General features: G+C 45.9%; 67 protein-coding genes and 1 pseudogene (2 of these 68 only partly in view). 27 read left to right on the forward strand and 41 right to left on the reverse strand.

What is annotated here, in order from left to right:
- The 3 genes from ACQ4M5_RS23805 to ACQ4M5_RS23815 form a co-directional block, all read left to right on the forward strand.
- Positions 1-105 carry the 3' portion of a hypothetical protein gene (locus ACQ4M5_RS23805; protein ID WP_430678172.1) on the forward strand. It extends 306 nt beyond the left edge of the window, so the window shows 105 of its 411 coding nt (coding positions 307-411); the start codon falls outside the window, past its left edge; the stop codon is at positions 103-105.
- Between the two features lie 141 nt (positions 106-246).
- Entirely contained in the window at positions 247-390 is a 144-nt protein-coding gene (locus ACQ4M5_RS23810) for a hypothetical protein (protein WP_430678173.1), read from the forward strand.
- Positions 391-473: 83 nt separating this feature from the next.
- Positions 474-623 carry a hypothetical protein gene (locus ACQ4M5_RS23815; protein WP_430678174.1) on the forward strand — a complete coding sequence of 50 codons (150 nt, stop codon included), beginning with the start codon at positions 474-476 and terminating at the stop codon, positions 621-623.
- Positions 624-663: 40 nt separating this feature from the next.
- Here the strand turns inward: ACQ4M5_RS23815 and ACQ4M5_RS23820 are convergent, their stop codons facing one another.
- Genes ACQ4M5_RS23820 through ACQ4M5_RS23830 form a run of 3 tightly spaced genes read right to left on the reverse strand, consistent with a single transcriptional unit; the run spans position 664 to position 3,536 of the window.
- Positions 664-2,208: a hypothetical protein gene (locus ACQ4M5_RS23820; RefSeq protein WP_430678175.1), complete on the reverse strand. Its 1,545-nt coding sequence runs from the start codon at positions 2,206-2,208 to the stop codon at positions 664-666.
- 7 nt (positions 2,209-2,215) lie between these two features.
- Positions 2,216-2,965, reverse strand: a complete 750-nt coding sequence (locus ACQ4M5_RS23825; protein WP_430678176.1) for a glycosyltransferase family 2 protein — start codon at positions 2,963-2,965, stop codon at positions 2,216-2,218.
- Complete coding sequence (locus ACQ4M5_RS23830) at positions 2,934-3,536, reverse strand: class I SAM-dependent methyltransferase (RefSeq protein WP_430678177.1); 603 nt, start codon at positions 3,534-3,536, stop codon at positions 2,934-2,936. The genes ACQ4M5_RS23825 and ACQ4M5_RS23830 overlap by 32 nt, the downstream gene beginning before the upstream one ends.
- Positions 3,537-3,901: 365 nt before the next feature.
- On the opposite strand from ACQ4M5_RS23830, the gene ACQ4M5_RS23835 reads away from it, so the two are divergent.
- The 5 genes from ACQ4M5_RS23835 to ACQ4M5_RS23855 all read left to right on the forward strand — a co-directional run bounded on the left by ACQ4M5_RS23835 (position 3,902) and on the right by ACQ4M5_RS23855 (position 7,859).
- A complete protein-coding gene (locus ACQ4M5_RS23835) occupies positions 3,902-5,176 on the forward strand; it encodes a sensor histidine kinase (RefSeq protein ID WP_430678178.1) in 1,275 nt (424 codons plus the stop codon).
- A gap of 201 nt (positions 5,177-5,377) precedes the next feature.
- Positions 5,378-5,980 (forward strand): hypothetical protein, encoded by a 603-nt coding sequence (locus tag ACQ4M5_RS23840; protein WP_430678179.1) that lies wholly within the window; start codon positions 5,378-5,380, stop codon positions 5,978-5,980.
- A 5-nt stretch (positions 5,981-5,985) separates the two neighbouring features.
- Positions 5,986-6,417 (forward strand): hypothetical protein, encoded by a 432-nt coding sequence (locus ACQ4M5_RS23845; protein ID WP_430678180.1) that lies wholly within the window; start codon positions 5,986-5,988, stop codon positions 6,415-6,417.
- A 61-nt stretch (positions 6,418-6,478) separates the two neighbouring features.
- Complete coding sequence (locus ACQ4M5_RS23850; protein WP_430678181.1) at positions 6,479-7,039, forward strand: pentapeptide repeat-containing protein; 561 nt, start codon at positions 6,479-6,481, stop codon at positions 7,037-7,039.
- Between the two features lie 64 nt (positions 7,040-7,103).
- Complete coding sequence (locus tag ACQ4M5_RS23855) at positions 7,104-7,859, forward strand: hypothetical protein (protein WP_430678182.1); 756 nt, start codon at positions 7,104-7,106, stop codon at positions 7,857-7,859.
- A gap of 276 nt (positions 7,860-8,135) precedes the next feature.
- Here ACQ4M5_RS23855 and ACQ4M5_RS23860 read toward each other — a convergent pair whose 3' ends face one another.
- The 4 genes from ACQ4M5_RS23860 to ACQ4M5_RS23875 all read right to left on the reverse strand — a co-directional run bounded on the left by ACQ4M5_RS23860 (position 8,136) and on the right by ACQ4M5_RS23875 (position 12,194).
- Positions 8,136-10,433: an HAD-IC family P-type ATPase gene (locus ACQ4M5_RS23860; protein WP_430678281.1), complete on the reverse strand. Its 2,298-nt coding sequence runs from the start codon at positions 10,431-10,433 to the stop codon at positions 8,136-8,138.
- Between the two features lie 6 nt (positions 10,434-10,439).
- The gene (locus ACQ4M5_RS23865) at positions 10,440-10,844 is read right to left on the reverse strand and encodes a cation-transporting P-type ATPase (protein WP_430678184.1); all 405 of its coding nucleotides are present in this window, start codon (positions 10,842-10,844) and stop codon (positions 10,440-10,442) included.
- Between the two features lie 92 nt (positions 10,845-10,936).
- Entirely contained in the window at positions 10,937-11,311 is a 375-nt protein-coding gene (locus ACQ4M5_RS23870) for a response regulator (RefSeq protein ID WP_430678185.1), read from the reverse strand.
- Between the two features lie 166 nt (positions 11,312-11,477).
- On the reverse strand, positions 11,478-12,194 hold the full coding sequence (locus ACQ4M5_RS23875; RefSeq protein WP_430678186.1) for a response regulator transcription factor: 717 nt from the start codon (positions 12,192-12,194) through the stop codon (positions 11,478-11,480).
- Positions 12,195-12,291: 97 nt separating this feature from the next.
- Here ACQ4M5_RS23875 and ACQ4M5_RS23880 point away from each other — a divergent pair, with 97 nt between their 5' ends.
- Positions 12,292-13,665, forward strand: a complete 1,374-nt coding sequence (locus ACQ4M5_RS23880) for a sensor histidine kinase (protein ID WP_430678187.1) — start codon at positions 12,292-12,294, stop codon at positions 13,663-13,665.
- Positions 13,666-13,669: 4 nt separating this feature from the next.
- Here ACQ4M5_RS23880 and ACQ4M5_RS23885 read toward each other — a convergent pair whose 3' ends face one another.
- From ACQ4M5_RS23885 to ACQ4M5_RS23910, 6 genes are all read right to left on the reverse strand, one after another.
- Positions 13,670-14,140 carry a phosphate-starvation-inducible PsiE family protein gene (locus ACQ4M5_RS23885; RefSeq protein WP_430678188.1) on the reverse strand — a complete coding sequence of 157 codons (471 nt, stop codon included), beginning with the start codon at positions 14,138-14,140 and terminating at the stop codon, positions 13,670-13,672.
- A gap of 92 nt (positions 14,141-14,232) precedes the next feature.
- On the reverse strand, positions 14,233-15,882 hold the full coding sequence (gene bicA, locus ACQ4M5_RS23890) for a bicarbonate transporter BicA (protein ID WP_430678189.1): 1,650 nt from the start codon (positions 15,880-15,882) through the stop codon (positions 14,233-14,235).
- A 59-nt stretch (positions 15,883-15,941) separates the two neighbouring features.
- Positions 15,942-16,262 carry a hypothetical protein gene (locus ACQ4M5_RS23895; protein ID WP_430678190.1) on the reverse strand — a complete coding sequence of 107 codons (321 nt, stop codon included), beginning with the start codon at positions 16,260-16,262 and terminating at the stop codon, positions 15,942-15,944.
- A 115-nt stretch (positions 16,263-16,377) separates the two neighbouring features.
- Positions 16,378-16,548 (reverse strand): hypothetical protein, encoded by a 171-nt coding sequence (locus ACQ4M5_RS23900; protein ID WP_430678191.1) that lies wholly within the window; start codon positions 16,546-16,548, stop codon positions 16,378-16,380.
- Positions 16,545-16,931: a hypothetical protein gene (locus tag ACQ4M5_RS23905; protein WP_430678192.1), complete on the reverse strand. Its 387-nt coding sequence runs from the start codon at positions 16,929-16,931 to the stop codon at positions 16,545-16,547. Before ACQ4M5_RS23905 ends, ACQ4M5_RS23900 begins: the two co-directional genes overlap by 4 nt.
- 43 nt (positions 16,932-16,974) lie before the next feature.
- Positions 16,975-18,294 carry a phospholipase D-like domain-containing protein gene (locus tag ACQ4M5_RS23910; RefSeq protein ID WP_430678193.1) on the reverse strand — a complete coding sequence of 440 codons (1,320 nt, stop codon included), beginning with the start codon at positions 18,292-18,294 and terminating at the stop codon, positions 16,975-16,977.
- A 518-nt stretch (positions 18,295-18,812) separates the two neighbouring features.
- On the opposite strand from ACQ4M5_RS23910, the gene ACQ4M5_RS23915 reads away from it, so the two are divergent.
- Both ACQ4M5_RS23915 and ACQ4M5_RS23920 read left to right on the forward strand, forming a co-directional pair.
- Positions 18,813-20,387, forward strand: coding sequence for a hypothetical protein (locus ACQ4M5_RS23915; RefSeq protein ID WP_430678194.1), 1,575 nt, complete (start codon positions 18,813-18,815; stop codon positions 20,385-20,387).
- A 99-nt stretch (positions 20,388-20,486) separates the two neighbouring features.
- Entirely contained in the window at positions 20,487-21,569 is a 1,083-nt protein-coding gene (locus ACQ4M5_RS23920) for a potassium channel family protein (RefSeq protein WP_430678195.1), read from the forward strand.
- A 123-nt stretch (positions 21,570-21,692) separates the two neighbouring features.
- Here ACQ4M5_RS23920 and ACQ4M5_RS23925 read toward each other — a convergent pair whose 3' ends face one another.
- Positions 21,693-21,902, reverse strand: coding sequence for a hypothetical protein (locus ACQ4M5_RS23925; protein WP_430678196.1), 210 nt, complete (start codon positions 21,900-21,902; stop codon positions 21,693-21,695).
- A 571-nt stretch (positions 21,903-22,473) separates the two neighbouring features.
- On the opposite strand from ACQ4M5_RS23925, the gene ACQ4M5_RS23930 reads away from it, so the two are divergent.
- Together ACQ4M5_RS23930 and ACQ4M5_RS23935 are read left to right on the forward strand one after the other, a co-directional pair.
- Positions 22,474-23,502: an AI-2E family transporter gene (locus ACQ4M5_RS23930; protein ID WP_430678197.1), complete on the forward strand. Its 1,029-nt coding sequence runs from the start codon at positions 22,474-22,476 to the stop codon at positions 23,500-23,502.
- 30 nt (positions 23,503-23,532) lie between these two features.
- Complete coding sequence (locus ACQ4M5_RS23935) at positions 23,533-24,390, forward strand: alpha/beta hydrolase (protein WP_430678198.1); 858 nt, start codon at positions 23,533-23,535, stop codon at positions 24,388-24,390.
- A gap of 12 nt (positions 24,391-24,402) precedes the next feature.
- Here ACQ4M5_RS23935 and ACQ4M5_RS23940 read toward each other — a convergent pair whose 3' ends face one another.
- From ACQ4M5_RS23940 to ACQ4M5_RS23950, 3 genes are all read right to left on the reverse strand, one after another.
- Positions 24,403-25,440, reverse strand: coding sequence for an AI-2E family transporter (locus ACQ4M5_RS23940; protein WP_430678200.1), 1,038 nt, complete (start codon positions 25,438-25,440; stop codon positions 24,403-24,405).
- Positions 25,441-25,496: 56 nt separating this feature from the next.
- Entirely contained in the window at positions 25,497-26,453 is a 957-nt protein-coding gene (locus tag ACQ4M5_RS23945) for a YihY/virulence factor BrkB family protein (protein WP_430678201.1), read from the reverse strand.
- An 86-nt stretch (positions 26,454-26,539) separates the two neighbouring features.
- The gene (locus ACQ4M5_RS23950) at positions 26,540-27,787 is read right to left on the reverse strand and encodes a mechanosensitive ion channel family protein (RefSeq protein ID WP_430678202.1); all 1,248 of its coding nucleotides are present in this window, start codon (positions 27,785-27,787) and stop codon (positions 26,540-26,542) included.
- Here ACQ4M5_RS23950 and ACQ4M5_RS23955 point away from each other — a divergent pair.
- Positions 27,786-27,920, forward strand: coding sequence for a hypothetical protein (locus ACQ4M5_RS23955; protein WP_430678203.1), 135 nt, complete (start codon positions 27,786-27,788; stop codon positions 27,918-27,920). The genes ACQ4M5_RS23950 and ACQ4M5_RS23955 overlap by 2 nt on opposite strands.
- On the opposite strand, the gene ACQ4M5_RS23960 is transcribed toward ACQ4M5_RS23955, so the two are convergent.
- From ACQ4M5_RS23960 to ACQ4M5_RS23995, 8 genes are all read right to left on the reverse strand, one after another.
- Entirely contained in the window at positions 27,917-29,062 is a 1,146-nt protein-coding gene (locus tag ACQ4M5_RS23960) for a hypothetical protein (RefSeq protein WP_430678204.1), read from the reverse strand. The genes ACQ4M5_RS23955 and ACQ4M5_RS23960 overlap by 4 nt on opposite strands.
- A gap of 49 nt (positions 29,063-29,111) precedes the next feature.
- A complete protein-coding gene (locus ACQ4M5_RS23965) occupies positions 29,112-30,227 on the reverse strand; it encodes a beta-galactosidase (RefSeq protein WP_430678206.1) in 1,116 nt (371 codons plus the stop codon).
- Positions 30,228-30,376: 149 nt separating this feature from the next.
- A complete protein-coding gene (locus ACQ4M5_RS23970; RefSeq protein ID WP_430678207.1) occupies positions 30,377-30,643 on the reverse strand; it encodes a hypothetical protein in 267 nt (88 codons plus the stop codon).
- Between the two features lie 43 nt (positions 30,644-30,686).
- Positions 30,687-31,565 carry an IS982 family transposase gene (locus ACQ4M5_RS23975; protein ID WP_430678208.1) on the reverse strand — a complete coding sequence of 293 codons (879 nt, stop codon included), beginning with the start codon at positions 31,563-31,565 and terminating at the stop codon, positions 30,687-30,689.
- Positions 31,566-31,649: 84 nt separating this feature from the next.
- Entirely contained in the window at positions 31,650-32,048 is a 399-nt protein-coding gene (locus ACQ4M5_RS23980; protein ID WP_430678209.1) for a hypothetical protein, read from the reverse strand.
- A 52-nt stretch (positions 32,049-32,100) separates the two neighbouring features.
- Positions 32,101-32,559: a universal stress protein gene (locus ACQ4M5_RS23985; RefSeq protein WP_430678210.1), complete on the reverse strand. Its 459-nt coding sequence runs from the start codon at positions 32,557-32,559 to the stop codon at positions 32,101-32,103.
- Positions 32,560-32,767: 208 nt separating this feature from the next.
- Positions 32,768-32,953 carry a toll/interleukin-1 receptor domain-containing protein gene (locus ACQ4M5_RS23990; protein ID WP_430678211.1) on the reverse strand — a complete coding sequence of 62 codons (186 nt, stop codon included), beginning with the start codon at positions 32,951-32,953 and terminating at the stop codon, positions 32,768-32,770.
- A gap of 9 nt (positions 32,954-32,962) precedes the next feature.
- Positions 32,963-34,087, reverse strand: a complete 1,125-nt coding sequence (locus ACQ4M5_RS23995; protein WP_430678212.1) for a site-2 protease family protein — start codon at positions 34,085-34,087, stop codon at positions 32,963-32,965.
- A 356-nt stretch (positions 34,088-34,443) separates the two neighbouring features.
- On the opposite strand from ACQ4M5_RS23995, the gene ACQ4M5_RS24000 reads away from it, so the two are divergent.
- The 8 genes from ACQ4M5_RS24000 (at position 34,444) to ACQ4M5_RS24035 (ending at position 42,175) form a co-directional block, all read left to right on the forward strand.
- The gene (locus ACQ4M5_RS24000; protein ID WP_430678213.1) at positions 34,444-37,476 is read left to right on the forward strand and encodes an ABC transporter transmembrane domain-containing protein; all 3,033 of its coding nucleotides are present in this window, start codon (positions 34,444-34,446) and stop codon (positions 37,474-37,476) included.
- A 338-nt stretch (positions 37,477-37,814) separates the two neighbouring features.
- Positions 37,815-39,371, forward strand: coding sequence for an HlyD family type I secretion periplasmic adaptor subunit (locus ACQ4M5_RS24005; RefSeq protein ID WP_430678214.1), 1,557 nt, complete (start codon positions 37,815-37,817; stop codon positions 39,369-39,371).
- A 31-nt stretch (positions 39,372-39,402) separates the two neighbouring features.
- Positions 39,403-39,777, forward strand: coding sequence for a HetP family heterocyst commitment protein (locus tag ACQ4M5_RS24010; RefSeq protein ID WP_430678215.1), 375 nt, complete (start codon positions 39,403-39,405; stop codon positions 39,775-39,777).
- A gap of 213 nt (positions 39,778-39,990) precedes the next feature.
- A complete protein-coding gene (locus ACQ4M5_RS24015; protein WP_430678216.1) occupies positions 39,991-40,209 on the forward strand; it encodes a CTB family bacteriocin in 219 nt (72 codons plus the stop codon).
- A gap of 122 nt (positions 40,210-40,331) precedes the next feature.
- Positions 40,332-40,574, forward strand: coding sequence for a hypothetical protein (locus tag ACQ4M5_RS24020; protein WP_430678217.1), 243 nt, complete (start codon positions 40,332-40,334; stop codon positions 40,572-40,574).
- Between the two features lie 219 nt (positions 40,575-40,793).
- Positions 40,794-41,012: a CTB family bacteriocin gene (locus ACQ4M5_RS24025; RefSeq protein WP_430678218.1), complete on the forward strand. Its 219-nt coding sequence runs from the start codon at positions 40,794-40,796 to the stop codon at positions 41,010-41,012.
- 119 nt (positions 41,013-41,131) lie between these two features.
- Positions 41,132-41,416, forward strand: a complete 285-nt coding sequence (locus ACQ4M5_RS24030; RefSeq protein WP_430678219.1) for a hypothetical protein — start codon at positions 41,132-41,134, stop codon at positions 41,414-41,416.
- Between the two features lie 33 nt (positions 41,417-41,449).
- Entirely contained in the window at positions 41,450-42,175 is a 726-nt protein-coding gene (locus ACQ4M5_RS24035; protein ID WP_430678220.1) for a peptidylprolyl isomerase, read from the forward strand.
- 160 nt (positions 42,176-42,335) lie between these two features.
- On the opposite strand, the gene ACQ4M5_RS24040 is transcribed toward ACQ4M5_RS24035, so the two are convergent.
- The 7 genes from ACQ4M5_RS24040 to ACQ4M5_RS24070 all read right to left on the reverse strand — a co-directional run bounded on the left by ACQ4M5_RS24040 (position 42,336) and on the right by ACQ4M5_RS24070 (position 46,963).
- Entirely contained in the window at positions 42,336-43,637 is a 1,302-nt protein-coding gene (locus ACQ4M5_RS24040) for an MFS transporter (RefSeq protein ID WP_430678221.1), read from the reverse strand.
- Positions 43,638-43,874: 237 nt separating this feature from the next.
- The gene (locus tag ACQ4M5_RS24045; protein WP_430678222.1) at positions 43,875-44,438 is read right to left on the reverse strand and encodes a hypothetical protein; all 564 of its coding nucleotides are present in this window, start codon (positions 44,436-44,438) and stop codon (positions 43,875-43,877) included.
- A 90-nt stretch (positions 44,439-44,528) separates the two neighbouring features.
- Positions 44,529-44,738 (reverse strand): hypothetical protein, encoded by a 210-nt coding sequence (locus tag ACQ4M5_RS24050; RefSeq protein ID WP_430678223.1) that lies wholly within the window; start codon positions 44,736-44,738, stop codon positions 44,529-44,531.
- 16 nt (positions 44,739-44,754) lie between these two features.
- Positions 44,755-44,937, reverse strand: a complete 183-nt coding sequence (locus ACQ4M5_RS24055) for a hypothetical protein (RefSeq protein WP_430678224.1) — start codon at positions 44,935-44,937, stop codon at positions 44,755-44,757.
- Between the two features lie 66 nt (positions 44,938-45,003).
- The gene (locus ACQ4M5_RS24060; protein ID WP_430678225.1) at positions 45,004-45,489 is read right to left on the reverse strand and encodes a DUF3592 domain-containing protein; all 486 of its coding nucleotides are present in this window, start codon (positions 45,487-45,489) and stop codon (positions 45,004-45,006) included.
- 691 nt (positions 45,490-46,180) lie between these two features.
- Positions 46,181-46,333: a hypothetical protein gene (locus tag ACQ4M5_RS24065; protein WP_430678226.1), complete on the reverse strand. Its 153-nt coding sequence runs from the start codon at positions 46,331-46,333 to the stop codon at positions 46,181-46,183.
- 132 nt (positions 46,334-46,465) lie between these two features.
- On the reverse strand, positions 46,466-46,963 hold the full coding sequence (locus ACQ4M5_RS24070) for a DUF4351 domain-containing protein (protein WP_430678227.1): 498 nt from the start codon (positions 46,961-46,963) through the stop codon (positions 46,466-46,468).
- Between ACQ4M5_RS24070 and ACQ4M5_RS24075 the strand changes: the two genes are divergently transcribed.
- The gene (locus ACQ4M5_RS24075; RefSeq protein WP_430678228.1) at positions 46,964-47,365 is read left to right on the forward strand and encodes a hypothetical protein; all 402 of its coding nucleotides are present in this window, start codon (positions 46,964-46,966) and stop codon (positions 47,363-47,365) included.
- A gap of 116 nt (positions 47,366-47,481) precedes the next feature.
- On the opposite strand, the gene ACQ4M5_RS24080 is transcribed toward ACQ4M5_RS24075, so the two are convergent.
- The 6 genes and pseudogenes from ACQ4M5_RS24080 to ACQ4M5_RS24105 all read right to left on the reverse strand — a co-directional run bounded on the left by ACQ4M5_RS24080 (position 47,482) and on the right by ACQ4M5_RS24105 (position 50,488).
- Positions 47,482-48,417 (reverse strand): hypothetical protein, encoded by a 936-nt coding sequence (locus ACQ4M5_RS24080; protein WP_430678229.1) that lies wholly within the window; start codon positions 48,415-48,417, stop codon positions 47,482-47,484.
- An 84-nt stretch (positions 48,418-48,501) separates the two neighbouring features.
- Positions 48,502-48,960: a hypothetical protein gene (locus tag ACQ4M5_RS24085; RefSeq protein ID WP_430678230.1), complete on the reverse strand. Its 459-nt coding sequence runs from the start codon at positions 48,958-48,960 to the stop codon at positions 48,502-48,504.
- Complete coding sequence (locus ACQ4M5_RS24090; protein WP_430678231.1) at positions 48,957-49,277, reverse strand: hypothetical protein; 321 nt, start codon at positions 49,275-49,277, stop codon at positions 48,957-48,959. Before ACQ4M5_RS24090 ends, ACQ4M5_RS24085 begins: the two co-directional genes overlap by 4 nt.
- A gap of 100 nt (positions 49,278-49,377) precedes the next feature.
- A complete protein-coding gene (locus tag ACQ4M5_RS24095; protein WP_430678232.1) occupies positions 49,378-49,830 on the reverse strand; it encodes an ISAzo13-like element transposase-related protein in 453 nt (150 codons plus the stop codon).
- A 17-nt stretch (positions 49,831-49,847) separates the two neighbouring features.
- A pseudogene (locus ACQ4M5_RS24100) lies at positions 49,848-50,042 on the reverse strand (transposase); the annotation flags it as partial.
- A 65-nt stretch (positions 50,043-50,107) separates the two neighbouring features.
- Positions 50,108-50,488, reverse strand: coding sequence for an Arm DNA-binding domain-containing protein (locus tag ACQ4M5_RS24105; RefSeq protein WP_430678234.1), 381 nt, complete (start codon positions 50,486-50,488; stop codon positions 50,108-50,110).
- Positions 50,489-50,935: 447 nt separating this feature from the next.
- Between ACQ4M5_RS24105 and ACQ4M5_RS24110 the strand changes: the two genes are divergently transcribed.
- On the forward strand, positions 50,936-51,346 hold the full coding sequence (locus tag ACQ4M5_RS24110) for a hypothetical protein (RefSeq protein WP_430678235.1): 411 nt from the start codon (positions 50,936-50,938) through the stop codon (positions 51,344-51,346).
- A gap of 40 nt (positions 51,347-51,386) precedes the next feature.
- Here the strand turns inward: ACQ4M5_RS24110 and ACQ4M5_RS24115 are convergent, their stop codons facing one another.
- Together ACQ4M5_RS24115 and ACQ4M5_RS24120 are read right to left on the reverse strand one after the other, a co-directional pair.
- Positions 51,387-51,614 (reverse strand): AbrB/MazE/SpoVT family DNA-binding domain-containing protein, encoded by a 228-nt coding sequence (locus ACQ4M5_RS24115; RefSeq protein WP_430678236.1) that lies wholly within the window; start codon positions 51,612-51,614, stop codon positions 51,387-51,389.
- A gap of 20 nt (positions 51,615-51,634) precedes the next feature.
- Positions 51,635-51,847, reverse strand: a complete 213-nt coding sequence (locus ACQ4M5_RS24120; RefSeq protein ID WP_430678237.1) for a DNA/RNA non-specific endonuclease — start codon at positions 51,845-51,847, stop codon at positions 51,635-51,637.
- A 235-nt stretch (positions 51,848-52,082) separates the two neighbouring features.
- Between ACQ4M5_RS24120 and ACQ4M5_RS24125 the strand changes: the two genes are divergently transcribed.
- From ACQ4M5_RS24125 to ACQ4M5_RS24135, 3 genes are read left to right on the forward strand one after another with little or no spacing between them, the layout of a single operon-like run.
- Positions 52,083-52,358: a hypothetical protein gene (locus tag ACQ4M5_RS24125; protein WP_430678238.1), complete on the forward strand. Its 276-nt coding sequence runs from the start codon at positions 52,083-52,085 to the stop codon at positions 52,356-52,358.
- Complete coding sequence (locus ACQ4M5_RS24130) at positions 52,355-52,543, forward strand: hypothetical protein (RefSeq protein WP_430678239.1); 189 nt, start codon at positions 52,355-52,357, stop codon at positions 52,541-52,543. Before ACQ4M5_RS24125 ends, ACQ4M5_RS24130 begins: the two co-directional genes overlap by 4 nt.
- Positions 52,544-52,549: 6 nt before the next feature.
- Positions 52,550-52,813 (forward strand): hypothetical protein, encoded by a 264-nt coding sequence (locus tag ACQ4M5_RS24135; protein WP_430678240.1) that lies wholly within the window; start codon positions 52,550-52,552, stop codon positions 52,811-52,813.
- On the opposite strand, the gene ACQ4M5_RS24140 is transcribed toward ACQ4M5_RS24135, so the two are convergent.
- Positions 52,810-55,200 carry the 3' portion of a plasmid replication protein, CyRepA1 family gene (locus tag ACQ4M5_RS24140; RefSeq protein ID WP_430678241.1) on the reverse strand. 810 nt of this gene lie beyond the right edge of the window, so the window shows 2,391 of its 3,201 coding nt (coding positions 811-3,201); its start codon lies beyond the right edge, outside the window; it ends in the stop codon at positions 52,810-52,812. The genes ACQ4M5_RS24135 and ACQ4M5_RS24140 overlap by 4 nt on opposite strands.

Consider the following 55,200-nt stretch of genomic DNA (forward strand, 5'->3'; position numbering starts at 1 on the left):
GTGGTCAGCGATCGCGCTCGTTTCACTCTGGCTGATTATCTATATTCGCTTTGTCATTCACTTTGTCAAACCCTGGCTGATGATCAAGAAACCGTTTTTGGTTGAAGCAGTCAAGCCAGAACGCGGTGATGTTTGGGCATTAGCACTTTGACCGATTGGGCATGATGGCTTTCGGTTTCAACCGGGTCAATTTGCTTGGATCACGTTCAATATTACACCGATCTGAAAACCCAATTGGATCTAACTGTGATTCACGTCCTACGAGAACCACCAGAAGGCTGGGAAGGGGAAACTGGATATGTGGACAAAAATTGCTCGATCGTTATATTCCTGCTTGTCGTGGAACTCGTCACTACTTTGTGCATCACCCAAGATGATGGAGCAGGTTGAACGAGCATTGCATGATCTGAATGTCCCTGTGACAAATGTGCATTTAGAGCATTACAACCTTGCTTGAAACAACGGAGAATATTATGCGTTACAACATCATGCTGCAACTTGTGAGTTTTCTCACGGTCATTTTGGTGAGCGCGGCTGCTTTTTTCGCCTGGATACAGAATCGCCCTACCACTGAACAAAGAGGAAGTCTGTTGCAAGATCAGACTGAACGAATCAAAGTTTAATTGTTCTTGCTGACTAATTGGGGAAATATTAGCTTGAGTGTTACTCATCACTTGACTGATTAATGATGTGATAGGGAGCGATTCTATATCCTGCAAGCTCTTGAGCAGGTTCTTGTCGTTTTAAGCGTTGACCAAATTGCTCGATTTCGTCTGGAAACGTTTCCAACCAATCGCGATCGACAAGGTAAATTACAGGAGATGCAAGCACCGCTTTCGCACAGCGCCAACACCGAAAAAAGCTTTGATCGTGGGGAGTACAATTCAAACGTTCAGGAGCGACAATACACAGAAGATAAGATGCCCAGTACTCTCCAATGAACCCTGCTTCTCCCAATGTTGCAAAGGGTTGGAGCATTGAAAGTCTGGATTGGGGTTTCGCGATCGCGTACACATATCCTGGTAAACTCAAACTTCCCAGTAATGCTGTCAGAACAATCAGTGCTGTCACTCGACGGAGAGCAGCTTTATGAATGAGAGGTCGTTGAAGATTGTCGAAGATTAGTAGCGCAGATAACCAGCAGAAAACATAAATAGCAATGAAATAGCGAGGCGGCGTTTCTTGGATAAAAGTCCAGCGAGAAAGCAAAATTAGAATAAAAGTGCCGATCGCGCTCAGGAGCAAAAACGGAATCCACTCAATGAAGTTGGCATCATGCTGCCGGAGTTGCAAACCGTATCGAGTCAGAATCACGACTAGCACGAAAACAGCGATCGCATACAAACTGAGAGAAGGATTACCCGCTTGAAATAGAAGTGTACCGCCAACCGTAGTGATTATCGATCGTACAATGTGTGCGATGATATCTAACCCATTGATCGCTAGCATTCCGTAGTTCTCCTCACGCTGAGAAGCCGTAGATTTTGCATAAGCTAAAAATGCAACTCCTAAAAGCAACGCAATAGAGATAAGGGTATATTGTAAATTCTTGCGTAGGAATTCCAGAACTGCTTGATGTCGCGATTTGGCTTGATTAGAGAGTTGGAAGTGCTGCAAAAATGTTTTAGCAAATAATGCGATCGCTAACATCAGCGGGACAAGTGAGAGATCCGAAACCCAGACGCTAAGAATGAGACTTGCGAGAATGATCAGATTCAGAACTAGCTTCGCCCTCTTGTTTGATTCGGGAAGAATTCGCGATCGATTTGTAGCGGCAAATGCAATTCCCAATAAAGCAAGCTGTGGTGCATACGGATGGGCTACTTCAACCAGTTTCAGGAAAGGCGCTGGTGGTAAAAACCAAATTAGCGCGAAAGTCACTTTGGAAGTCGTCTTCCTCAAGGCACTCGTGAAGCAAAGAAACCCCACAATCAGGAAAGCATATTGCACGTAAGACACCGCTTCGATCGGAGTTAGCGGCAAAACATTTAAAAGCCAGTGACTTAGAATCGGAAGTAAGCTGCCTAATCGATCTTGCCCCCAGTAGTACAGATCTTCAGGAAGCTGTAAATCATACGCCATCAATACATGAACCGCTTGATCAGCATCAAAATCAGGAGCGAGAAACCCAGCAAACGCTCGGAAAGACAGAATAAAAATGAATACGATCGAAGTCCCAGATACCACTGAGCTAAGTTTGTCAGTCATCTTTGTTTTACCAGGCTTTTGATTTCAAAGCATTACTCAAGACGGGTGAAGTTTTCGACCTGGGTTGCTGAGAGAACAAATTGTATTTCAAAATGCAGAAAAGCGCTCGAACTCCATCTTTCCAGCCGATCTTCTTGCCTTCCTGATAGGTTCGTCCATAGTATGAAATTCCCACTTCATAGATTCGGCATCCGGTCTGAGCAACCTTTGCAGTAATTTCTGGTTCAAATCCAAATCGATTTTCTTCGATGGTGATGGACTGAATAATTTCTCGACGGAAAGCCTTGTAGCAGGTTTCCATGTCGGTCAAGTTAATGTTCGTCAACATATTCGAGAGCAACGTTAACCCACGATTGACAACCATGTGCCAGAAGTAAACGACGCGATGGGGTTGTCCACCCATGAATCGAGAACCGAACACTACATCTGCTTTACCCTCGATAATCGGTTTTAAGACGATCGAGAAATCTTGAGGGTCGTATTCTAAGTCTGCATCCTGAACAATCACAACATCACCTGTTGCTGCTGCAAATCCTGTCCGTAAAGCAGCCCCTTTACCTTGGTTGCTAGTGTGATAGATGACGTGATCCACTCTGGGTTCGATCGTGCGTTGTAAAAGGCTTCTAGTGCCATCCGTTGAACCATCATCGACCACAATAACTTCAATGGATTCAACGGGCGATGCTTGCACCGCTTCTACAACTTTAGCGATCGTATTGCGTTCATTAAAACAAGGAATCACAACGGATAGTTTCATTGCTTTGCTCGCTCCGTTTTGTTACTAAACAAAAGTTGTTCATGCCAAATTGAAAGTACTGATGCTGGAACGATTGAAATGGAACATTCTCCAGCATGACCTTATGCAAAGTTTGTCGATCGTAGTATCGCTTATGATCTCGAATTTCTGCTTCATCCACGACCTTGAGCCGATATGCTAAAAATTCCAGTACAGGTTGCGCCCAGACAGACGGCACAGTAAGAATTAACCTGCCCGAATCTTTGAGAACCCGGTAAATCTCCTGCAAAATCGGCGCTTCATGCTCAATATGCTCTAATACCGCCAACATTGTCACGATATCAAAACATCGATCAGGGAAAGGTAAACTCTGATCAAGCTTGCAGGGAATCGTTTCGATGTTTTCAACCTTAGCTTGAGAAACTTTGAAGTCAATTCCAACGCCGTGCTTAATTCGAGGTGCGATCGCATTCAATAAGGCTGCTGATCGACCGCAGCCGATATCCAGCACTTTAGCATTGGATGGAATTTGAGAGATAACTCGCCGTAGTCGTAACCGTCTCAAGAGCGGCTCTAACAATACTTCAGACATAATAGTAAAAAAGATTGAATCCAAACAAGCCAATATTAAACTGAAGCTGAATGACCTTACGTAGCACGCTTGTTTAATCTCAAGAGAATAGTTCTCTACTACTGCCGAAACATCAGGCTAAAGACGGATTCTCAATCAGAAAAACAGACGCTTTCTACTGCTCAAGAAGAGTTATTAGCTACGATACTAGAAAACATTCATGCTAGTTCACAACTCGGTAGCGAGTTAGTCTTCTCACTCCTTGTACGGGCAGTTCAATCTCTTGCGCGACCATCGCCTCAATACGCTCAATGCAGTAGAGTGGATCGAAACTGTGTATGGGATGGGCTATTGCATGATTCCAAAAGAGTAGGATTTGCACCACTATGTTTACCCGCAGTCGTCGTAATCTTGCTGGCTGGTTTACGCTTTCGATGGGAAGTATTCTAGTTGCATTTGCAGGTTTCCGTTACTATCTGACAGCGATCGAGCGGCTACGAAATTTAGACCAACTGCTGTACAAAGAAGCGCAAGTCGTTGCAGCAACCGTGCAGTACAAACGCCAGAATCGACGAGAACAAGTTGATTTAAACAATGTGCCTTATCTTGGCAATTTGCCATTTCCGCCTAATAGCGATGCGGTCTATGTTCGTTGGTACGATGTTCGTGGAGAATTGCAGCAGTTTTTTGGCATAGCGGCGATTGAACCTTTAGGAGAAGTTCCAGAGTTTCAAACGCTGACAATCGCAGCAGGAATTCTAGAGAGTCAACCTGTGTTAGTTCGTCAGGTCACACTACCTGTTCAGTATCGAGAGCAACTGATCGGCTATCTTCAAATTGCAGTTCCACTGACCTTGGTAGAACGCGAGCTTCAGGAAGACTTGCTGATCTCTTTGATCTGTATCTTGGTTGCCTTGGTTGTGATTGCGATCGCAGGATGGACATTAGGAGGGTTAGCGATGCAACCGATTCAATCTGCTTATGATCACTTACAGCGATTTACAGCCGATGCTTCTCACGAGTTACGCAGTCCTCTAGCCGCAATTTTAAGTAACGCTCAAACCGGGCTACTTGCACCAATGGATGCAGGAGAGCGCAAACATCAACGACTGGAAAAGGTTGCCAAAATTGCGAAATCAATGACCGAATTAATTAGCAGTTTGCTTTTTCTAGCACGTCGCTCCGGACAGCTTGCCCTTGAAGAATTGCAGCCGCTCGACTTAGTTGATGTTTTATGTGAAGTGATCAATCAACAAACCATTCAGACGGCTGCTCAATCCGTCACTTTAACGCTAAACACGCCTGAGCAAGCCGTTATCGTTCGTGCCGATCGAGACCTCTTGCAGCAAGCGATCGCCAATTTAGTCACGAATGCGTGTAAATATACGCCTGCGGGTGGACAAGTGGATGTGCAGCTATTTACTCAATTTCGGCAAGCAGTGATCCAAGTGGAAGACACCGGAATTGGGATTTCAGAGGCTGATTTACCTCACATTTTCGATCGCTTCTATCGAGCGAACCAATCCCGCTCTAAAGAATCTGGAGGAACTGGATTAGGACTTGCGATCGCTCAACAAATTCTTACCGCCCATCGGGGAACTTTAACCGTCCAAAGCGTTGTAGGAAAAGGTTCTATCTTTCGGATGACTCTACCCCGTTAAACTCGATGCTCGTCTCATTCCGTAGAAGTATATTGCTCTACCAGATTGTTTTGTCACTTTCGAGTCACATTTGCGGTTGATGCTAAGAATACTGAAGCTGAATTCTAATGAGCTACAACTCAGATCAAAGCCTACTAAGACTTTAATTTGGGTTTCTCTTCATTCTGATCACTTATTTCGACTACCCAAGAAGATTCAATCATGAGCACAAAATTTTACAAGCAAGCTTTTTCACTTCTAGGTTTTACAGCAGCTATCGTTGGACTGAGCAGCTTACCCGCACAAGCGCAAACTGCTACCCCTTCGGGAACGGCGGTTGACTTGCAAGCTGAATCCACAACTAGCCCAACCCAATCTTCTACGATCGCTCAAGGGATTTCTCCAGGACGTGCAACTCGCGCAGGTTCTAGCTATGTTGGCATCGGCGGCAACATTGGTATTGGAGGTAATTCTGCTTTAGGGCGAGGCAACTTTAGCGCCTTTAGCAAGGTGGGGTTAACTAATAATCTTTCTGCTCGTCCTGGTGTGGTCATCGGGAATAACACCACGTTTCTCATTCCGTTAACCGTCGATTTTCCAGTTTCGGCAGTAGATGGGGGTGGACGGGTGAGTGCAGCACCTTATATTGGTGCGGGTGCAGCCGTTACCGTTGGCTCTGATAGTCGTAGTCGTGTGCGCCCAATGGTTACAGGCGGGGTTGATGTCCCATTAACGCCAGAACTTACAGCAACAGCGGGTGTGAATGCTGCCTTTAGCGGCAGAACGGATGTAGGTGTACTGCTTGGGGTTGGATATAACTTTTAGTCATCTTGCTGGAACAGTTAGACGATGATCACGATCAAGAAAATCGAGGATTTACGATGAAGTATGTTCTATTGTTTATGGCGGCTGTGATTACGCTTCCGATTGCAACGCAGCCAGCGATCGCCCAAACTCGATCGCCAAGCATTCAACCGCTAGGCGTTCAAAACCTGAATGATGCTCGTTTGACTAAGGTGCATGGGCGGGTTGCTCAAGTGAATGGCAGTCAGTTCACTCTAAATTCTAATGTCGGACAACTGATCGTCAGCAAGACGCAGGCTATCAATCTTCGACCCAATGAGCCTGTGACCGTCACTGGAACTCCAAACCCACAATCTAGAGTTTTTAATGCTTATTCGATTACCCGCTCAGATGGAACGAATATTGTTTTCAATTCTGACGGAGCCTCAGTGCAACGCCTCTTAGACTACCTCAATTAGCTCTCAGAAAATGCTCGAACGAGTTGAGAGCAGTAATAGGCAACCATTTAGCTGGAAGACAATGAAACCTTTACCAACTCTAATTTTTTGGACAACTGCAACCGCTTTTCTTACCCTCGCTGCAAGTTGTACTCCCAATTCACAATCTCGCACGATCTCTCAACCTCTACAAGCCGAACCATCGACGATTCAGGAAGCGCAGCCGTCAAGCCAAACGACTCCGCCTGTAGTTTCTCAAGCTCCAGGACAAACAAACTCACCAAACGTGCAACGCTTATTAACAACGAAACAATGTCCGGGTTGTGATTTACGAGGGGCAAATTTGCAAGGAGCAGATTTAGATAAAGCAAATTTGCAGAATGCAAATCTTCAGGGCGCGAACTTATATCGAGCAGATTTAGCAGAAGCCAATTTACAAGGCGCGAACCTGCAAAACGCGAATTTGATTGATGCAGATTTAGAAAAAGCAAACCTACAACAAAGTAACCTTCAGAATGCAAGCTTACAGCGAGCCGATCTCGAAGACGCGAATCTTCAAGGTGCTTCAGTTCAAGGTGCAAACTTCCAGGGAGCCGATCTCGAAGATGCCATCCTACCCGCAGGCGTAATTCGCGATCGGTAATAGGACTCGTAAAGCATACTGGCGCAGATGGGGACTGTATCTGAGCGATCGACAATGGGGAACCGTGCGCGAAGACCATAGCGCGGATGGTTCGGTTTGGGATCATTTTCCTCATGAACAAGCGCGATCGCGAGCTTATCGCTGGGGCGAGGATGGTATTGCCGGAATTTCGGATAACCATCAGCGATTGTGTTTTGCGATCGCGCTTTGGAATGAGACTGATCCAATTCTTAAAGAGCGCTTATTCGGCTTAACGGGACCCGAAGGGAATCATGGCGAAGATGTCAATGAGTACTATTTCTACTTAGACAATACGCCAAGCCATGCTTACATGAAGTACCTCTACAAGTATCCGCACTCCGCATTCCCTTACGAGCAACTCGTACAGGAGAATCAACGGCGTGGATACCATGAGCCAGAGTTTGAACTAGCAGATACCGGAGTGTTTGATGGCGATCGCTATTTTGATATCTATGTCGAGTATGCAAAGGCAACCGATGAAGATATCTTAGTTCAGATCACAGCGATCAATCGCGGTTCAGAGCAAAAAACGTTACATCTATTGCCTACTCTCTGGTTTCGTAACACTTGGTCGTGGGGGCAAGAGAGCCAAAAGCCGCAGTTAAAACAATGCGAGAACAATCAATCGGTCAGTGTTATGGAAGCATCGCATCCAACATTAGGAAATCGTTGGCTGTACTGTCAACCCTCTGGAACATTGCTTTTTACTGAGAATGAAACGAATTACGATCGAGCCTTTGGGGTACAAAATTCGTCGCCTTACGTCAAAGACGGAATCAACAGCGGTCTGGGAGCGTAATTCGGAGTTCTTAGCCCAGTTTAGTGGGCTTCCCACGATTAGCCCGGAGATTCATTTCCGGGCGGGTGAACGCGATAAAAGATTACTTCTCAAACACCCTCTTAAGCCTCCAGAATTGGGGGTTTGGGGGCGACTCTAAGGATGTCCTAATCTAAACTTCTACTGCTATAGAACAATATGCCAGAGGGATCAGGCATTCAATTTAATGTTCTGCCTTTAATCGCGAATCGCAATTCTCATCGGTTTGGTAGGGCTATTCATCAAACGCCGCTAGAATCAATCAAATCGGTCAATTCGATTGACCAAGAGCGCAACAGGAATCATCGGCAAGGCTGGCAATAAGCAGATCAACCATTGATCCAGATTCAGCGGAGCAGTTCCAAACAAAGTATTCATCAAGCTCCACTGACTAAAGATCACCTGTAAAACAATCGCGCTTGCAACTCCAAAAATAATTGCGCGAGTCTCCTCAAAGGTAGTCGTTCGTCTACCGCGCAGTGTATTAACGATCGCAGTTCCCAATTGACTAATGCTCAATAGATAAACAATTCTACCTGCAACTAAAGCTTGAATTGCCATTGTTCGCGCTAACGGTACATTACCCGTACTCTGACGCACCCACTCAAACATTCCAAAGATGAGAATCCAGTTAAACACAGAGATCGCTAAGATTCTGTAGACTAATGTTCGAGACAGTAGAGGTTCGCGAGGATTGCGAGGAGAGCGCTGCATTACCCCCTCAGACTTTGGATCAAAGGCTAATGGAACCGTCATCGCGATCGAGTTCACCATATTGAGCCATAACACTTGTAGCGATAGAATCGGTAACTCTCGCGCCAACAAAGCACTAATTAAGATCGTCATCGATTCGCCGCCATTGACTGGGAGAATAAACGCGATCGCTTTTCTCAAATTCTGATAAACGGTTCGACCTTCTTCGACTGCCGCTTCGATCGAGGCAAAGTTATCATCCGTTAGCAACATATCTGCGGCTTCGCGTGCAACATCGGTTCCAGTTCCGCCCATTGCAATCCCAATATCTGCTTTTCTCAAAGCTGGCGCATCATTCACACCATCTCCGGTCATCGCAACGACTTCACCTTTTCGCTGTAATGCTTCGACCAAGCGCAATTTCTGAGCCGGAGCAACACGAGCAAATACTGAACTATCTTCAACCATTTGAGATAGTTCAGTATCATTCATCTGGGCGAGTTGTTGTCCATTGCAGGCATTTCGATCAGCATTACGGAGTCCGATTCGTTTCGCGATCGCGCTTGCGGTTGTGACATGATCGCCTGTGATCATCTTCACCTGAATTCCAGCCGATTGACAAGAACGCACTGCCTCGATCGCTTCTGCTCTGGGCGGATCAATCATGCCTTGCAATCCCAGAAAGACTAATCCTTGCTCGATATCAGCATGATCGATCGATTGCTGAGACTTTGAGACTGATTTCTTCGCAAATGCCAACACGCGCAAACCTTTTTTCGCCATTGTTTCGACTTCTTGAGCGATCGCGCCTTGATCGATCTTCTGTCCTTCAAAGTCTTGCTGACAGCGGGGAAGAATCGCTTCTACGGAACCTTTCACATAGATAATGTGTATGTTTTCAGGTGCATCGTGCAAAGTTGCCATGTATTGATACTGCGACTCAAACGGAATCGAATCAATTCGAGGAAATGACTGAGTAATCAATGCAGGACGCACATCTGCTTTGTTTGCAGCAGCGATCAAAGCTCCTTCTGTTGGATCACCGATTACTAGCCATCGACCGTGATCTTCCTCTAAATGCGAATCATTACACGCGAGTCCAGCAATCAAACAGTCTTGCAAAGCAGGAATATTCTGAACAACTTCTCCAACCGCGTTCGTGATCTCACCCTTGGGACTGTATCCGGTTCCGCTCACTTGATAGCGTTCACCGCCTGCATAGATAGCTTGCACAGTCATTTGGTTTTCAGTCAGCGTTCCGGTTTTATCTGAGCAAATCACCGTCGCACTTCCTAAAGTTTCAACCGCAGGCAGTTTTCGCACGATCGCGTGTCGTCGTGCCATGCGATTCACCCCGATCGCTAAGGTCACTGTCACAACCGCAGGCAATCCTTCAGGAATTGCACTCACAGCTAATGCGACTGCTGCTTCAAACATTCCTGCTAAAGATTGCCCCTGACCGACTCCCACCGCTAAAGTTAATGCTGCTAAAGCTAAAATGATGTAGAGCAACGTATGGCTAAATTTAGCAAACTTACGAGTCAAAGGCGTACTCAGATCGGTTTGCTGATCCAGCGATCGAGAAATTTGCCCAACTTCGGTATCATTCGCAGTCGCGACCACAATTCCGCTGCCTTGTCCAAAGGTGACAAAGCTACCTGCATAAGCCATATTGAGCCGTTCAGCTAAAGGAGTTTGTGGCTGTAACGGTGCAGTGAGCTTCTCGACTGGAACTGATTCTCCGGTTAAAGCGGATTCATCGATTTGTAAGTTTCGCACCGTTAATAAGCGCAAATCTGCTGGAACTTTATCACCAGAAGTTAAGAGAACTAGATCGCCTGGAACAATCTCCTGAGACTGAATTCGCTGTTATTGTCCGTTCCGAATCACCGTCGCTTCAGTGGTGACTGCTTTCGCAAGAGCTGCGATCGCGCCTTCTGCTTTCGATTCCTGCACAAACCCAATAATCGCGTTAATGATGGTTACACCCCAGATCACAGCCGCATTCGTCCACGATCCGAGAAATGCTTTAATTGCTCCCGCCACAATGAGAATATAGAGCAAGGCTTGATTAAACTGAAGTACAAATCTCAACCAAGCAGGCTTTCCAGGTTTAACGGTGAGTTCATTCAACCCGTACCGATCTTGATTACGGCGCACTTGTTCAAGAGACAATCCTACTTTCACGTCACTGTCAAACTGTCCAACGACTTCTGAAGCCGTTAGCTCATAATGAGGGCGAGATGAGGACTGGGAAATTGCTGTCGAAGTCATAGTTCTAGTCCTGCAACATAGTGCAATGTAGTGGTCTTCTAGCAGGAGGGAATTCAGCTACACATCTTCTAAATGGAGCAAAAAATTGATGTCTAAACTTTAGAACTTTGTGCAAGCTGTTGAGCGATCGCTTTCAGCATTTCTGCTGGATAGAACGGTTTTGTGATGTAAACTGCGTTGAGCTTGCGAACAATCCAGCGATAGCTCTCCTCGTCTGCACTCGTACAGATAATGACAGGCAATGATGCCGTTGCACTATCTAGCCTGAGTTGTCGTAAGACCTCCAGCCCGTTGAGTCCAGGCATATCGATGTCTGAAATAACCAAATCCGGTTGGTGTTCTTTAATTTTAGTCAATCCTGAATATCCGTCTGCTGCACAATCGACTTCATAGCCTTGTGGAATTAAGACACTGCACAGCAAATCCTGACTCAGAATATTGTCTTCTAACACAAGAATTTTGATCATTGTCGGCAATCAATAAACAGAAAGAATTCCCGACCCTTCGGAGGACACTCAAGAGCCGGGACAGGGTGAGAAATTTAAGGAATCAGAAACCGTGAAACGGGCAGACGCATTGCTCGGAGCGTTTTCTAGTCAGTGTTTAATTGATCTAATTAGTATCACAGAATGATTAGAAAACTGGGGGCAGATCGGAGGGATTTCGGGGGGATTCATCAAGCTGCTTCATGCGATAGCCTAAACCATGTACTGTTTCGATTAGATCGCCCGGTGCGCCAGCGTTTCGTAGTTTTTGTCTCAGGGTTCGGATGTGCGTTTTCACGGCTTCTTCAGTGGGAGATTCATCGATCGACCAAAGCCGATCAATTATTCCGGGTCTGCTCAGAACTTTCCGACCGTTCGCCAGCAATAGTTCTAGCAGTGCATGTTCTTTTCGAGTCAAATTGAGCCGTTGTTCGTCATACCTCACTTCATAAGTGGTTGGATCAAGGCTTAAGCTTCCCCAACTGAGTTTTGGGCGAACTGTTGTACCGCCGCGTCTGAGCAATGCTCGAATTTGTGCCATCAACTCTTCCAGGTCAAACGGCTTCACCATGTAAGCATCCGCACCCGCATCCAGTCCAATGACCTTATCTGCGATCGTATCTCGCGCTGTTAACATTAATACCGGAATGGAGGTATTACGATCGCGCAACTGCTGACAAAATCGAATCCCGTCCATCTTGGGCAATGTGATATCTAACAGTACGAGATCAAATTCTGTCATCTCAACCCAATGCCAAGCCGCTTCGCCATCCTGCGCCACATCGACCGTATACTGACGATTTGTAAGCGCTTCCGTCAACATATCTGCGATTTGAATGTCATCTTCTACAATTAAAATTCGCATAGTGAAGCCGATCGATGAAACACTGAAGTTTAATTTGATTATGCCGTTGTTACGATTTTTTTACATAGATACGATCGCAGATTTGCTTTGAGCGTTTATGAATAAGTCATTAGAAGGACAATGGATTCGAGCAGGACTGGGATTAGCGTTTCTGCTAATGGGAGCCGTTAGCTTTGTATCGTATCAAAACGCGACACAGTTAATGGAAAGCTCGCAACAGGTACGAGAAACGAATGCAATCTTACAGTCTCTCACAGATATTTCTGCGACGTTGACCGAAGCTGAATCAGAACGATGGCGCTATGTTTTGCTTCAGTCTCCCGCAGATTTGAAGCGCTATGAAACTGCAATTCAAACTCTGAATGATGAAGTCAGTCAGTTGCAAGATGCGCTCTCCAGCACTCCTGAACAGCAACAGCACGTTAACACACTAAAAACACTGATTAATCAACGAATTACACTGCTTCAGAAGTCCTTGAATCAAAAAGCTAACCAACCGCCTCAAACTTTATCTGTCCAGTTCAAAGAAAGTCAAGATGCGATTCGCCAAGTGATCAATCAGTTGCGGACAACCGAGGAAGAATTGTTGCAGACTCAAATGCAGCAATCTCAATCCAATCTGCAAGTGAGAATGCTAATCGAAGTGTTAGGAACCGTTTTAACCTTTATTGTATTGCTCGGCGTTTACGCATTGCTCTATCAACAAATGATTAAACGTCATCAAGCAGAAACACTACAGCAGAAGTTAGCCCAACAAAAAGAACTCAGCGAAATGAAGCTCCAGTTTTTTTCAATGGTGTCACATGAGTTTCGGACACCGCTGAGTTTGATTGTGGGATCAGCACAGCTTCTAGCAGAAAGTCTCAAACCGATGCTTGATCCGATGAAGCTGAAAAATCTGAATCGCATTCAGACATCGGCGAAATCCATGACTCAAGTGCTGGGAGATATGTTGATGTTAGCGCGAGCAGATGCGGGGCGACTGGAGTTCCATCCGAGTTGGGTCGAGATTCAATCGTTTTGTCTCAATCTGATCGAGGATTCGCAACTGTTTAGTGAATCACCTCGATCGATTAAATTCGCTCAACAAGGCAACATCACTCATGCTTGGGTCGATGAAAAGCTGCTGTACTCGATTCTGAGTAACTTACTCTCGAATGCGATCAAGTACTCGCCACCCGAAAGCACAATCTATTTCACGTTTAGCGGAAAGCCAGAAGCGGTTACTTTTGAGATCAAAGACGAAGGGATTGGAATGTCGATCGAGGATCAGCAAAAACTCTATGATCCCTTCAGCCGAGGTAGCAATGCGAGAACAATTCTGGGAACGGGATTAGGACTCGCGATCGTCAAAAAATGTCTAGATCTCCACCAAGGACAAATCTTTGTAGAAAGCCAACTTGAAATCGGCTCAACGTTTACTGTTCAAATTCCCCAAACTCATCCAGAACAATTAGAACCAAGACGATAACCTCTTATCGAGTGAGTTTCGCGTTGAGCCGTTTGATTAACCAATAACTGATCGAGAGTGCAAAGATCGCGATCCCAAGAGCAATCAAGTCAGCATTGTTCAATTTACTGAAATCAAAGATGATGATTTTTCGTGCGATCGCAATCAAAGACGTTGCAACCACTAACTCTAATCGAACCGTATTCTCTTCTAAATAGACTGTGATATTTTCTAGCAGTTCGAGTGCGATTAGAATATTGAGAAATAGCCCGAAAATATCGAATAATGCTCGATTAAAAAAGCCGAATGGTTCTTGTAGCAAATCACGAATTAAGATCTGAATCAGATCAACCACCGCAACTGAGATAACTATCAGCAAAGCAGCCGAGAGGATTTTTGAAACAATCTTTTCAAAGCGTCGAATGTAGCCAACATAAGTCGAATCTGCAAAAAAGAAGGACAGATTCTGCACTAGCTTTTCCCAGACAGATCTCATAGTTATTCAGGTTGGGATGATGAGAAACAAACAGTTCCGAGCCTAGAGCAGAGAGCTAGACAAACCCCCATCGCTTCAGAATACAGGAAAGTCTAGACTAAGCGAAGTTGCTCAACGGCGTGTTCAAGAGCTTCTGTACGATTGCTAACGAAATGTTTCTCTGAAACGAGATCCGTAATTCCCAATCGATCCAGTCGATGTTTTATCTTTTCCGTCGCACCCACAATAAAGATTTGAATTCCCTTATCGTGAGCATCCCGAATTGCATTCTCGATCGCGAGTGAAGCTGTCACACCCAGCAGGGGTACATCACTCAAATCTAGAACGAGCGCATCAATCTCCTTCATTGCATTATGTTCACGCGAGATCGCTTTAGAGACCCCAAAGATCATCGGACCGCTGAGATAGAAGAGCAAAACTCGCCCTTCCGCTTTATCCAAGAGATACTTCTGCTCTGGATTCAGTAACACTTCATCATCGGTATCCGTAATCGTTTTAACTTCCTGCGATTGAAGATTACTGAGACGCTCGATCGTCAGAATGTTCGCAACGAATACTCCCACACCTACAGCAACAATTAAATCAACGAACACAGTGAGAAGCAGCACACCATACATGATGACTGACCCCCGCAGCGAAACTTTGTGAGCGCGTTTCAGGAAACTCCAATCGAGAATATCAATCCCAACTTTCAGCGCAATCCCAGCTAATACTGCCATCGGGATCGGTTGAGTTAATCGCGCCGCCCCTAAAACAACAATGAGTAAAAGGATTGCACGAGTTAATCCCGACAGCGCCGAAGTTGCTCCAGCTTGAATGTTCACAACCGTTCCCATTGTTGCGCCAGCCCCAGGCAATCCGCCACACAAGCCAGAGACTACATTCGCAATCCCTTGACCAATCAACTCTTTATCCGATCGATGTTCTGTCCGCGTCAAACTATCTGCAATCACAGCCGTCAACAATGTATCAATACAACCTAGTATGCCAAGCATCACAGCATCTACCAGCATGACCGTGGTTTGCTGTGGGGTGAACGTTGGAAGTTGCAATGTGGGTAATCCCATCGGGATCTCCCCAATTCGGCGAATGTCCACATCTTGAAAGAGAGTGAGCGAAACAATCGTTCCCACAATCAAGGCGACCAGTTGCGCCGGCACGAGACGTTTAAGTTTCTTCGGCATCAAGAAGATGATTGCCAGCGTCAGAATGCCCAGTGTTGCCTCAACGGGATTGATGTTAGAAACAAGCTGTGGCAAACTCTCGACAATCTTCAAGACACCGCCTTTAGGGGTAGGCTGCCCAAGAAACGGCGGAATCTGAAGAATGACCAAAATAACGCCAATTCCAGACATAAAGCCAGAAATGACGCTGTAGGGCATCAAGGTGATGTATCTACCGAGTTTGAAAATGCCGAAGAGAATCTGGAAGATACCTGCCAGCATGACAACCGTAAACGCCATTGCCAAGCCCTGATTCGGATTGCTCGCGACCAAACTAGCAACGATCGCTGTCATCACAACGGTCATCGGTCCCGTGGGTTCAGAAATCAAGGTCGGTGTCCCGCCAAAGAGCGCAGCAAAAAAGCCAATACAGACAGCGCCATAGAGTCCCGCGATCGCACCTGCACCAGACGCGACCCCAAATGCTAGTGCCAAAGGAAGAGACACGATCGCAGCAGTGATCCCACCAAAGAGATCACCCTTCAGGTTATCGAAGTGAATTCGGTTTGTAAGTTGCATTAAATCAGGTGAATGAAGACTTGAGCATTGCTCTTATACTTAGCTGAATGAGTTTGAGATCAATGCCAATGATCGCTAGGCGAGTATGAGTCTCGAAAGCAGCAAAGGTAGAAAAGCGAAGCTGAGAGTGCGTCTAGTTCCTCTACGCTGATTTTGCTAGTCTCTTGCCAGTTATAAAGAACGTCCCACAGAGCAATCAAAGTGCCCTGCTGCCGCACAAACTCCTGTCCAGAAGCGATCGCTTCATCAACCGTTCTATAGATTGCGGAAGAACTATGAACCTGAATCGGTTCAAGATTTGGATCAATGACATGAACTTGCCACCCTCTAGCATGAGGAACAGCTTTGACAATGTGATCCAAGTAGTAAATCTCTGTCATTCTGATTCGCTTATGATTCAAGGTGCGATCGCTCCTCAGTTCTACTGCTCAGTCACTCTATCAAGGTCGAGTTAGGAAATCGGAGTAGAATCGGGGGGATTTCGGAGGGAAACGCCTAATTCACGGCGGGTAGTTCCTCGATCGCAGTTGCAATATCAATCGGTTGAATCGGGATTAATAACTCTTTTGCAGCCTGAAATTTCTTTTGCTCCAACAGGGGTTGAAGCTGCGATCGCACCTGTTCGCGCAACGCTTGTCTAGAAGAAATGTTTGGGAATTGAGTCATGGTCGGAATCCCCTTGAGATCCAGAGGCGTTCAATTGTCGTCAAGGCTTTTTCAGAAGGACGGTAATCCGTACAGTCGATCGCGTCTTTTGTCATCGCGATCGATGGATTAACAGCACATTTGAGATAATGGTTATTACTAAAAAATTGGCACTTGCGACAAGGGATGTTGTTCTCTACTAGAGGTTTAGATTTAGGCAGATCTTTCCAATCCTTCATCATTTCTCTGATTGCTGCCCAAACTGCTGCTACATAGACAACTGCAACGAATCCCATCGCAGACAGTCCGCTGATGTCAGGGGACGTACTAGTAGAGGGTGAGGGATTTGGAGGCTCTGGCAAAGGTTGGCTAGTTTGAGCGGTGACAAGATTTATCTGAGTCATAGTCGTACTCCTATTTAAATCTCAAATCAATATAAAGTGGAAACTACAAAAGGGGTTTTGCGATTATTCCAATTTGACCCATCACTTTTTCATTTAAAGGGCGATCGCGCCATGTTTGATAATTAAGACACTCACTGTTTGAGAGTGCATTTGTAGAGAAGCGATCGACCGAATCAATTAATCGAGCATTGCTCGTCGAAATATTAAGCTCATCGTTGTGGTGATAGCTACGGGGATCAAAGTTTGCGCTCCCAGTACTCACCCAACGATCGTCGATCAAAGCGAACTTCGCGTGCATCATGCTGGGTTGGTATTCGCAAATCTGAACTCCTGCTTCTAACAGTTCACCATACAACTCCCGCGATGCGAATCGAACGATCGGTTTATCATTGTTCTCTCCCATAGTAAGAACTTTCACATCGACTCCGCGCTGTTTTGCCTGAATCAGCGATCGACGAGTTGCTTCATCTGGCACAAAGTAAGGGCTTCCGATCCAGATTCGCTGTCGAGCCGCAAGAAAGCTCGTTTGAAATAGCAATCGAATTGTTGACTCACTTAACTTTGAAGTGTCATTTGTAACATAGAGGGTGGCATCATCGATCGCTTGAAGTTGAGCGATTTCTTCAGCACTAATCGTTTGCTTCAGATCAACAGCCCCGCCATCGTGCGCCCAATTCTGCACAAAATTTCCTTCCAAAATACTAGCGACTTCTCCAATATAGCGAACTTCAAACTCTAGCCACGGAGCCGAATTGCCATCCCATTCGTCTGAAACTCCTGCTCCCCCAATCAACACTTCCCGGCTATCAATCAGCAACAATTTGCGATGCGTTCGAGAGTTATAATCAAGTGGCGCTCTCCAGTCAAACTGTCGAAAAAATCGCACCTCTACGCCAGCCGCTTTCAATCGATTCCAGTATTCATCAGGCAGTGAGCTAGTTCCGAAATCATCTAAAAGCAATTGAACAATCACGCCTGCATTTCGTCGCTCAATCAGTGCATTTGCAAATTCGTCCGCTCTCCGTCCGGGAGTCATATAGTATGTTTCAAATCGAATTGTTCGTTGAGCGCGGCGAATCGCATCCAATCGAGCAGCATAAATCGCATCTGCTCCTTCCCAAAAGTTAGTGAGTTGACCACGAGCCGTTAAAGCATTAGACAATCCAACGACTAAGAGCGGAAATCGGGGATCATCTAAATTCGGTGCATTGCTGATTTGATACTGAGGTTCTGCGCGAAATGTTCCCCGCAGATACAACCATCCAAGACCAACTGCTAGAACAGTGAGAGTACCGCCACCTAGCCACCACAGCCAGCGCCGACCGCTTGTTTTAGACTTTGTTTGCTTTGATTTTGTTCGCATCGTTCGCTCACCTAACATTGTCGATCGAGATACAGAATTCTCTTGCACAATTGCTTAGAGGATGTTTGAAAAGTAATCGTTCATCGCCTGAATCGCCCCTCGAATGGAGTTCGGGGCTATCGGAACAAAGTCTGTTGAAACAGACTGAGGAGTAGATGAAGATTGGCTTTCAGTCCCCTTCAGTGGACTTTCTCCGATAGACCGTGATTTCTAATCACGGGCGGAACACAATCGCAGCGAAGAGTCTTTCTATACTTTTCAAACACCCTCCTAGAGAATCACTTTTAGTTCCTAAACGATGAATTTCAAATGTGACAGAAAAGTGACGGAATGCTAAACAAATGAATTGCAGTGTATTCACGCTTTCTATTAAGAAATCCTGACTTCAATATAATTGATTGTTGATTTTGAAATTGAACAAAGCAGATTTGCAGATGGATTGTAACCACAGAGAGATAAATAATTTAGCATCGCGATTTTAAGATTCTAATTAGTTCTTAGTTTAGTTAATTCGCTAAATGACAAACTCCACATCAGAATTCTCCTCACCTAAACTGTTAGGTGCAGGGCGATCAGGTAGAGTCTTTTTAATTGAAAGACAGAACGATCGATTAGCTAGAAAGATTTTTTATTCTGACAAAATTGCAACACTTATTCACTACATTTTCTTTGGTTCTCCAAATCCTTACGTTTGGAATCAGGATGCAATTTACTGTGCCTTTTATCGTCGTAGAATATTGGGCGCTTTAGTGCAATTTTGGTTTGGCGATCGCTTACAGGTTTCAGATGCGATCGCAATTGATTGGAATCCGGAATTCAAAGCCTATCAAATGGATACCGTCTTTGTTAAAGGGCGACACGTCGCACTCCGGCAGCCTTGTAGCCGCGATCGCAATCCCGAACTTCGAGCGCTCGCCCACGGAATCATGATTCCATTACAAGCAAAACTACTGCGATCGGGATTTGATGGTTTGATTTGGCAAGCAGGCAAAGGAACGCCCACCGCACTCAACAATTTCCTTTTAGTTGATGAGTCTTCCAGCGATCTTATTTTTGCTTGGATTGATATGGAATCAGGAGTGCCTGCATTGTTTCCTATCAATTTATTGAAGCTATTTTCATTTTATATTCCCAAAGCGATCGAATACGGTCGCGCTATGTTTGATGATGTCAATTGTTCTAAGTTGAATCATTATCTGATTCACCACAAAAACGAATTAGAACAGCATTGGGGTCAGCAGAAATATGTAGATATCTTAGACATGGTTGAACAGTTAAGATATCACCAAGATCAATGGAAATTGATGCGGCGAGTCGATCGAAGCATTCAATTTCAACTGAAAAAAGGAATGATTACCGAACAACAAGCGAGATGGTATTCTAATCATCCTTTTCAATGGTACAGCCGAGAGCTATCAAGATTTTTAGAAAAGTTTGTTCGCAAATTCTTGATCGGGTTGCCTTTACTACTGTTCCAAAAACTCATCAATTTACCCTATCGACAGTTTGTTCAAAACTTTTGGTCGTTTCTTGTCTCTCAGCGATTTCGATTACGTCTTGCGACGGACTACAGCCGCAGCAGAATTCGTCAATGGCGAGAGCGGAAACACTTGAATACTCATGAAGCAGAATCTCTCCTAGCTGAGCTACGGCGTGACAAGAGCAGCGACTATATGACAGATTTTGGGGTTCATCTTGGAATCAAGCTATTTTTTACCGTAATTGAGATAGCTCTTGCGCCGATCTTTTACGCACTGGGTTGGATTGATGAACTATTTGTCGTGGCTTGGCTCGTGGCAGGAGGACCAATCTACCGAACTACATACACGATCTGGAGAATGTTACAAGCGATCACACGAGGGCATGAAGTCCCCTGGATTGCATTTTTCGTAGGACTACTGCCAACAGTCGGGAGCCTTGCCTATCCCTTCCAGATTATTTATTCCGCCCGTGGCAATCGCAAGAAAGTTGCTCAGTTTATTGTGTACGACTTTTTTACAAGAATCGGGGATAAGATCCCTGCTTGGGGCGGCGAAGATACTCATACAGAACATTTCTTCAATCACATTGCCGCTCGCATTGTCCACCGTTAGAACAACTACGGCAAACAGAGAGATATGCCTATCCCTAGTGTGGAGTGCATGAAAATCAAAAAGCAGCATGATAGAGAAATGGCATGAACGCAGAATAATATGCAAGTTCTCTTACAGATCATTGGCTCCCTACTTGTCTTAATCGCTCTGGTAGACGTTTACTTAACTGTGTTGTATCCTCGTGCTGAAAGTAGCTTGCTAAGCATACTCATCGCACAAGGAATCTGGAAACTCTTTCGCGTTGCTGCCCAAGGATTATCAAAGCGAAAGCGCGATCGCTTTCTTTCTTACGGAGCGCCCACGATTATCATCGCAATTATCGGGACTTGGATACTTCTGTTGCTGCTAGGATTTGCCCTCATCGTTTGGGTTGGACTCGGAACTGGGATTCAATCTGAACAAGGGGAAACGCCCACAGATTTCATTACTGCGCTCTACTATGCTGGCTTTTCGCTCTCCACTTTAGGGATTGGAGATTTAGCACCCCAAACCGCCTCTTATCGCTTACTCATGGTGTTGAAGAGCATGTTAGGATTCTCAGCCGTCACCTTAACCATCTCGTATATGTTAGCAATTTATAGTAACCTGACGAGCCGTAATGCCTTTGCCTTGAGTTTACATCATCGCACCGCTGACACTGCAAACTCGGTCGAGCTTTTAGCCCGTTTAGCAGCAGCCAACAATACGAACAACTTAAATCAGAATATTTCAGAGATTGCTCGAAATGTGATGCAAATATTGGAGTCTAACAATTCGTATCCTGTATTATTTTTCTTTCGCTACCGTCAGAAGTACTATGCTCTATCTCGTATTGCCTATCTCACGCTGGATGTTGCAACTTTAATTAAAAGCACTTTAGATTACGAGCAGTATCGATCGATTATCGATTCTTCTAGCACAGCAGAACTTTGGTTCAGTGGAAATCATTTGGTGAAAGAACTCTGTCAAACGCTTCTACCAAAAGTGCGAGTTCTGCCCCAAGAAATGGATGAGCCTCTATGGCGAGAACACTACTATCAGGCGCTAGAACGGTTGAAGACAGAAGGCATCATTGTCGTGAATGACCCAGAAGCAGGTGCTGACTTGTACATTTCTATGCGGCGTGAATGGGCACTTTACCTAGCCAAGCTATTAAAGTATATGGCGTATGAGCCAGGTAGCATATTTTCTGGCGAGTACTGAGATGAATTAGAACATCTGAATGACTGAAGAGTGTCACATTCTCATCATCGCCCGGATTTGCAATGAAAAACTCTAGAAAGGACTATACCACCAAGCGGAATTTCTAGCTTGGTGGATGGCTGATTATGGGGATGTTGTTGGACTGGTTGTGGGCGAAGGAGTTGGGCTAACGGCTGGGCTAGAATCGGGTGCTGGGGTTGGACTAGCTGGGGTGGCGGCTGGTGACTCTGTTGTTCCACCAGTCCCTGTTCCACCAGTTTCATTCGGTCCACAAGCAACCAACAAAAACGAAAAACCAATCAGGGAAGCAAACACTGCAACAGTCTTGTTCATAACACCTCAACTAAATTCATTAACTGTCTGAGATTGAGTAGCTCCCTTATCTAAACGATCTGATTTCACCTGTACGGCAGTTGCGATCGTGAAGTACTATCGTTGCCTCAGCATAAATTGCATAAAACGAACGATCGCTAATCCTTCAGAACGCAACTAGAACCCATTGGGCAAAGTGCGAACTCTTCTACGAGAGCGACGAGATTGCCGGGGTAAGGGGAGTGCATTCATCATTTGCATGGTATTGCTAACAAAGCGCTCCTCTGGACGCTGTGCATCACGGTGTCCCAGGCTACGCAGCCCATCTAGATCTAGAAAACGAAACACTACTTTTGTTTTGCTCAACTAAATCGGTGCTTATCACTAAGCTGATTGGCAAATGTGACAAGAAAATGACAGCGAATGACAAATTTGTAAACGAGCTTTAAATAGACACCATGCAACGTTTTTCTATGTCAAATCTACGCTGCAAATCTACCTTTGGGAGATTTATTTTTTTGCTTTGTATGTTCTACTGAAAAAAGACTGATCGGTGCCCAACTATGATAAGTAAACTGGACTACTTTCTATCATGAAGATTGGGCAGTGGCTTGGAATCATTGCGATCGTAGTTTCGCTATACATTGTTTGGCAAATTCGCCATCTCTTGTTATTAGCGTTCACAGCGATCGTTTTAGCGACAGCTTTAAACGGGCTGGTTCGTCAATTGTTGCGCTGGAGACTGAAGCGTGGCGGAGCGGTACTCATCGTAATCACTGGTTTAGCCCTGATTGCAGGCGGGGTCGGCTGGCTGATTGTGCCACCATTTTTACAGCAATTCTCTGAGCTAATTACCACCTTTCCGATCGGACTTTCTGAAATTCAGCAAGGAATCAACTGGTTAGAAAATCAGATTATTGATCCTTATCTTCCAAATATCCCTGACTTCAATGGTTTACTCACGCAACTCCAACCTTTAGGAAGAAATCTACTAGCACAAGGAATTGCACTGTTTACCACTTCGATTAATGCGCTACTTGAAGTTCTGTTAGTGTTGATATTAACGTTAATGGTACTGATCAATCCACAGGCATATCGGCAAAGCTTTATTCGGTTCTTTCCTGCATTTTATCGATCGCGGATTGATGAGGTGCTGACTCGTTGTGCGATCGGGATCGAAAGCTGGACCCAAGGAGCCTTAATTGAGATGGTTTTCATTGGTGCGCTGAGTGGAATCGGACTTTGGATTTTGCAAGTTCCATTAGCTCTAGCTCATGCTGTTTTAGCAGGATTGCTGAATTTTATTCCGAATATTGGACCCACTTTGAGCGCAGTTTTTCCAATCACGATCGCATTTGTAGATGCCCCTTGGAAAGCTTTGGCGGTATTGATTCTATATATCGTGATTCAGAACATTGAGAGTTACTGGTTAACACCAACCGTGATGGCACATCAGGTCAAGTTATTGCCTGCTCTAACATTGGTCGCGCAAATTTTCTTCACGACCTTTTTCGGAGCTTTAGGACTATTGATGGCACTTCCTTTAGCTGTCGTAGTTAAAACATGGCTAGAAGAAGTGTTGTTCAAAGATATTCTCGATCGCTGGCAAAAACCAACCTAGCAAGGAAACTCATTTACTGTCGAGGACACTATGCTGAATTACGCATTAGCAACCGCTGCTATCCGAGAACAAGTCAGACAAGAAGAAGCTGACCTCCCGTTAAAAAATGGGCAGTGTCGTTCTAGATTCTTCTTTCACGCTCGTCCCACTCAAACGGTTTGCCTCTTCTTCCACGGATTCACCGCTGCTCCCTATCAATTCGAGCCACTTGGACAAGCTTGCTTTGAAGCAGGTTATAACGTACTTGTACCGCTGCTTCCTGGACACGGAAAAGCAGGAAACTGGAACAGAAAGCAACCGCCACCCCTCACGAGCGATCCAATGGTCTATCATCGTGCAGTTGCAGAGTGGCTTGGAATTGCGAAAATGCTTGGGGATCGGGTGGTTGTAGGCGGATTATCAACAGGCGGAACATTAGCAGCGTGGGCAGCCTTGACTTATCCTCAACTTGTCGATCGTGCGCTTCTATTTGCACCGTTTCTCGGACACAAATTCAAGCCCGTCGATTGGTTGATTAAGACTTTACCGATCTACTTTGAATGGTTCAATAAAGATGCTCCTGGCAATTTTGGATACAACGGATTTCAGATGCCTGCATTGCGCCTATTCCTAGAGATGGCAGAGGACACAGTTAAACAAGCCAAGCGGAAACCCATCTCACCGATTTTGATGGTTTGTAGCGAAAGCGATCGCGTGACGAATCGACAAACACAGCGGCAGTTCTTTCAAACAGTCGTACAGCAACAACCTCGATCGTGCTATCACTGCTTCGATAAGCGTTATAAAATCCGTCACCGAATGATGACCCAAATGGAAGGCAATCAGTACGAAGATTGGGTCATTCATCTGGCAAAAGCGTACATTGCTCAAGAAGAAACTGTGCAATGAGAAGCAAGAAAACTAATGCTTGCCTTGCATTTCTTCTACTTCAAATAAACTGATCAACACACCTGCGATCGGAACTGACAAAAATACACCCACTAATCCTGCGACTCTTGCTCCAACAAGTAGCGCAAAAAACATCACAACTGGATTCATATTGATGGAACCTTGCATGATTCGCGGCATCAACAAATTCTCTTCAACTTGCTGAAGCAGAATGCAACTGATTAGAACAGTTATTGCTAACCCAATGCCTTGAGGCAGAATGATCAGTGAAATAATGCTAATTCCAATCGTTGCTCCAATGCCTGGGATCAAATCGAATACACCAGCGATCGCTGCTAATCCCAAAGCATAAGGAACATCTAGCAAAATAAACACAAGATACACAGATACACCAAAAAATACTGAGAGCAGAAAGCGCCCCCAGAAAAAGCCTAAGAGGTTTTTTTGAATTGCTTCTGTGATGCGATCGCGCATTCCTCTCGGAAACAATTTGAGCAGAAAATCCCAAAGGCGTTTACCATCTAGCAACATGAATAGAGTCACAACTGCAATCACAATTAGATCTAATGTATTTGCAAGAACGCTTTGAAGAGTTGTAAAACCCATTCCAAGTGTTGCGAGTGCTTGATCCCGCAACTGATCTTCAATCTGGCTCAGATCAACATTCAGATTAATTCGTTGCAGTAACGCTTGCAAATCATCGAGAAGCCCGATCGCGCCATTGAGAAGCTCAGGAGCTTGATCAACGAGTTGCTGCGCCTGCGAGAAAGCTGCAATTCCTAACGTTGCAACGATGCCTAATAAAGCAAGCAAGCTGAGTAGGAAAACTAGAACCGCAGCAATTCCTCTCGGCATGATTCTTGCTGCCCATCGAGTCGGGAAACTCAGCAGAAATGCAAAGATTGCAGAAAAAATAAAAATAACGACAACGGTTTCAAAATAAGCTAGAACCTGGATCGTTGCCCAAGCAAGTGCAAACAGCAATAAGTAACGAACCAGCTTTGAATTATTCAGATTGTCCCAAATCGATCGAGGAGTTGGATGATTCATGGCGCATCAAGGTAGATTTCAATTTAGAGCGTGTCAGAAAAAACTATCGTTAACTTCTACCTTCGGGGATGCCGCAATCGCAACTGAGGTTTTTTGCGGCGCGATCGCGGAGCAGTCCGGCGAGAATGACGTTCTTCATGAGACATCGGAACAGCATACTCGCTCGGTACGATCGGCTTTCCCCGCTTCCGAGCCATGATTTTTGTCAAAGTCGCACCTGCTAACAAGACTTGCGCTGCATAGTAAATCCAAGTAATCACAATCACAAACGATCCCGCCACTCCATAAGCTGAACCAAAGTCAGTTTGACTGAGAAAGATGCCAAACAAAGCTTGTCCAACCAGAAAGAGAATTGCTGTAATCATTGCACCAACGATCGTATCTCGCCAAGCAATTTCAGCATCCGGCAAGATTGTATACAAAGCAGCAAACACGATCGAAGTAACCAAAAAGGTAATCAACCATCGCACCACTTGCCACAGGTTTCCAAGTCCTGGAATGAGATCATTTAACTGCGCCACGATCGCTGCCAACGCAGTTGTGCCCACAGAAGACACCAACAGGAGGAATGCGATCACCAGAATCATCGCAAACGACAGCAATCGTTTTCGCAAAAAATGAAGCCACTGTCGTTCAGGGCTGGGTTGAACCTCCCAAATACGATCGAGTGCTTCCTGAATCTGACTAAACACGCCCGAAGCCCCAAATAAAAGAAATCCCAAGCTGACCAGCCATTGAACTGCGCCACCTTCTGCTTCGGCTCTCATGTTCTGAATTGCAGTTGCCATCAGTTGAGCGCCATCTTCACCGACGAATTCTGTCAGTTGAGTGACGATTTGCTCTTGTGCCGTTGCTTCTCCAAAAATTGCCCCGACGATCATGATGACAATGACCATCAAAGGTGCAAGAGAAAAGACTGTGACATAAGCAAGCGACGATGCTAATAGAGGGGCATCATTGATTTGCCACTCCGAAAATGTCTCTTTTAGCAACCTCCATAATTTAGTAAGCAAGGACTCCTCCGTTGTCTTTAGATCTGAGTATTGTTTAGCCCGGTATCGCGCTTTCCTAGAAGAAATAAACCATCCGCTTCAAAGAATTAATGCCGATTAATATGATGATTGTTGAGTAGTCCTGCATCATTCTTGAGTTTGATAGTATAAATTTCGGTCGGTAGCTCAATGCCCGATTGTGCTAGTCTTTCCTTGATCGATTGAGCAACTTGAGAAGTAGATTCTAAGAAAGGCAATCGACGAGAATTAACCCAGAAGCGGATTTCGATTCTGACAGTACTTGCAGCCAATTCGCGCACTAGGATTTCTGGCGGCGGCTCGGAAACAATACTGTCAACGTGGAGAACTGCTTCGTGAATTACCTCCTTTGCTCGTGTAATATCTGCATCGTAAGCAATCCCAATCATAAGTGAGCTTCGACGAAACTTAGAAGCGGTGTTGTTGATGATACTGGCAGTAAACACTTCTTGATTAGGAATCGAAATCACTCGCCCATCATAGGTAACTAATGTTGTTGCTCGGAGCTGAATTTGCTGAACAGTTCCTTCAAATTCTTGAATCAGGATTTGATCGCCGACTCGAAAGGGGCGCGATGCCAGGAGAATAATGCCAGAAAAATAGTTGCTAAGAATATCACGCAAACTAAACCCGATCGCAACACTGGTAAGCCCCAACGTTCCAACCAATGTCGCAAAATCCATTCCTAAAACACTAAGCGCAACGATCGCGCCCAAGACCCAAATACTGCCATACATCACTCGACTAACTAATGCTTTCGAGTTGTAATCAATCTCCCAACGTTGTGAAGCAGCGAGTGTAATCCGTCTGACACTTGAAGCAAGCAGCAGGGTTGCAATCACAATCAAGATTGCACCTAAAATCGCAGGAAGTTGGTCGATCGTGTCTCGCTGAAACTGTCGAATCGTGCTGTAGAGCCGTTGCCCAACATCGATCGCTAGTGGAGGTTCATCAAATGCCCGATTGAGTTCTCTTGCCCATTGTTGTGCAAGGTCTTCAACAGGTGTATTAAAATCCTGGGAATCTTGCTGCGTCACTGTCATCAAAATCCGATTGTTGAGTTGCAGTGTAGCAATTCCCCGCTCTGGATCAGCTTGAACAGTTACCGTTTGATCGGTTCGACGTTGAGCGAGAAAACTGGCAATTCGACGATTGATAATTTGAGCGCGATCGCTGGCACTCAGATTCGACAAACTGCCAACCTGAAAAATTGGTTGACCTCGCACAATCACATCAGCGAAAAATAGCCCATCAGCGGGTAATGTTTCCGTATTGGGTGCAGGTGAAGGGCTTGGAACCTCATTCACCTGCGCCATGATTCTATTTGAGGGCATTAAAAGCGATCCGACGATCGCAAATGAGACAATGATTGAACGTGAATGCTTTCTAATTGGCGATTTGAAGAAAGTGAAATGGCAGAAGGTCAACACGATTCCGTCTCCAGCTTAGTACCGTAATACCGCCGCGATCGGTGCTTCTCCAGGTAGCTGATCAGGTTCAACCGCATACACTGTTCCACCATTCATCAGGGTGTGCAATGCTGCTAAATCCAGCAAATCTTCATCTCCTGGTTCTTGCGATGAGTGAAGCTGCACTTCACCGGAACCTGGATCAAACAATCCCCATTGCTGCCGACCGACAGGAACAATCAAAGCTTCAACCTGATGATAGTAAGCAGCAGGAACAACGGTTTGAATCTCGTTGCTAGCTTGTCCGACTACCGCAGAAATTTCGTATTGTGCGATCGCGTCTTGTTGTGCCTGTTCAAAGTAAGGCTGAACAATCTTCCAAGCCTGATCATGCAATTCTTCAGCAGTCAGGATCTCTGGATTTCCTGAAATACCTTCTAACATGCTTGAATGCGTGCTTGCCTGCTTGTAAATCGGGAACAGATAATCTACACCTGCTAGAACAAGAGGAGCTTTTTGATCTTGAATCAGGTCTTGAATCCCTGCATCGACTTTGCGGAAGTATCGAAGTAAGTTATCGTTCTGGTCATCTTCGCCCGCACCATGACCATGAAACATGGCAGCCCGATCGCCGCCTCCAGCCGTCTGAGCCGTACTGGTATGAAACTGAAGACTCTTCTCTGGATCATCGTATCTCAAAGCTTCGGCAATGCTTGTCGGCATATCTTCGAGTGGAATTTCAGCCACACTAAATCGAGTGCCCCGGAACAATCGAACTTGATTTTGGCTTAATGCCAAGATGTAGAACTGTCCATCTCCAGTTAGCAAAGACAATAAAGGTTTGAGATGGAATCGATCGGTAGCCACGACTAATTCTGGAACTGCGATCGGTAAACAATAATACTGGAATACAGTTGGAGAAATGAACAAAGCCAGTCCTTCTTCCTGATGTTGCCAAAAGTCGTATGTATCTAGTGTTTCGGCTTGCTCTAGTAACGCTTTGATCTCTCGCGAGCGCAATCCCGCCGCGCTCAATTGTTCCTCAGCTTCGCGCATTGCATTCTTAAATCGAATCGGATTTTGCTGTGTTTCGACTCCCGATCGTTCCATCGGTAAATAGATTGAAACACAGGTCGTTTTCGATTCAGCAGATAATGTTGCTAATTCATCAATTGAAATCATCAGATTTACCTCTATCTAAACTACTTCAATCAGTTCGAGTCGTCCATTCCTAAACCTGCTCAACCAAGCCCTGAATTGCCTGCCACCAATGCGTTCTATCATTCTGCTGATGCCAGTACCAATACTCACATCCCCAAAGCATAACCGGGCTGTACCCTAAACCATGCACCCGCTGAATTAAGTCAGCCATTCGCTCCGGAGAAGCACTCGGATAATGAATGTCATCCACTGCGACCAGTTGATTCGGCTCCCACGGTTCTGCTTGAGCTTCAGCAATCCAAGCTTCTTTACCTTGTCGCTGCATCATTCGCTGCCAGTCCCTAAGCTTCTTCCAGTAGGCTTCATCCGGTTCTAAATAAGCCCCATAACCATTTGGCACTTTTGTGTAGACATTAATCCCGATCGCATCTGCAAGACTTAAACTCACTCGAAACGCTTGATCATCTTCTTTGGTATAGCTAGGAAGCCCGATCGCATTCGTCAACATTATTTTTTGATGTGGTAGCGCTAAACGTCGCACTAATTCAACTTCTTGCTGCACAAATTCAGGACTCAGAAAACGATCGCCTGTAATTTCCAAACGTGCGAATGGCTCATTCTCAACTTGCCAATACTGCACACTCGGAGCAGTACGGGTATGGCGCACAACTTGATCGATGAGTTTTAAGGTTCGATCCGCGATCGCGGGATTTTTGTCGATCGCTTGAGTGGTATCGCGTGTGTTCTGTTGAGCTTCTAACCATTGCGGAAAATGGAATTCTGGATATCGTGGTGCTTTCATTCCGACGCTTAGAATAATTTCTACACCACGTCGATCGCTTTCTTCAAGTAACCAATCCAGCGTTGTAAAATCGTACTCATTCTTGATCGGCTCTAATTCATGCCAATAGCTCCCTAATCGGATTTGACGAAACCCTAAATCACAAATTTGGCGAAATGTTTCTTGATAGTCCAGATTCAAGTAGTAGCATTGAAGCTGGCTAAATGTAGTCCCCACTTTCAGCTTTCGGTTCGCTTTGGTCAAAGCTTGAATTTGAGGTAATGCGACGACTGTTCCACTACTCAGAGCCATCAAGGACAGGAAACTTAGGGTAGAAAGTATCGTAAATCGTCTGCGGCTCATTGCTTGAGAACCAGACGATCGAGTTGGTGGCGTTTTTAGCATTGCTTGTTACTGAATCAGAAATCATATCGGCACGAAACTGCATTACTTTTAACGTGGGCTAAAAAGGTGACAAAAAAGTGACAAGCAACATGAGTCATTAGTCGCCCCGAATAAATTATGCTATGACCGAAATCAATAGTTCGGACAGATTAGGCGGCTAAAGTGCCGTAAGACTGTGGGGTTTCGTAGTTGGGATGGGATTTAATCACAGTTGGCTCCAACTCTAACTGGGCAATAAATTGCTCAAGCAAATAGTGATTCAGCGCTCGACGTTTCACACTTGCCATTGAGAAGACAAAGGGATGCTCGCCCCGGTGCTGTTGTTGGGCTTCGACTCTTGCCAAATTCAGTGCGGTCAGCGAGGCATTGAAATGGAAATCGAGTTTGGCAAGGTGACGCGCTTGGCAATCTTGCAATCCGGTGAACTGCTTTGCATTTCTAAAAATACGTCAGTTCGGGTTAAGCCGGAAGCAAGAGATTGTGGTCGATGGCAATAGATGGCTTTTTGGGTTGATGGCAGTAGGCAATCAATCCACCCAGAATATTGACAAAGCAATTGACTGGAGAACGATGCCGCGAATGCTCGATTTGAGAAATGTTCTTCAACTGGTCAATGATGGTTTCGATAATGGAGCGCTTGCGGAGTAGCAAACGGTCATTGAGCGGCAGCAAGCGCTGCTTCATGTTGCGCTTGAGCTTGGTAATCAGTTGAATGCCTGCGGTTTTGAGCAATTGTTTGGCAAGCTTTTGTGAGACATAGCCCTTGTCGGCAAACACTTTGCCGAACAACTGCTGCAACAGTTTCGGAACTGGAGTGCGGTCATCGGTGTTGCCCGGAGTCAGCAGGATATTGAGCAATTCGCCTCGGTCATTGACCACCAGATGCAACTTGAAGCCAAAGAACCAATCGACCGAGGTTTTGCCGCGTGCGGCTAAGTCTTCAAACACTTTGTGTTGCTTGATGCGGCGGTTGTAACAGACTTTGAGCGATGTGGAGTCCATAAAACTGATGCCGCTACACTTGCCAAAGCACGATCGTAGGTAGGCACACATCGGTACTAACGTGCCTGGAACCCACTCAATAAAGCGTTGATAGCTCACGAGTCCTGGAAACGCATCTACCCACTCGGTCTGCACCTTCTCTTGATAATAGGTTTTGAAATTGCGGTAACACGACTGATGAAAGCCAATCAGAATTGTCATAATTTCACTCAAGCTCAAGCCGCGAGGTCGATTGCGTATCTGCAATCCAAATCCTAAAAACTGCTGTTTCCATTGCGGTTCAAAGCTTGTGCAGAAGTCATCGACGGAGCAGAACAGTTCTTCTAAACTAAACATGAGGGCAAACTGGGCGTGATTTTTAGTATTTTCAGCCTATCGGGTTTGCCCCTTTCTTGTTCGATTTCTTATCCCGAACTCAGGTTAGTTAGGCTGATTTTGAATCACTTTACCTTGTGCTAACTGAAGTTGATGCTCTTGATCCCAAAAGAATGCTGTGCGTGAAGGAATTCTCCACTGGCTGCCCTGCCAAGAGACGAGATAACCTTGTCCGACAATTTGAGTTCCCTTAAGTGTGCCGCGCAGACAAACGAACGCATCCGAGTGTGGATAACCATAGTAGCCTTCAATCTGATCGTTCTGTTTGTGAAACACTAGACAACCCCCTGCACCTTGCTTCCGATCTTTGGGAGGAGATTGATTACAAATTTGGTAATCGCCATTCGCGAGACCTGCTAAAGTCGGAGACTGTGCTCGAACAGATTGAAGCAGTGACAATCCAAAGATCAGAAGTGTAATCAGATGAACGAATCTTTGGCTCATACAGTCGTTTTAAGTGAATGAAGAGATTAAAAAACGTATGAACAATCATTCATCACACTTCGACTACATGACGATCGTGAGCATTGTTCGAGTCCCGTTGCTGCGGCGGAGCGACCATCAACACAGAACAGGGTGAATGTTGATTCACATAGCGACTCACAGAACCCACAATCCACCCCGAAACCTCACTTTGCCCTTGTCGTCCCAATACAATCAAATCTGCCCTGCATGACCAAGCCCAGTCGCAGATGATATGCCCCGGATTACCATAGCTCTGCATGAACTCAGCAGGAACATCAAGTGCTTTCGCTTGTTCGACATAAGACTGCAATCGAATTTCCCATTCAGTGGGACTTAGTAACTCGGTCAATGGATGTCTTGCTTCGTCGGGTTCTACGACGTGAACAATCATTAGCTCCGTGTTGAGTGAGCGCGCCAAGGTCAAGGCGTAATCAAATACGATCGCGCTAACTGTAGAATCATCCAGGGCAACGAGAATCTTTTTCAGCATTGTTTTACTCCCGATTGATCAAGTTACGATCGCGGTTTAGCCAAGGTCAAAGTTATTGTGTTGATCCTGAGTCGATCTGTTTTAGGTATACGGCAAAATTTTGAGGAAGTTGTGAGGATGATTGCAGCAAAACGCAGTAGGGACTGATCAATCCGAATCAGTCCCATTGGCGTAGAACCATTACGCATCAGTTATCCTCACAAGTTCCTCATGAGTTTGTTTTTACGAATACAAAGGTGTCTGACTGTTCGATGCGGCGTTGAATTTCCTGCCACCAGTCAGCAGTGAGCGGAATGTCTTCTCCGTCTACCCAGGTATCGCGATCGCCAACCGTCAGCGCTTGGTGCAGTGAAGCCACAAACGCTTTATCTTTGCGGGAGTAAGAAATGATCACTTGTTGAGTCTATGCCGGAGCAGCTTGTACGCGATTCTGTAACAGATTCACGATGGCAGTTTTCTCTAGCAAGCCCACTAAAACATTGTTCTCTTGGACAACAGAGAGTGCAGTTAACTTACGTTCTTCCAATAAAGTCACTACTTCAGACAAGGGACGATCGCTCTGCACCATTAACGATGGATCAAGTGGTTTGACGAGGGATTGAACTAAGGTTTCAGACCACAGATCACTCGGAATTGCTTTCAAATCGTCGATGAAAAGAGTACCGATGAGTTGCCCCTCAGAATTCGTGACTAAAAACTTCTGCCATACCCGCTGATCCAGAATCCGCTGGTCGGCGAACTCTCTCAATGTTGACGAAGCATTGACAACCGGACTACTTGCGCTCACTGCATCAGCCGCCGTCAGCCCTGCTAATTGATCCAAAACTACGCCATACCGGGCAGCTTGACTAGCATTCTGGAGTAAGAACCAGCCAATCAGGATGTTCCAGAAGTTCAGCCCACTGCCAAAGACAACCAGCGGCAGCAGTCCTGATGCGATCGCCAGCCAACCGATCAATTGACCGACCCGACCCGCAAACTTCATCCCCTTGTAAGGGCTGCCCGTCACTTTCCAAACCAATGCTTTCAGAATGTTGCCGCCATCGAGCGGCAAACCCGGAATGAGATTAAAGAGCGCTAACGCTAAGTTAACCGAGACCAACACGCTCAAGATTGCGGCGGGTGCGCCAGATATCCCAGTACCGACTGCAAAAATCGTCGCTAAGCCAGCGAGAAGCAAACTGACTAAGGGACCTGCGATCGCGACCTGAAATGCCTCGGCTGGAGTTTCCGACTCTTTTTCTAAGCTTGCTAATCCCCCAAATAGGAACAACGTGATGGACTTGACTCTTACACCCTGTTTCAGCGCCACAAAACTGTGCCCAAGTTCATGAGCCAGCACGGAGCCAAACAATAGCAGTGCTGTTAGCAACCCCAAACCCCAGGACAATGCAGGGGGTAGATTTGGGAATTGGGCTGCCAATCCTGAGCCATAGCTGAAGGTGACTAAACCCAACACCAAAAACCAGGACGGGTTGACATAGAAAGGAATTCCAAACAAACTGCCGACACGAATGTTGTTATCCATATCGGGTACCTCCGATGTAGCAGACGATTATGATCGCCCTTGGTTCTGTCTTCTTTAATGTAACGAAACGTAAAACCTTTGTTGATCTTTCCATTACCGTAATGACCGTCTCTTTCTGGTTCGCCGCAGGGAGGGAAATACGGATTAGAATCGCTGCTTAATGTTCTAGGTACTGCAGAAGTCAATTCGCGCCCGGTTAGGTGCAAAGCGATCGACGCAGACAACTCCCGGATAAAGATCTCGATAAAGTTTTATAACTTCTTTAGGGATCTGTAGAATCCGTAGTGATAAAGGAAGCATTACTGACCATTTGATACCGCTTCATCACATCGTCATGCGTTTTCAAATTGCCCTCCATGAAACACACATTAAAGACCGGGAGCAATTCACTTTCTAACTCTCCCAATGATATCGATCGTGGTTTAAGTGATATTCTTTTTTCCCTACTGCTCGATCGTTCTCCACAACTCGTCAATTTCGCTCAAGCTTTTGTTTTGCGTGAAATGCAGTTAGGTGAGCGGTTGACTCCTGAGCAGACAATCCTTCAACCCTTTTCCATTGTTTGCCAAGGAAGGGTTCGTCTCATTTGTTCAGGTCATCCTGTTGCAGTGTTAGAAGCGGGAGAAATGTGGGGTGTAGATCAACAGTTCTACGATCGCTCACTCCCCTATCAAGCGATCGCGGCAAGTCCTGGGCTAATTGCTGAACTGTCGATCGAGCAACTTTCCTCGTGGTTTCAACAGATTCCACATCTGCAAGACCTTGTTGCTGATGCAGTTCAAGCCCGACAGAAATTGCTATTTCTCAAAGTCCTGACCGATCTGCGATCGCACTCTAGCCATACGCTGAAGCGACTCTTACCTTACCTCAGCGAAATGCAAGTTCCAGCAGGCTCGAATCTGGCTGAGGTGACTCCCACTCAATCGGGGCGATTTTGGCTGCGTCAGGGTGAAATTCAAGCGGTTTCAACGGTGAATGTAGGAGACAGTTGGGGTTATCCTCAGCCTGTTCCGACAGACTGGATTGCAGCGACTGAACTCAAGGTGTATCAATTGGCGATCGAGCATTGGGAAGTTGCAGAATCGATTGCCTCGCGTTTGAATGGTGAGTCTTCAACCGCAAGACAATCGCGCATCGTCGTTCAATCTCCCGCACCGTCTATTTTGCCAAAGGTGCAACCCGCGCTGCCTCAATCAAAACTAACAACGATCGAGTTTGCAAAACCTAGAACGCAGCGCCGTCGATTTGGGCAGTTTCCCTTTATTGCTCAACAAAGTAGTTCAGACTGCGGCGCGGCTTGTTTAGCGATGATTTCTCAACATTGGGGAAAGCGCTTCAGCATCAACATGCTGCGAAATCTAGCAGGAGTTGGACGATCTGGAGCCTCGCTCAAAGCTTTAGCATTAGCCGCAGAAAAGTTAGGATTTCAAGCGCGACCCGTACGATCGAGCTTTAATCGATTGGCTGAACAAACAACACCTTGGATTGCTCACTGGCAAGGTGATCATTATATTGTGGTGTATCGAGTCAAACGCGATCGGGTGATTCTATCTGATCCTGCATTGGGTCGTCGATCGCTCAGTACGGCTGAATTTCAAGCCAGTTGGACAGGGTATGCTCTATTGCTGCATCCAACCGCTTTACTTCAGACGATGCCCGGATCGAAGCCTTCTCTGGGGCGGTTTATGGGCGCATTTATGCCTTATCGATCGATGCTCTGGTCGATCATTCTCGCCTCGATCCTGCTGCAAGTTTTTGGCTTAGTGACCCCGCTCTTTACTCAAATCATTCTTGATCAGGTCGTTGTTCACAAAAGCTTACCGACACTCCAGATTTTTATCTTAGGGTTACTGCTGTTTGGTGCTTGGCGAATCGGCTTAGTGTGCATTCGACAGTATCTTTTAGATTTTTTCTCGAACCAAGTTGACTTGACCTTGATCAGTGGTTTTATCAGTCACGCACTGAATCTACCGCTGCAATTCTTCGCGACTCGTCATGTGGGCGACATTGTGACGCGAGTTCAAGAGAATCATAAGATTCAATTGTTTCTGACTCGACAAGCCATTACCGCTTGGTTAGATGCGATTATGGCGATCGCTTATGTGGGATTGATGATCCACTACAACTGGCAGTTAGCTTGTTTGGTGCTGGCAATCATTCCGCCGATCGTTCTATTAACAATGATTGCCAGCCCGTTTCTACGCCAGATGTCGCGACAGATCTTTCATGAATCCGCTAAGCAAAATTCAACACTCGTGGAAATGTTAACCGGGATTTCAACAGTAAAAGCGACCGCATCAGAACGCGAATTGCGCTGGCAGTGGGAAGATGACCTAACCAGTATGTTTAATGCTCAATTTCGCGGGCAGAAACTCGCAAACAATCTACAAGGTGCAAGCTCAGCGATCAATCTTTTAGGCAGTACGCTTTTACTTTGGTATGGGGCGACTTTGGTGATTCAAGACCAATTAAGCATCGGGCAATTTGTTGCATTTAACATGATGATCGGTAACGTGATCACACCTGTTTTATCTCTGGTTGGCTTGTGGGATGAATTTCAAGAAGTGCTGGTATCAGTTGAACGGCTCGATGATATTTTTAGCGCTGAACCCGAAGAGAGCTTGGAAAAGCCGCTGATCGCACTGCCACGCATTCAAGGAGAAGTTTGCTTTGAAAATGTAACGTTTCGCTATCAGGCAGAAGACAGCCGCAACATTCTGCAAAACATTTCTTTTACAGCACAAGCCGGAGAAACGATCGCACTGGTGGGGCGCAGTGGTTCCGGTAAAACAACGTTAGCAAATCTGCTTCAGAGCTTGTATCAACCCACAACCGGACGCATTACGATCGACAATACCGAACTGCGTCACGTTTCACCGCTGTCACTTCGGCAACAGTTAGGAATTGTGCCGCAGGAATGCTTTCTCTTCTCTGGCACAATTTTGGACAACATCACACTCTATCGATCGCAGTACAGCCTAGAAGACGTAATAAAAGTCGCAAAGCTTGCCGAAGCTCATGCGTTTATTCAAACCTTGCCGCTAGGGTATCAAACCAAGGTGGGAGAACGAGGAACTTTGCTATCTGGGGGACAACGACAGCGAATTGCGATCGCACGCGCCTTGTTAAGCAATCCGCGAATTCTGATTCTTGATGAAGCAACCAGTTCGCTCGACACTGAATCTGAGCGGCGATTTCAGGAAAACTTACACCAAATCAGCCGCGATCGCACAATGTTTATTATTGCTCATCGCCTTTCAACGGTTCGCAACGCAGACTGTATTATTGTTCTCGATCGCGGAGTGATCGTAGAACAAGGAACTCATGAACAATTGATTGCAAGATCAGGACTGTACGCCCAACTAGCTCGACAACAACTCAACTTATAAAAATAGTTGAAAATGCGATCAAGAAAGGTTAGCCTTTGTAATAGAGATAACAACGCCGAACAAGTCTGTTTTGAGAAATAAAGATTAGTCAGAACTACAGGGATAGCGCTACCAGATTGTTTTAGTCTTCAGAGCAAAATATAGATGATCAGAACGCTTCAGATCATCCTGTCACAATGAAACTTCGATCGAGTCAATTTTAATCGCTGCACAATGACTCGATTCTAAATAGTGCAATGTTGTAGTTTGAGTAAACGCGACGCTGCATCCGTCTCACTGTGATTGTTCTGCTGACTAGAAATCTATATCACTGAAATTTTTAGTATTAGGTCAAAACTATGACGATTCGGATTGATTCTTTGCCTTTAGACGGCTCTAATCCCGCGATCGAGTTCTCTAAAGTCAATTGCTTTTCCCACATCCAGCCTGATGAACCTCCAGAGATTGCCTATCTCTACGGCGGCACTGTTACTTCTGATCCGGTGATGCCTCAAGTCCCAATCCACTCCGCTGCTAGTTCCCTAGAGCAATCGTCTCCAGCCGAAAAATGGTCTGCAGCGCTGCAAAATGTTCTCGATCGACCTCCTCCCAGCTTGCCAGATCGACTTGTTGTTGGCGGTGTAATTTTCTGTGCTGCATTCGGGGCTTGGGCAACGACGAGCCAAATCGAAGAAGTCGGACGAGCGCAGGGGCGGTTAATCCCACAAGGGGACACTTACAAAGTTCATCCCGCTGTTTCTGGTAAGATTGCTCGTCTTTATGTTCAGGAAGGACAAGCTGTAAAAGCAGGGCAAGTCATTGCTCAGTTAGAGAACGAGATCGCACTGAATCGGGTAGAAGCACTGCGCCAAGAACAGTTTAGCTATGAAAAAGAACTGTTGCAAACTGAAAATCTGATTGATAAAACGCGATCGGAAGCTCAAACGCGACTCACAATTTCAGATGCCGAGATTCGCGCTCACACAGCCACGATCGCTCAAGTTCAAGCCAAACTGCAAGGAGGAGACACTGCGATCGCTCAAGTCAAGGAAAAAGCGAACATCAATCAAGCCGTACTCGCTCAACTGCAAGAAGATGCCAGCAACCAACAAGAGCGGCTCACTCGATGGAAGTATTTAGTCGATCAAGGTGCATTAGCCAGAGACCAACTCTTTCAAGCACAGCAACAATTTGGTGAGCGACAACGCACAATTACGCAGCAAGCAGGCGAGATTCAGCAAACGATCGCGGAATCACAAAAAATGCGATCGGACTTGCAGCAAATCGTTGCAGAATCTCAGCAGCTACGAGCGCGGTTAGCTCAAAAGTATGCAGAAGGGCAGAATGCTCAGCTTCAAGCCCAACAAGCCATTCAACAATTGCTCGTACAGCGAACTCAGGTAATTGCCAAAATGCAGCAAAGCGAAAAATTACTCCAGCAAGCATCATCTGAACTGAATCAACTTACGCTGAAAGCTCCGGTCGATGGAATTGTATCGGCTCTAAACATTCATAATCGTGGCGAGGTGGTGCAATCAGGTCAAACAATCACCGAGATTGCTCCTAAAACTGCACCATTAATTCTGATTGCTGCGCTACCCACACGAGAGGCAGGCTTTGTGAAGGTTGGGGACAAAGTACAAATCAAGTTTGATGCTTATCCGTATCAGGACTATGGCATCTTTGAGGGCAAAGTCGTGTCAATGTCTCCGGATGTCAAGCTCGATGAGCGAATCGGAGCCGTGTACCGGGTTGAAATTTCCCTCGATCGACATTCCATCTCGACTCCTGCCCAGCGCATCGAGCTAAAAGCAGGTCAAACCGCGACCGCCGAAATCATTGTTCGACGACGCACGATCTCTGAAATGCTGCTTGAACCGATCCGCCAGTTACAGAAAGGTGGGCTTAGTTTGTAGTTCCTAATAATGTGATTCTGAGGAAGTTTCTATGATCATTCATCGCAGTAGCTCTTCGCAACCGCGCAACAAAGTGATGAGTCCTGAACAGTTTAGCCAAGTCGTTGAAGCGATTACTGAAGGTCGCTACTCTTGGGCTTGTGTGCTGATTCTACGCTTTGCGGGATACAATCCGATTCATTTTATTCCGCATCGAACATATAGCAGATTGATGAAAGAAAATCGAATGTTTGCTAGTGAATCGGCGCAAATGGTAGCGGCTCGATCGAGAAATTCAACGCAAATCAAAGATTTGACTTACGTAGAAGCGATCGAGTCCCACGAAAGCAGTCCGCATGGGGGTAATCTTCCTCTTTGGTTTGTACGGATGATGCAAGAGTATGACCGATTTCAGATTAGGCTATAACCTCTTACATTGAGAATAAGCGAGATGAAACAGCGGATTTTAAGATGATAAATCCGCTGTTTTTTAATTGGGAGCCGTTCAAAAAACAGCGCCAGATTGGCTACATAAACAGCAAAGAATGCTCTATTTCTAAAATTCAAGCGATATCTTATACATAACAGCTTGAATGAAGTTGTTATCCAAGAAAATATCGAATCACAAAGGAGAAACATCATGATTATCACTGATCTCAGCTATCAAGAAGTGACGACAGAAGCGAATGAACTCGAAGGTGGCGTGGACTTTACAATTAATGCGACTAAGTTCCAGCAAGCTCTCTCCGTCATGCAATCTGGCTCGAATTCTGGACCAGGTGGAAGTAGTTCGTTTACCAATGCTCAGCATGTGAAGATCGATACGTACAGCTTCAATGCAGTTGTTTTGGGTGCTTAATTCTCGCAGCAACGAGATAGAGTAATTTTCAAGTTTTCCCTGCTACTCTACTCTTAAAGTCCAGCATAGATAGCGCATTTCTCTGCATAAATGCGCTATTTCTAATATTCAAGGAGGGCAACATGTTAATCACAGATCTGGCTGAACTAGAAACTTCAGTTGATTTAGAGAATCTAGAAGGTGGAACAGACTGGGCAGCAACACTAACAGCATACAATCAGATGATGTCAGTCTTTCAAACTGGCGCGGTATCGGGTCCAAATGGAAGCTCTGCTTTTTCAAATATTGGACGTTTAGATATTTCTACCTTTGGTCTAAGTGCCCTTGTTTTAGGAGCGAATCCTTTAAGCTCTTGGACTTTCTAGAAATCGCGATCGAGAAGATTTACTTTCAGCACGTTCATAAGCTTGAACGTGCTATTTTGCTGTCTAAAAATCTCAATCTGACTCGTAAAAGAACTACGCCAAATTGGCTACATAAACAGCAAAAAACCCCCTATTTACTAGCTTAAATCGCTATCTTATACATAACAGCTTCAAAAGAGTTGTTAACCACAAAAACACCGAATTACAAAGGAGAAAGACATGATTATCACAGACTTAAGCTATCAAGAAATCACCGCTGAAGCGCACGACCTCGAAGGTGGTCTTGACTTGTCGTTCAACACCACATACTTCAATCAACACACATCCCTGATGCAAACGGCATCAACTTCTGGTCCTGGTGGTAGCACCTCAATGACAAGCGGTGGCAGCTTGCAGATCAACACGGCTGGCTTGGGCGCGATCGTTCTTGGTGCATAGATTGATTGTCCGCATCAGTTTAGGTTCGTACATACTAGGTCTCCGACTCCTCAACAGAATCGGAGATCTATCTTTCAACTTTATCACTCTAACCATTCCTGATTGAGGAGACAGTAACCATGATCATTGCCGATATGGATTATGTAGAAGAAGAGGTTGACGCATCGACCCTAGAAGGAGGACGACGGTATCTACGCTACCGCAGCAATACCCGCCAGCGTTCTTTATTCTCCCTATTTCAACCGATTCTACAGGCTTTAAACATCAATCCAGCCGCTTCTGCAACTGTGGCAAACATCGGCGGAACCTCGATCGGGAATACCGCCATTTCAACTAACATCTCAATGCCCATCTTTATCGTGATTAACCAGTTTGGGGATGGCTCTCCGCAAATTTTTTGGTAAAACATCATTTGAAACTGCACTAAGGGTAAGCCAATGACTAGCTTTAAGGGAGGAATCATAGAACCCAGTAGAATCATTTTTGCGCTGAGAAAGAGCTTGCAACTGAAAGACATCTATCGATCGATTGCTCACCAAGAAATTATCGACCAAGCGATCGAAGCCAGAGGGATCACTGTTACCCCCGCAGAAATTCAGGTTGAAGCCGACCGAATGCGCTATGAGAATCGATTGTTTCAAGCGAGTGACACCTTGGCATGGCTCTCGGATCAGTTGGTAAGTGCAGAAGACTGGGAAGCTGGAATTCGCGATCGCTTACATGCTGAGAAACTCGCTCAAGCATTATTTTCTAAAGAAGTAGAACGATTTTTCGCCGAGAATTGCTCCGAGTTTGATCAAGTCCTGCTCTATCGAATTGTTGTGCCTTATTTGCAGCTTGCACAGGAAATTGCTTATCAGATCGAGGAAGAAGAGATTAGCTTTTACGAAGCCGCACATCTCTACGATACCGATGATGTCCGTCGATATCAATGTGGTTATGAAGGAAAGCTGTATCGCTGGAATCTTAAACCTGATCTTTCTGCGATCGTGTTTAGCACTCCTCCCGGTCAGATTATCGCTCCGATGATGATCGATCAAGCGGCTCATCTCCTGATGGTAGAAGAGTTTATTCCAGCAGAGCTAACACCAGAGCGACACCAGGAAATTCTAGCGCGAATGTTCCGCGACTGGTTAACGACCGAACTGAACTATCTTAGTTAAACAGTGATGTATCGCAGTCTCAAACACTCGAATTTGATCCCATCAAAAACTGTCTTGACGGAATCCTGACCATCTCTAAGCGTTGTTGCATGAATGAGGGGTTGCGGAAGGGCAAGAGATGGTAAGTTTCAATTACCACACCAAAACTTGCCATGAAGCCTCAATACCGCATCCGCAACTGGTCAGCCAACTGGTAGCCCCGGAGGACTACAACGCTTAACATCACAAGCACCGCAGCAACCAGAAACACAATCCGAACTCCTGTCGGATGCTCTAGCGTATAACCATACTGGGAGAAGATGAACGGGATGATCAGCGTTGAGAACGACAATCCCATGCCAATTGCGAAAGAAAAAATACTATAGTGAAAGGCTTCTCGTCGCTGTCCCGTCACAGTAGCATCCTGCTCGACAACCGTTCCCATCATGGCGTAGATTAGGACAAAATAACCGCCCAAAAAAGGACCGAGAACCCCAAAGACGATCGCAGCTTGGAGTCCGCTCGAAACATTGGGAAGCCATCCCACCCCGGTCAGTAGCGCACTGGTGAGCGCGAATCCTAGCAAAGAGACTCGCAGCAATGCACGATCGCGGTAGATGTGGCTCAACCGATTCCAAATGGGAGCAGCAATCAGCATCGCAATCACCACAATTCCCTGATAGCGTCCTACTGCTGCCTCTGGTTCACGCAGAATCAGGGTGACAAAGTAGGGGAGATTCGATAGCAACATTGCATAAGCAGTCTGGACTAGAATCGTCGAGCTACAGAGAATCAAGAAGGGTTGATTCCGTAGCGTAGCGCGAAGACTTTGCCCAAAGCTCATTGCTGCGATGGAATTGTGCTTTGGTCGCTCTGGAAGCACTTGCACCGTCAGTGCAGCCGTGACGAGTCCGATCACGCCAATGACTGATCCCATTGCAACCGCACCCCAACGACTATAAACCACGCTTGCGATCGCTGCACCTGCTAACACGCCCACAATTCCAAAAATGTTCTTCCACATACTCAGGCGAACCCGCTCCACTGCTGTTGTTGCGACTTCAGCCAAGCTGCCATCATACGGAACACCGACGAGACTAATTCCGGTGTAAAAAACGATCGTCATCGTGAGAAAGTAGATCGCATTTAGCAGACTGGGCTGTGCAGTCGGAGGCATCCAAAGCAACAGGAGCGAGACTAGCGTGATCAGGCTGCCACCGATCAAGAAGGGTTTTCGTCGTCCCCATCGACTGCGGGTGATATCGCTCCAGTGTCCAATCCAAGGATCAATGATGGCATTCCAAACTCGACCGATCGCGAGCAAGGTACCGACAACGGCGATCGAAAGATATTGTGTCCCCCCGGTAGTCGGCGGTGCGTAGTAGTAAAGCAGCCAAGTGGAAACAGAGGTATTGATCAAATTGATGCCGATCGAGGTGCAACTGTAAAGCAACGTTTGCCGCAACGTTAGAGTAGAGCGCATGAGAAAGCCCACGAAAAACTAGAATTTGTGTCGCCCAGTAGAAGCTAGGTTCCTCAATCAAGTTACATCTTTTTCCTCTGCTGCTTGCTCAAATTGCTGAAATGGTAAGGTTAATTTTCGATCGCAGAGGATGGATTGAAGCGAGGACGTGCGATCGTGGTTTAAGTCATGATGCGGAACGTTCAAACAGGGAGCAGGAACGGAGGCGGGTTCCTAACACCTGATTGGAGGGCGGGATTACTCCTTTGTTTCGGGCTTTTCGTCTGTTTTTTGCTTGGGCTTGCGGGCAAAGCGTTGAGACATTTCTGCCATCATTGCTTCGAGGCTGGCTCCTTGTCCGCTGGCTTTGGCATGACGATAGGCGGTGAGGGCGTTTTCGTAGGCTTCGCTGCCGATGGCGATCGCAGTAGAATCGACGAGATCTCGCAGTTGGTTGAGTGCCATCAAGATTGTAGAGAGTCGATCGAAGGTGGCTAAGTCTTGATTGAATTGGTCGATGTCGAAGGAGCGGGGGAGGAAGTCGGATTTTTGTTGGATGACTTCTGAGACTTTGCCTGCGAAGATGCGGTTTTTGTTGCCCATGCCTAACATGGATTTGCGTTCTTCGGCGCTGAGGTCGCGCAGGAAGGGAAGAAGGGTGTTGATTTGGGTGATCAGTTGGAGGATCGTGTCTCGATCGCTTTGGCTCAAGGGTTCAGCACTGGTGGAACCGAAGGTGTCGGCGGAGAAGGAGGGCAGAAGGGTTTGAGGGGTGCTGTTGCCGTTGCTTGTGCCGTTGCCGTTTGTTTTTGAGTTGCTCATAAAAGATGGTGAATCTAGTAAACATGAGCTTATCGTTCCCAGGGTGGAGAGTGCGATCGCGATTGGGAGGAGTGCGATCGGTTTTCGGTCTTACTGCCCGCGTCCTGGTTTGCAATCGATGAACCCTAATGCTTCGGTGTCGAGGAAACTTGCGATCGCCATTTCGAGGACAGCTTCGATCGGGTATTCAATTTTCGCAGCACGGGCAATCAGGGCGGCTCGAATGCGGTCTGGCAAACGCTCTAGAATCACCTCGGCATCAGCGGGAGTTAGTTGTTCTTGGGGTGAAAGCGATCGCATCTAGAATTCTCCGCGCTTAGATTTGCAGTTCAGGATCATTCATTCGCGTGAAGGTTAGTTGCACAGAAATGATGCTTCCATAAATTCTGTGATTCTTGTGGGGAGTTGAAGAGCGATCGCGATGGGGAGAAGTGCGATCGGTTAAAATTCGGATAACGTTCCTGTTGAGCGGCAACAAATCAACTTTAACGATAAACACAAAAACTTTGTAAGTCTGCTCCAATCGGGTTGTTATGCCGTAATTCTAGCAGTGAGCAATCAAGGATCACTTGAGCAATGTAGCTATAATCATTAAAGCTAACCAACCACCAGACATACAGAACGCAACGATCCATCCAAACAATGAACTAACGTCAGTCCCCTTTATGCCAGGAGTCATCACTATTTCCCGATGATTTTTAGGATTATAAAAAATCTTATGATTTTGTCCCATTTTATATCTTGTGCTTAGTTCTTGTTCTGCAAGCGCAAAGCTATAAAAACCCCGCACTTCAAAACCAGCATGGTAAATCATATCATCGACTGAATATTTATAATTGAATGCTATTCCATAGTTTGGACCTGTTCTAAGACCTCCACAATCATCTAGTATCCTACTCATAACAATTATCCCTTCGGTAAAGTGCCATCTCTTACTTAAAAGTCCTGTTACGAGTTTTTTTAATAAAACTATTATCTCTCGGAACGAAAATGCCATCCATATCACTAGAAGCAGGGTGAGAAATATTAGCGAAATTGGTGATAGTGCCATACTTTAACTATTTCTTATCTAACAATACTATCAGTAGCTTTGTTGTCTTCTAAATGATTTAAAGGGCTTTTGACTCCGGCATAACAAATTTATTAGCGTTCTTTTGCTTTGCAGTCTAAGAGGATGTTTGAAAAGTCATCGTTCATCGCCTGAATCGCCCCTCGAATGGAATTCGGGGCTATCGGAACAAAGTCTGTTGAAACAGACTGAAGATTATCTGAGGATTGGCTTTCAGTCCCCTTTAGTGGACTTTCTCCGATAGACCGTGATTTCTAATCACGGGCGGAACGCGATCGCAGTGAAGAATCTTTCCATACTTCTCAAACACCCTCTAAGATTCCAGATCAGGTGTTAGACTGCATCTTCGCTGGATAAGATCCCACATTAGGACGTTATTCATCAGAGATGCAGCCTAAGATCCCAGATCAGGACAATACTCTGCATTCTTGCTGCTTTACGTCCCTACGCGAGATCTTATTCGTCATTTCTGCCAACTAAGATCCCGAATCTAAATCTTATCCGTCAAATCAGTGCCATGATAAAACGCTCCCTCTTATGCTGCCAGCAGATTTAAACCTCTCTTTAGAATTGAGACTGTCAGAATCGGGATGACGATCGCACCCCAAATAACCCGCTCCTCTTCTGAAGCTCACCCTCGACCCTCCAAAGCTGACGCATGAGCTTCTAATCCTCACCCCATGAGCTTCCAATGCTGAAACACGAGCTTCCAGAGCGATCGCACAATCTCCCAAAGCCGATCCCCGAACTTCCGAAGCTCACCCCCTGAACTTCCAGAGTCGATCGCTGAGCTTCCAAAGCTAAATTCTGAGCTTCCAACACTCACCCCCTAAGCTTCCGAAGCTCAACCATGAACCTCCGAAGCTGACGCATGAACTTCCGAAGCTCAACCGAGAAGATGGAGTGCGATCGACGAAGCAAATCAACGCGGAACTGCCCTTCAACACCGATCGCACAATCACTGTGAAAGCCAAGTCTCCAGGTCGATTAGCGTCCTAAACTCTAATAACGCTTCTCCGAGTGCTTCTACTTGATCGATCGGAAGTTGGTCAATGCGATCGCGAACTTCAGACGGCAAGGTTCCAACCCGCTTGGTGAGTAGACGCAGAACGAGCGATCGCTCTCCTTGCTCGATCCCTTGCTCGATCCCTTGCTCGATCCCTTCTTGCATCCAACTGGTGACAATCTGCATCACGCCCTCCCTCCGTTCTGGCTCAATTTTAGCAATCTCCGCCTGAAATGCCTGAGTCTCGATCGCATTCAGTTTCAGATATGTATCCACAAAGCCTGAGATCAATCTCGTCCGGGCTGGATCAAGTTGTAAAGTCGCCAATAATCGTAGACACTCAACTTTCACCCTGGGACGGTCTTCGATCGCAATCCGCATCTTGCTCATCAAAGCGGCTGCCACTGGATTCGGCTGATTGAGAAAATCCCGCCAGTTGAGGCGATTCAATTGGATGGATTTGAAGTTGAATTCCAACACTTTCCAATTGGGAAACTCGACGCTGTAGGTATGCGGTTCTTCACGATAGGGCTGGTCAAAGGAGAAAATGACGATCGGCTAAATTCGCAGGAGGAACTTTTGGTGCAGCCTCGCAAAGTAGAAGAAAATCCGTCGGGTGAAGTAAGACTCTGGGGACGCTTGGGCTTCGAGATGGAAAATGAAAACGGCATCTTCGCCCAGTTGTTTCACTTCAACGAGCAGATCGATGATCTTGTCTTCCCCAGCCGTAAGGTCTGCAAAGTACTCCTGCTGGAGAAAGCGAATGGAGTTGGGGTCAATGGTGGCTCTCATCTCTGGCAAGAAGAGTTCGAGAAACTCCAGAAAAAATGTAGAGATGAGTTCCTTGAATAAACGGTCGTGATCAATCGAATCATTCGCATCCGTCATGACAAACACTACAGAGAACCGACTCAATCATAAAGCATCACGATCGTAAACTCCGGACGATCATTACCTCAACATTCATATCAGTTCAGTCCTAATTCTTGCAGCGCTTTCCACAGATTGCTGCGCCGTCGATGCACCTCGCGCCAGTGGGATAGCAGCGTTTTATAGTCGTTAAGAGAAAGCTCCTTCAATGCTGCCATCCAGCGAGCTTGCTCTCCATAGTAAGAGCCTTTCGCAGACTCTGGTGAGGGGACAAAGGACTTCAAATGAACTTTCCAATAGTTCATCACCTGATCGAGTAAATCAGCAGGCGCATACTGTTGTAGATAGGCTTGCCGTGATGGATTACTCTGCATCACAGACTCACTGGGACGAATCACTACGTCGTAGAACTGAGGATATTTCCGTTTCCCCTTATTCTGAATTTCGATCAAATCTTTGGTCAACAGCCTCAGCACATCGTAGTTCTCACCTAACTGACGTTCATCACCAGAAAGATCGGACAGCCAATCGGTAATAGTTTGCTGAAACCAGGTTGCGCCCTTTTGAGGATCTGCAATACTGTCGATTAACCACAGAACCCACCAGGTATCAACACTTTTAGGTCTGCCATAGAGTCCCCAAGCTTTGGGTTTGGTTCTACGATCGACAAAGTTGCGCCAGGATCGAAACAGCGCTTGATGCGTGGAGTTAGATAGGGGAATATCCGCGAAAGCTTGAAACATCGCTGACCAATCCGACCATTGCTCGATCGCAATCTGCTGAACTGCTAGTGCATTCGATCGTTCAGTTTGATTGAGTCCCTCCGCAACCTGTCGGTAGTACCATAGCAACTGACTCGCATTTTTCTGTTCCTCTTGATACAAGAAGTCTACAGCCGCTATCAAGAGCGTTGCTTCGGGCAACCAGTCTATCTCCTTTCGTTTGGAACTCAACAGCGCCTGGAGAGTTTCTTGAACGATAGTCAAACTCTCGCTATAGTTTTGTTCTGCTAGCAACGCTTCGAGAATGAGCAAGCCATTTTCCCAGCGTTGCGGAATCGTCTGACGTAAGGAGATTTCTACGAAAGAGCTTACCGCTTGACTGCCCTTCGGCTTCGCTCAGGGCGCGATCTCTAGCTGACTGAGCGAAGCCGAAGACAGCGGGTAATTTGTTTTCGATAAATCTCCTAAACTATCTAAATAGCGTTCTGGCGCATAGCGCTCAATCAGATACAAGTAGAGGCGATGCCAGTGAGAGTAAGTGGAATTTAACTCTTGCTGCCATTTAGCTGTCTCTGCATCGCTCAGAAGCCCTGTTAGAATACACTGCTGTTCTAATTCAGATAGCTGCGTGAAAAAATCAAATACAGCATCACGCTTCAGTTCTATCTGCCGAAATTGTAGTTCGCATTCTCGAATGTGTTCAGCAAACTGATAAGCATTCCATTGCTGTTGTTGAGCAGAGAGCCACTCCCATTGCAACAAGGCATTCGTCAAATGATGTTCTAATAACAGCCCGTCTGTAATTTCCATCCAATCTTCCAAACTACAGGAGGCTTCTTCTTCCACTTCCATCAAGGCTGAGAAAAATCCATCATTCGGCTCAAATTCGTGTTCAAATGCGGTATTGGGCTATCACCAGCTTGAGGCGGATCAGCAGCAGGGGAGGGAGCGAGAATGCGCTGAATTGTTTGCTGCGTGTCTTCGGAAAGTTGAGCTAGCGATCTCTCCTGTAAGTCAGGCGGCAAGACCTCAAATAAAGCATTCAGGAGTTGAGCAATTTCCTGCTGCGTCAATGCATTTAGGATCTGCTGCCCAGTATCGAGAGCTTTGTTGGATTTCTTTTGTCTCGCCATCGCAGTTTCAGTCACTCCATCGCAGTTGATCGCTCTCATCTCAAAACTCTAGCTTAAACTCAACCCCTCTCCTACTCTCTTCTCACTTCTTCACTTTGGTGACTCAAAATAAGGGGTGTGCAATCAAATAGAGTACCAGTTATGCTAGAATAATCGTGATATCCCATTTGGGCAAAGTTTCAGAGCATAACCAGAACGGGAGATAGCGTTCTTCAAGTTCTAGAAGCGGAACTTTAATGCCTTTCTCATAAACCGTATCGAGCAGATGGACGACCGGAGAAATTCCATTCCAAGTCATGTTTGTCGCCCAGTGGATCGCAGTCTCAACAGAATCAAGGACTGTTCCATTCCAGTAATGTTCTAAGGCTGCCCAACAGCGCTCAATTGGATTGTACTTGCTGTGATACGGCGGGTAGTAGACAAGATGAATTTGCAAATGGGTCATTTGAGCAAACTCTACCATGCGCTTGATGAATTGGGTGCGATTGCTGCGGGTTGCAGAACCCCCAGCAAGATCAATCATCAGTTCGTCGAGATGCTGATACTCATCTTGATGGTCACGCCACCAATGCCCTAAGCAATCGACAATCATGGGGTCTATCGCTTGAGTTATGCAGACGTAAAATCTAAGTGCCAGCAAATGAGACAGCGCAACTCAAAATTGGCAAAGTTCCTGAATCCATAGCCAGACCGCTTAATCAACTTGAGCTTGTTGTTAATTCCTTCAACGGCTCCACGGATCGTATGATGCTCAAAGTAGTTGGTCACTTCTTCAAACCAGCGGTCAATGGTCGCTACACTCTCTTGGAAGGTGGTTTGTGCCTGAAATAACCACCTTAGTTGGCTTCAGACTTCCACGATAATAAGCTTCACCAATCCAAACCGAAGAACAATCCTCTGCAACGTGCTTCCAACGCAGTGCGATCGCCTCGCCTGGACGACAACCCGTACGCGTGATACTTCACTAAGCTCTGAGCGTAGATCTCTTTTGACTTTGCACCAATAAACTTCTCGAATAGGTCAACGACTTTAATGTTCTGCCGCGCCTCGTATTCAGGCTTGTATTTCACAAGCGTCGAGTCGAACTGTCCCAAAGCGATATCTCGATCGATATCATCGGCTTTCATCTGAGCGATGGTTCTATTACGAGGACTATCCGCTAATCCCAGAGTCAAGCAATACCTCGTCCGTTGATGCGACCACCGCAGTCTCAAATTCCCTTTAAGCGCCCCAACTTTCACCTTCGCCATTTTTCTATTGCAAATTGGTATTTAGCTTTTCTGACCAATCAGACGGGTCAGGCATGAATACCAGTTTCATACCAATTACTGAGATCCACCTAGCGGAAGTGACGTTCTATGACGCTCTTATTGAGAATTAGGTGATTGCTGAAGTCCAAAAGAGAAAGGGCTGAAAGCCTTAGCCTTCAACCCTTTCATCTAATCGGAGCGGCGGGATTTGAACCCACGACCCCTACTACCCCAAAGTCAGGTGTGTGTTTCAAAACCGTTGCTAGAAGTGTGTTTTTTAGAGCGACAAAAGTGTTCATACCAGATTCTAGCCAGCATTATACATTCAGTATCATTTGTTTTCCGGTGTTTAACTTTTCAGATTATCGCTTTTGTGTTACTGATTCGATCATTTTAGCAATCTGGTAAATTAACTCTGTCGTCTCAGAATGTTTAACGGGGGTTGTAATGGCACTAGCAATCAAGTCCTACGATTCTTTAACTATCGGGTCGTCAACGGTCATCGGTTTCCAGCACAACTATGAGCTAGAGGAGGAATTTCAAGAACTCGCACTTGAGATGAAGATTATCGAAGTGAAAGTTCATGACGGGAACCTTCTATATTTCGCAGGTGATGACCTCGATGAGAAAATTGGAGAAATGTTGATCCGATCACTGAATCCAAACGAAGTTGTGGTGTTCGATCTTGATCATCAATTGAATGATGTGAAGTTGTTCGATTCGGTTGATGAGGTGAAAGACTTCTTCGAGATACCTGACCCCGCCAACTTCATTCCGCCAACGCCTGAAGAACAACTAGCAATTGAAGAAAAGTACAACAAACGGGTTTTGAAAAAAGATCAAAATCAATCGAACTGACGCAATCTGAACTGAATCGCGATTGCTGTCGTTCAGAACATCAGTCATCGTCACGGGTTAGCTGCATGATTTCGTTGGTGGTCATCCCCGACGTTGATGAACCCTTCACCCGTTCAACCCATTCTTCGATGCTTTCGGGTCTGGATTTTTTGCGGATTTCGAGCTTGTCGCCAACGACCTCTAATTCGACTTCAGTTCCCGGTACGAAGCCTAAGCGTTCTCGCACTTCTGCTGGAATCGTCACTTGACCTTGCTCGTTGACTTGCATAGGAATGCTCCGATTGGTCATTAAAAGGTGGGTGTTTCAAATTGTGGCATATTCGTACCAACCATTTCACTCGCTTCGGATTCGATCTCCTCCTGAACCGATTCAGCCACATTCTCGAAGAAGTCATACCCAGTCAGCCACTCAACCTCATCCACTGGAACCACATACTCCTTCCAAGGCTTTGAGTTCACCCTCTGCTGATTTGAAACACTGAGGGCGATCGTGCGGATCACTGCTAAAACTTGGTTTCGCAGAAAACTTTTCGTAGACGTTCAACAACCGTGTGACATCGCTATGGAAGCGATTCATTAACGCAATGTCTTGAGTGGCGATATGAACACGAACAAGCGAGTAGATTTCGCTTGTCCCCACTCTCCATCGATCGACGTGAAGATCGAAGCGATCAGAATCTCATTGGTAAAATGCAGTAAATGACAGAATGCGGAAAGTCCAGCAGGGGGAAAAGCAATGAGTTTCTTAAGAGAAATTAAGTCAATCGATCAATCTGGAGCGGAGCCATCTGCTTTCAAGCCGTTGAACCGAGAGCAATTGCAAGTTGAAATCGAAAAATTACGGGACGCTGAACTCGAAGACTCTGGCGATCGAGCTTGGTTGGATCGTGTTTTAGCTGATGGTCTGCCGGGGTCTGACGTGGCGAAATTCAACGAGTTTTACGAATTGCGGTACGAAAAGCCAAACGCGGTTGAGACGGCTATTTGGAGCGCATTTACGCATTATTTGTGAGTTCAGTGCGGTACTGGTGCAAACGGGCGGTTGCGAAAGAAATTCCCCAAAACAAAACAACCGGGATGTTTGCTGAAATGCTGGAACAGGTTTTATACGGTGGAAGGAAAGCGCTCCTGATCGAGCAGACGATCGTGGGTGCTTTCTTTTTGCTGATCGTTTTAGCGATCAACGGAAAGCTTTGAGCATAGTTGAATCATCGTTGCCGTAAAGTTGTGCGGCGGTTAGGTGCTGACTCACAACACCACGGCAACGATGATAACAGATTGGCGATTTGCTGGTGGGTAATGAACGCCGATCGTGTGGCGATCGCTCAGGATTTCAATTATTGGGGAATTACGTCGAAATCCGATTGGGAATGCTTGGCTGATCGAGGCGTTCCAACGTTTTCTGTTTCTTATTTAGAGAACATGAATGCTGGAACAAAAAATGTTGGAACACCCCGTAACTGTTAAACGGTTCTGACGCGATTGACTGATGCCGCAAACGACGGAATCTCCATCGCCAAATTCAGCAAATCCTGAGAAAGTCCGACCAACCAGCTTTCAGCAACCAAATCTTGAACTCCAGACTTGAATGCTTCTGCCCAATCAGTTGCAAGTTCAACAAAATTCGGATTCTGCTTCAATTCCTCAATTTTCGCCTTCTTAGCATTGATTTCGGAAACTTTGACATCTCGATCAAACTCGCGTAACCGAGCGTCTAAATCCTGCTGCCACACCGCAAACACCTGATTCAATTCGGGGGCATCCTCTTTGATCATGTATCCGCGAACCAATTGACCATCTTCACGGTAGCGATCGCTTTCCAAATCGAAACCGAGTTTCTTAAAGAACGATTTCAAAACGTCGATCGGTTTTTTCACTTTGCCGTCTTCGTCCAGCCCTCGATCCGTCAACGTCATTCCCAACACATTCTTGAGATGGTCACGATGCTGATACGCCATTTTTGCCAGCTTGATCACGTCTTCGTCGGTTGCTAGAAACTCCCGGTCGCGATCAGCTAACAATTTATCGATTTCAAAGTGGTTCAGAATCATCACTTTAGCAGTAAGCAACCGCAAATCTTGAAGTGTTCCATCGTTTTTTGCGAAGTAGTCGAGCGACTTGAAATCAACTTTCTTTGCGGCTTCGACTCCGTTCTGAAATGCAAACCTCAATCTCCACTTTCCGTACACTCGATCTTCTTCGTGTGCCACAACCAAACCGAGGGTGGGTTCGATGCCATATAGCTTTCGCAAGTCATATTTGACGATCGAATGTTGCTCAGTCTCGGTCTTTGCAGCAAACTTCAGTTTCTCGTATTCTTCTTCACTGAGATTTAGGGCATTGGCAACCGCTTCACAATATTTCCGCTGCTTTTCTAGTCGTATTCGCTTGCGCTCGACTTTTGTAAACTTCGCGAGATCCTTATCAACTTCATCGATTTCTGTGACCACTTCGACTTCACAGCCTTCACCTTGCAATCCTAGAATCAGTGTTTCTTCCAGCTTGTATAGCCCGTGGTTTCGACGTGAAGCAATCCGCGCCCACCCGTCAATCCCCAATGTGTCAAAGCTGGCATTCTTTACGTCCAGACTGCCCCAAATTAGGTTTTCTACTCCAGCTTTAATGAAATCTGCCACATCACGCAATCCTTTGATTAGTCCTGATGCCGTCACCGCTCCGTTTCCACTAAATCCGATCGCCCGTCCAACCCACACAAACCGGGGCACACTCAAGTTTCTTACTCGCATCAGTGCTTGACGAATCGAGTTTTCAGCAATCACTCCGTTAAATACGCCAATCACAGCCCCAAACAAGGGTGTGGGTTCTTTTGCCCGATCGTTGCTACCGATGCTGACTCCGGTTCCCACTGAAGGCGACGTGATTACAATGTCGTAATCTAGAATAATTTCGTTGATCCGATCAATGCACTTGTACGCTGGATGGTCTTTGTCACCGAGCGAATTCGAGTCGATTCGCAAGATTCGAGCGTTCGGGAATTTCTTTCCGAACCAAGCTTCAAGGTTGATTGTTCCGTTTTGACTACCATGTTTTTGAGCGTCACACGCCACGTAAAGACGTGCTTTAGGCTTTCCAGTGTCTTCGTCTGCTGCGGTGTCACGAAACGCTGCTGCAACCTCATTTAACAAATGATTTGGTGCGGGTTGATCGAACACAACTGCTCGATATCCGCCTTCTGAATAGGCGTTATGCACCACGAAGATTTCAGTCTGGACTTCACCCATTAGCTCATGAAAGAAGCGGATTGAGTAGTCCGATAAGTCAGCATCAGCGAATACAATTCTTCCGCCCGTCATGATCACGAATTGAAACAGTCCGCGCAGGGTTTTGAGAATTTCACCTCGCTTGTTTTTGCAGGTACGTGAGTTCAAGAGATGTTCGTAAAGCTGTTCGATTTCGTCCATGACGACTGTTGCACCTGCATAATCAGCAATGTTGATTTTGGCTTTGCTTTCTGGGTGAAGGCTATCGATGCACAATCCAAAACTATTGGTGGGTGAAGTCAAATCATCGATCCACGGTAATCCCATATCCTGACAAAGTGCTTTCCCCAAGTTGATGCGGTGAGTGATGTTTAACACTCGTCGATCTTTGTCGATCGCTTCCTTCACGATGTTCGCCAACTGATACGACTTTCCTGTACCTTTTGGCGATTTCAGAAAGATTGCACCTGCTTGTGGGAAAGCAATGTCAGGAAGGTATTTGGCGTTCACTTTGACGTTGGGTTTGCGAAGTAACTTCCATCGATCGAAGTACAGCGTCAACTTCGCAACATCAGTTTCGGGGGCTGTACCGATGATTTCTTCGACTCGCTTCCAGCCCTGCTGCACCATTAC

The organism is Leptolyngbya sp. AN10 (assembly GCF_050565645.1).
GTDB lineage: Bacteria > Cyanobacteriota > Cyanobacteriia > Leptolyngbyales > Leptolyngbyaceae > Leptolyngbya.

Bases quoted from the DNA above. Each gene is read 5' to 3' on its own strand.
- ACQ4M5_RS23865 (WP_430678184.1), bottom strand. From the start codon at position 10,844: ATGACTTCGACAGCAATTTCCCAGTCCTCATCTCGCCCTCATTATGAG.
- ACQ4M5_RS23900 (WP_430678191.1), bottom strand. From the start codon at position 16,548: ATGACTCAATTCCCAAACATTTCTTCTAGACAAGCGTTGCGCGAACAG.
- ACQ4M5_RS24125 (WP_430678238.1), top strand. From the start codon at position 52,083: ATGAGTTTCTTAAGAGAAATTAAGTCAATCGATCAATCTGGAGCGGAG.
- ACQ4M5_RS24090 (WP_430678231.1), bottom strand. From the start codon at position 49,277: ATGAGAGCGATCAACTGCGATGGAGTGACTGAAACTGCGATGGCGAGA.
- ACQ4M5_RS24000 (WP_430678213.1), top strand. From the start codon at position 34,444: ATGAAACACACATTAAAGACCGGGAGCAATTCACTTTCTAACTCTCCC.
- ACQ4M5_RS23850 (WP_430678181.1), top strand. From the start codon at position 6,479: ATGAAACCTTTACCAACTCTAATTTTTTGGACAACTGCAACCGCTTTT.
- ACQ4M5_RS23835 (WP_430678178.1), top strand. From the start codon at position 3,902: ATGTTTACCCGCAGTCGTCGTAATCTTGCTGGCTGGTTTACGCTTTCG.
- ACQ4M5_RS24115 (WP_430678236.1), bottom strand. From the start codon at position 51,614: ATGCAAGTCAACGAGCAAGGTCAAGTGACGATTCCAGCAGAAGTGCGA.
- ACQ4M5_RS24060 (WP_430678225.1), bottom strand. From the start codon at position 45,489: ATGGCACTATCACCAATTTCGCTAATATTTCTCACCCTGCTTCTAGTG.
- ACQ4M5_RS23870 (WP_430678185.1), bottom strand. From the start codon at position 11,311: ATGATCAAAATTCTTGTGTTAGAAGACAATATTCTGAGTCAGGATTTG.
- ACQ4M5_RS23825 (WP_430678176.1), bottom strand. From the start codon at position 2,965: ATGAAACTATCCGTTGTGATTCCTTGTTTTAATGAACGCAATACGATC.
- ACQ4M5_RS23830 (WP_430678177.1), bottom strand. From the start codon at position 3,536: ATGTCTGAAGTATTGTTAGAGCCGCTCTTGAGACGGTTACGACTACGG.
- ACQ4M5_RS23820 (WP_430678175.1), bottom strand. From the start codon at position 2,208: ATGACTGACAAACTTAGCTCAGTGGTATCTGGGACTTCGATCGTATTC.
- ACQ4M5_RS23980 (WP_430678209.1), bottom strand. From the start codon at position 32,048: ATGAGCCAAAGATTCGTTCATCTGATTACACTTCTGATCTTTGGATTG.
- ACQ4M5_RS24025 (WP_430678218.1), top strand. From the start codon at position 40,794: ATGATTATCACAGACTTAAGCTATCAAGAAATCACCGCTGAAGCGCAC.
- ACQ4M5_RS23880 (WP_430678187.1), top strand. From the start codon at position 12,292: ATGAATAAGTCATTAGAAGGACAATGGATTCGAGCAGGACTGGGATTA.
- ACQ4M5_RS24095 (WP_430678232.1), bottom strand. From the start codon at position 49,830: ATGATTGTCGATTGCTTAGGGCATTGGTGGCGTGACCATCAAGATGAG.
- ACQ4M5_RS23950 (WP_430678202.1), bottom strand. From the start codon at position 27,787: ATGGCGCAGGTGAATGAGGTTCCAAGCCCTTCACCTGCACCCAATACG.
- ACQ4M5_RS23910 (WP_430678193.1), bottom strand. From the start codon at position 18,294: ATGCGAACAAAATCAAAGCAAACAAAGTCTAAAACAAGCGGTCGGCGC.
- ACQ4M5_RS23940 (WP_430678200.1), bottom strand. From the start codon at position 25,440: ATGAATCATCCAACTCCTCGATCGATTTGGGACAATCTGAATAATTCA.
- ACQ4M5_RS24015 (WP_430678216.1), top strand. From the start codon at position 39,991: ATGATTATCACTGATCTCAGCTATCAAGAAGTGACGACAGAAGCGAAT.
- ACQ4M5_RS23985 (WP_430678210.1), bottom strand. From the start codon at position 32,559: ATGCTGAAAAAGATTCTCGTTGCCCTGGATGATTCTACAGTTAGCGCG.
- ACQ4M5_RS23815 (WP_430678174.1), top strand. From the start codon at position 474: ATGCGTTACAACATCATGCTGCAACTTGTGAGTTTTCTCACGGTCATT.
- ACQ4M5_RS24020 (WP_430678217.1), top strand. From the start codon at position 40,332: ATGTTAATCACAGATCTGGCTGAACTAGAAACTTCAGTTGATTTAGAG.
- ACQ4M5_RS24105 (WP_430678234.1), bottom strand. From the start codon at position 50,488: ATGGCGAAGGTGAAAGTTGGGGCGCTTAAAGGGAATTTGAGACTGCGG.
- ACQ4M5_RS23930 (WP_430678197.1), top strand. From the start codon at position 22,474: ATGAAGATTGGGCAGTGGCTTGGAATCATTGCGATCGTAGTTTCGCTA.
- ACQ4M5_RS23975 (WP_430678208.1), bottom strand. From the start codon at position 31,565: ATGTTTAGTTTAGAAGAACTGTTCTGCTCCGTCGATGACTTCTGCACA.
- ACQ4M5_RS23965 (WP_430678206.1), bottom strand. From the start codon at position 30,227: ATGCTAAAAACGCCACCAACTCGATCGTCTGGTTCTCAAGCAATGAGC.
- bicA (WP_430678189.1), bottom strand. From the start codon at position 15,882: ATGCAACTTACAAACCGAATTCACTTCGATAACCTGAAGGGTGATCTC.
- ACQ4M5_RS24035 (WP_430678220.1), top strand. From the start codon at position 41,450: ATGACTAGCTTTAAGGGAGGAATCATAGAACCCAGTAGAATCATTTTT.
- ACQ4M5_RS24050 (WP_430678223.1), bottom strand. From the start codon at position 44,738: ATGCGATCGCTTTCACCCCAAGAACAACTAACTCCCGCTGATGCCGAG.
- ACQ4M5_RS24040 (WP_430678221.1), bottom strand. From the start codon at position 43,637: ATGCGCTCTACTCTAACGTTGCGGCAAACGTTGCTTTACAGTTGCACC.
- ACQ4M5_RS24005 (WP_430678214.1), top strand. From the start codon at position 37,815: ATGACGATTCGGATTGATTCTTTGCCTTTAGACGGCTCTAATCCCGCG.
- ACQ4M5_RS24110 (WP_430678235.1), top strand. From the start codon at position 50,936: ATGGCACTAGCAATCAAGTCCTACGATTCTTTAACTATCGGGTCGTCA.
- ACQ4M5_RS23935 (WP_430678198.1), top strand. From the start codon at position 23,533: ATGCTGAATTACGCATTAGCAACCGCTGCTATCCGAGAACAAGTCAGA.
- ACQ4M5_RS23955 (WP_430678203.1), top strand. From the start codon at position 27,786: ATGATTCTATTTGAGGGCATTAAAAGCGATCCGACGATCGCAAATGAG.
- ACQ4M5_RS23960 (WP_430678204.1), bottom strand. From the start codon at position 29,062: ATGATTTCAATTGATGAATTAGCAACATTATCTGCTGAATCGAAAACG.
- ACQ4M5_RS24030 (WP_430678219.1), top strand. From the start codon at position 41,132: ATGATCATTGCCGATATGGATTATGTAGAAGAAGAGGTTGACGCATCG.
- ACQ4M5_RS23885 (WP_430678188.1), bottom strand. From the start codon at position 14,140: ATGAGATCTGTCTGGGAAAAGCTAGTGCAGAATCTGTCCTTCTTTTTT.
- ACQ4M5_RS23925 (WP_430678196.1), bottom strand. From the start codon at position 21,902: ATGAACAAGACTGTTGCAGTGTTTGCTTCCCTGATTGGTTTTTCGTTT.
- ACQ4M5_RS23895 (WP_430678190.1), bottom strand. From the start codon at position 16,262: ATGACAGAGATTTACTACTTGGATCACATTGTCAAAGCTGTTCCTCAT.
- ACQ4M5_RS23875 (WP_430678186.1), bottom strand. From the start codon at position 12,194: ATGCGAATTTTAATTGTAGAAGATGACATTCAAATCGCAGATATGTTG.
- ACQ4M5_RS24010 (WP_430678215.1), top strand. From the start codon at position 39,403: ATGATCATTCATCGCAGTAGCTCTTCGCAACCGCGCAACAAAGTGATG.
- ACQ4M5_RS24045 (WP_430678222.1), bottom strand. From the start codon at position 44,438: ATGAGCAACTCAAAAACAAACGGCAACGGCACAAGCAACGGCAACAGC.
- ACQ4M5_RS23840 (WP_430678179.1), top strand. From the start codon at position 5,378: ATGAGCACAAAATTTTACAAGCAAGCTTTTTCACTTCTAGGTTTTACA.
- ACQ4M5_RS23905 (WP_430678192.1), bottom strand. From the start codon at position 16,931: ATGACTCAGATAAATCTTGTCACCGCTCAAACTAGCCAACCTTTGCCA.
- ACQ4M5_RS23995 (WP_430678212.1), bottom strand. From the start codon at position 34,087: ATGGATAACAACATTCGTGTCGGCAGTTTGTTTGGAATTCCTTTCTAT.
- ACQ4M5_RS23920 (WP_430678195.1), top strand. From the start codon at position 20,487: ATGCAAGTTCTCTTACAGATCATTGGCTCCCTACTTGTCTTAATCGCT.
- ACQ4M5_RS23915 (WP_430678194.1), top strand. From the start codon at position 18,813: ATGACAAACTCCACATCAGAATTCTCCTCACCTAAACTGTTAGGTGCA.